At 40.4% G+C, this 57,671-nt stretch carries 57 protein-coding genes (1 of these 57 running past the window's edge); 9 read left to right on the top strand and 48 right to left on the bottom strand.

Going from position 1 to position 57,671, the window contains the following annotated elements; translation table 11 throughout:
• The 5 genes from AC6CHV_RS21570 to AC6CHV_RS21550 all read right to left on the bottom strand — a co-directional run.
• A protein-coding gene (locus tag AC6CHV_RS21570) for a chromate transporter (RefSeq protein ID WP_341333215.1) crosses the window boundary here: on the bottom strand, positions 1 to 575 show its 5' portion. 7 nt of this gene lie to the left of the window's left edge; the window shows 575 of its 582 coding nt (coding positions 1–575); it begins with the start codon at positions 573 to 575; its stop codon lies beyond the left edge, outside the window.
• A 48-nt stretch (positions 576 to 623) separates the two neighbouring features.
• Positions 624 to 2,234 carry a gamma-glutamyltransferase gene (ggt, locus tag AC6CHV_RS21565; RefSeq protein ID WP_498079643.1) on the bottom strand — a complete coding sequence of 537 codons (1,611 nt, stop codon included), beginning with the start codon at positions 2,232 to 2,234 and terminating at the stop codon, positions 624 to 626.
• A gap of 117 nt (positions 2,235 to 2,351) precedes the next feature.
• Positions 2,352 to 3,869 (bottom strand): tripartite tricarboxylate transporter permease, encoded by a 1,518-nt coding sequence (locus AC6CHV_RS21560; protein WP_498079642.1) that lies wholly within the window; start codon positions 3,867 to 3,869, stop codon positions 2,352 to 2,354.
• A gap of 20 nt (positions 3,870 to 3,889) precedes the next feature.
• Positions 3,890 to 4,363 (bottom strand): tripartite tricarboxylate transporter TctB family protein, encoded by a 474-nt coding sequence (locus tag AC6CHV_RS21555; protein ID WP_498079641.1) that lies wholly within the window; start codon positions 4,361 to 4,363, stop codon positions 3,890 to 3,892.
• A gap of 20 nt (positions 4,364 to 4,383) precedes the next feature.
• A complete protein-coding gene (locus tag AC6CHV_RS21550) occupies positions 4,384 to 5,391 on the bottom strand; it encodes a tripartite tricarboxylate transporter substrate-binding protein (protein ID WP_498079640.1) in 1,008 nt (335 codons plus the stop codon).
• 289 nt (positions 5,392 to 5,680) lie between these two features.
• On the opposite strand from AC6CHV_RS21550, the gene AC6CHV_RS21545 reads away from it, so the two are divergent.
• The 3 genes from AC6CHV_RS21545 (at position 5,681) to AC6CHV_RS21535 (ending at position 8,002) form a co-directional block, all read left to right on the top strand.
• A complete protein-coding gene (locus AC6CHV_RS21545) occupies positions 5,681 to 6,130 on the top strand; it encodes an Lrp/AsnC ligand binding domain-containing protein (RefSeq protein WP_121449226.1) in 450 nt (149 codons plus the stop codon).
• 179 nt (positions 6,131 to 6,309) lie between these two features.
• Positions 6,310 to 7,410: a BMP family lipoprotein gene (locus AC6CHV_RS21540; protein ID WP_341333220.1), complete on the top strand. Its 1,101-nt coding sequence runs from the start codon at positions 6,310 to 6,312 to the stop codon at positions 7,408 to 7,410.
• Between the two features lie 226 nt (positions 7,411 to 7,636).
• Complete coding sequence (locus tag AC6CHV_RS21535; RefSeq protein WP_498079639.1) at positions 7,637 to 8,002, top strand: cupredoxin domain-containing protein; 366 nt, start codon at positions 7,637 to 7,639, stop codon at positions 8,000 to 8,002.
• A 33-nt stretch (positions 8,003 to 8,035) separates the two neighbouring features.
• Here AC6CHV_RS21535 and AC6CHV_RS21530 read toward each other — a convergent pair whose 3' ends face one another.
• The 5 genes from AC6CHV_RS21530 to spoIIQ form a co-directional block, all read right to left on the bottom strand.
• Positions 8,036 to 8,815 (bottom strand): DUF2705 family protein, encoded by a 780-nt coding sequence (locus tag AC6CHV_RS21530; RefSeq protein ID WP_498079638.1) that lies wholly within the window; start codon positions 8,813 to 8,815, stop codon positions 8,036 to 8,038.
• Positions 8,812 to 9,723, bottom strand: a complete 912-nt coding sequence (locus tag AC6CHV_RS21525; RefSeq protein WP_498079637.1) for an ATP-binding cassette domain-containing protein — start codon at positions 9,721 to 9,723, stop codon at positions 8,812 to 8,814. The genes AC6CHV_RS21530 and AC6CHV_RS21525 overlap by 4 nt, the downstream gene beginning before the upstream one ends.
• 1 nt (position 9,724) lies before the next feature.
• Positions 9,725 to 9,913: a PLDc N-terminal domain-containing protein gene (locus AC6CHV_RS21520; protein WP_498079636.1), complete on the bottom strand. Its 189-nt coding sequence runs from the start codon at positions 9,911 to 9,913 to the stop codon at positions 9,725 to 9,727.
• Between the two features lie 194 nt (positions 9,914 to 10,107).
• A complete protein-coding gene (locus AC6CHV_RS21515; RefSeq protein ID WP_498079635.1) occupies positions 10,108 to 10,539 on the bottom strand; it encodes a DMP19 family protein in 432 nt (143 codons plus the stop codon).
• A 187-nt stretch (positions 10,540 to 10,726) separates the two neighbouring features.
• Positions 10,727 to 11,644, bottom strand: a complete 918-nt coding sequence (gene spoIIQ, locus AC6CHV_RS21510; protein WP_165918245.1) for a stage II sporulation protein SpoIIQ — start codon at positions 11,642 to 11,644, stop codon at positions 10,727 to 10,729.
• A 1,616-nt stretch (positions 11,645 to 13,260) separates the two neighbouring features.
• On the opposite strand from spoIIQ, the gene AC6CHV_RS21505 reads away from it, so the two are divergent.
• Positions 13,261 to 13,707, top strand: a complete 447-nt coding sequence (locus tag AC6CHV_RS21505) for a VanZ family protein (RefSeq protein WP_341333227.1) — start codon at positions 13,261 to 13,263, stop codon at positions 13,705 to 13,707.
• 11 nt (positions 13,708 to 13,718) lie between these two features.
• On the opposite strand, the gene spoIID is transcribed toward AC6CHV_RS21505, so the two are convergent.
• The 14 genes from spoIID to AC6CHV_RS21435 form a co-directional block, all read right to left on the bottom strand.
• Positions 13,719 to 14,738 carry a stage II sporulation protein D gene (gene spoIID / locus AC6CHV_RS21500; protein WP_121448481.1) on the bottom strand — a complete coding sequence of 340 codons (1,020 nt, stop codon included), beginning with the start codon at positions 14,736 to 14,738 and terminating at the stop codon, positions 13,719 to 13,721.
• A 398-nt stretch (positions 14,739 to 15,136) separates the two neighbouring features.
• Positions 15,137 to 16,435, bottom strand: coding sequence for a UDP-N-acetylglucosamine 1-carboxyvinyltransferase (murA, locus tag AC6CHV_RS21495; RefSeq protein ID WP_121448482.1), 1,299 nt, complete (start codon positions 16,433 to 16,435; stop codon positions 15,137 to 15,139).
• A gap of 840 nt (positions 16,436 to 17,275) precedes the next feature.
• Complete coding sequence (locus AC6CHV_RS21490) at positions 17,276 to 17,512, bottom strand: DUF1146 family protein (protein WP_099354564.1); 237 nt, start codon at positions 17,510 to 17,512, stop codon at positions 17,276 to 17,278.
• A gap of 404 nt (positions 17,513 to 17,916) precedes the next feature.
• On the bottom strand, positions 17,917 to 19,428 hold the full coding sequence (gene nuoN, locus AC6CHV_RS21485) for an NADH-quinone oxidoreductase subunit NuoN (protein WP_341333229.1): 1,512 nt from the start codon (positions 19,426 to 19,428) through the stop codon (positions 17,917 to 17,919).
• Between the two features lie 4 nt (positions 19,429 to 19,432).
• Entirely contained in the window at positions 19,433 to 20,944 is a 1,512-nt protein-coding gene (locus AC6CHV_RS21480; protein WP_341333230.1) for an NADH-quinone oxidoreductase subunit M, read from the bottom strand.
• On the bottom strand, positions 20,941 to 22,809 hold the full coding sequence (nuoL, locus tag AC6CHV_RS21475) for an NADH-quinone oxidoreductase subunit L (RefSeq protein WP_341333231.1): 1,869 nt from the start codon (positions 22,807 to 22,809) through the stop codon (positions 20,941 to 20,943). The genes AC6CHV_RS21480 and nuoL overlap by 4 nt, the downstream gene beginning before the upstream one ends.
• 127 nt (positions 22,810 to 22,936) lie before the next feature.
• Positions 22,937 to 23,251: an NADH-quinone oxidoreductase subunit NuoK gene (nuoK, locus tag AC6CHV_RS21470; protein ID WP_099354568.1), complete on the bottom strand. Its 315-nt coding sequence runs from the start codon at positions 23,249 to 23,251 to the stop codon at positions 22,937 to 22,939.
• A complete protein-coding gene (locus AC6CHV_RS21465) occupies positions 23,248 to 23,763 on the bottom strand; it encodes an NADH-quinone oxidoreductase subunit J (RefSeq protein WP_341333233.1) in 516 nt (171 codons plus the stop codon). Before AC6CHV_RS21465 ends, nuoK begins: the two co-directional genes overlap by 4 nt.
• On the bottom strand, positions 23,760 to 24,179 hold the full coding sequence (nuoI, locus tag AC6CHV_RS21460; protein WP_010677182.1) for an NADH-quinone oxidoreductase subunit NuoI: 420 nt from the start codon (positions 24,177 to 24,179) through the stop codon (positions 23,760 to 23,762). Before nuoI ends, AC6CHV_RS21465 begins: the two co-directional genes overlap by 4 nt.
• Positions 24,180 to 24,681: 502 nt before the next feature.
• Entirely contained in the window at positions 24,682 to 25,683 is a 1,002-nt protein-coding gene (gene nuoH / locus AC6CHV_RS21455; protein WP_121448488.1) for an NADH-quinone oxidoreductase subunit NuoH, read from the bottom strand.
• Positions 25,683 to 26,783 (bottom strand): NADH-quinone oxidoreductase subunit D, encoded by a 1,101-nt coding sequence (locus AC6CHV_RS21450; protein WP_341333234.1) that lies wholly within the window; start codon positions 26,781 to 26,783, stop codon positions 25,683 to 25,685. The genes nuoH and AC6CHV_RS21450 overlap by 1 nt, the downstream gene beginning before the upstream one ends.
• 3 nt (positions 26,784 to 26,786) lie before the next feature.
• Positions 26,787 to 28,178, bottom strand: a complete 1,392-nt coding sequence (locus AC6CHV_RS21445) for an NADH-quinone oxidoreductase subunit C (RefSeq protein WP_341333235.1) — start codon at positions 28,176 to 28,178, stop codon at positions 26,787 to 26,789.
• Between the two features lies 1 nt (position 28,179).
• Positions 28,180 to 28,692 carry an NADH-quinone oxidoreductase subunit NuoB gene (locus AC6CHV_RS21440; protein WP_121448491.1) on the bottom strand — a complete coding sequence of 171 codons (513 nt, stop codon included), beginning with the start codon at positions 28,690 to 28,692 and terminating at the stop codon, positions 28,180 to 28,182.
• Positions 28,683 to 29,060: an NADH-quinone oxidoreductase subunit A gene (locus AC6CHV_RS21435; RefSeq protein WP_099360914.1), complete on the bottom strand. Its 378-nt coding sequence runs from the start codon at positions 29,058 to 29,060 to the stop codon at positions 28,683 to 28,685. Before AC6CHV_RS21435 ends, AC6CHV_RS21440 begins: the two co-directional genes overlap by 10 nt.
• 975 nt (positions 29,061 to 30,035) lie before the next feature.
• Between AC6CHV_RS21435 and AC6CHV_RS21430 the strand changes: the two genes are divergently transcribed.
• The 3 genes from AC6CHV_RS21430 to AC6CHV_RS21420 are packed head-to-tail and all read left to right on the top strand — an operon-like array spanning position 30,036 to position 33,690.
• On the top strand, positions 30,036 to 31,136 hold the full coding sequence (locus AC6CHV_RS21430; protein WP_341333236.1) for a GerAB/ArcD/ProY family transporter: 1,101 nt from the start codon (positions 30,036 to 30,038) through the stop codon (positions 31,134 to 31,136).
• The gene (locus AC6CHV_RS21425; RefSeq protein ID WP_341333237.1) at positions 31,123 to 32,571 is read left to right on the top strand and encodes a spore germination protein; all 1,449 of its coding nucleotides are present in this window, start codon (positions 31,123 to 31,125) and stop codon (positions 32,569 to 32,571) included. The genes AC6CHV_RS21430 and AC6CHV_RS21425 overlap by 14 nt, the downstream gene beginning before the upstream one ends.
• A gap of 3 nt (positions 32,572 to 32,574) precedes the next feature.
• Positions 32,575 to 33,690: a Ger(x)C family spore germination protein gene (locus tag AC6CHV_RS21420; RefSeq protein WP_341333238.1), complete on the top strand. Its 1,116-nt coding sequence runs from the start codon at positions 32,575 to 32,577 to the stop codon at positions 33,688 to 33,690.
• Between the two features lie 73 nt (positions 33,691 to 33,763).
• Here AC6CHV_RS21420 and AC6CHV_RS21415 read toward each other — a convergent pair whose 3' ends face one another.
• The 15 genes from AC6CHV_RS21415 to upp all read right to left on the bottom strand — a co-directional run bounded on the left by AC6CHV_RS21415 (position 33,764) and on the right by upp (position 47,492).
• The gene (locus AC6CHV_RS21415) at positions 33,764 to 33,871 is read right to left on the bottom strand and encodes an ATP synthase delta/epsilon chain alpha-helix domain-containing protein (protein ID WP_440274061.1); all 108 of its coding nucleotides are present in this window, start codon (positions 33,869 to 33,871) and stop codon (positions 33,764 to 33,766) included.
• Between the two features lie 97 nt (positions 33,872 to 33,968).
• Complete coding sequence (locus AC6CHV_RS21410) at positions 33,969 to 35,273, bottom strand: DUF4179 domain-containing protein (RefSeq protein WP_440274060.1); 1,305 nt, start codon at positions 35,271 to 35,273, stop codon at positions 33,969 to 33,971.
• Positions 35,249 to 35,788 (bottom strand): RNA polymerase sigma factor, encoded by a 540-nt coding sequence (locus AC6CHV_RS21405; protein ID WP_440274059.1) that lies wholly within the window; start codon positions 35,786 to 35,788, stop codon positions 35,249 to 35,251. Before AC6CHV_RS21405 ends, AC6CHV_RS21410 begins: the two co-directional genes overlap by 25 nt.
• Before the next feature lie 332 nt (positions 35,789 to 36,120).
• Positions 36,121 to 36,525 (bottom strand): F0F1 ATP synthase subunit epsilon, encoded by a 405-nt coding sequence (locus tag AC6CHV_RS21400; RefSeq protein WP_121448499.1) that lies wholly within the window; start codon positions 36,523 to 36,525, stop codon positions 36,121 to 36,123.
• 25 nt (positions 36,526 to 36,550) lie between these two features.
• Positions 36,551 to 37,972: a F0F1 ATP synthase subunit beta gene (gene atpD, locus AC6CHV_RS21395; RefSeq protein WP_121448500.1), complete on the bottom strand. Its 1,422-nt coding sequence runs from the start codon at positions 37,970 to 37,972 to the stop codon at positions 36,551 to 36,553.
• Positions 37,973 to 38,064: 92 nt separating this feature from the next.
• Positions 38,065 to 38,922: a F0F1 ATP synthase subunit gamma gene (locus AC6CHV_RS21390; protein ID WP_440274058.1), complete on the bottom strand. Its 858-nt coding sequence runs from the start codon at positions 38,920 to 38,922 to the stop codon at positions 38,065 to 38,067.
• A 324-nt stretch (positions 38,923 to 39,246) separates the two neighbouring features.
• Entirely contained in the window at positions 39,247 to 40,758 is a 1,512-nt protein-coding gene (gene atpA / locus AC6CHV_RS21385) for a F0F1 ATP synthase subunit alpha (RefSeq protein ID WP_099354578.1), read from the bottom strand.
• A gap of 18 nt (positions 40,759 to 40,776) precedes the next feature.
• Positions 40,777 to 41,313 (bottom strand): F0F1 ATP synthase subunit delta, encoded by a 537-nt coding sequence (locus tag AC6CHV_RS21380; RefSeq protein ID WP_341333243.1) that lies wholly within the window; start codon positions 41,311 to 41,313, stop codon positions 40,777 to 40,779.
• A complete protein-coding gene (gene atpF / locus AC6CHV_RS21375; RefSeq protein WP_341333244.1) occupies positions 41,310 to 41,834 on the bottom strand; it encodes a F0F1 ATP synthase subunit B in 525 nt (174 codons plus the stop codon). Before atpF ends, AC6CHV_RS21380 begins: the two co-directional genes overlap by 4 nt.
• A 227-nt stretch (positions 41,835 to 42,061) precedes the next feature.
• Positions 42,062 to 42,280 carry a F0F1 ATP synthase subunit C gene (gene atpE / locus AC6CHV_RS21370; protein ID WP_116352009.1) on the bottom strand — a complete coding sequence of 73 codons (219 nt, stop codon included), beginning with the start codon at positions 42,278 to 42,280 and terminating at the stop codon, positions 42,062 to 42,064.
• An 85-nt stretch (positions 42,281 to 42,365) separates the two neighbouring features.
• Positions 42,366 to 43,100 carry a F0F1 ATP synthase subunit A gene (atpB, locus tag AC6CHV_RS21365; protein WP_440274056.1) on the bottom strand — a complete coding sequence of 245 codons (735 nt, stop codon included), beginning with the start codon at positions 43,098 to 43,100 and terminating at the stop codon, positions 42,366 to 42,368.
• Between the two features lie 57 nt (positions 43,101 to 43,157).
• Positions 43,158 to 43,526 (bottom strand): ATP synthase subunit I, encoded by a 369-nt coding sequence (locus AC6CHV_RS21360; protein WP_440274055.1) that lies wholly within the window; start codon positions 43,524 to 43,526, stop codon positions 43,158 to 43,160.
• A gap of 6 nt (positions 43,527 to 43,532) precedes the next feature.
• Positions 43,533 to 43,754 carry an AtpZ/AtpI family protein gene (locus tag AC6CHV_RS21355; protein WP_121448507.1) on the bottom strand — a complete coding sequence of 74 codons (222 nt, stop codon included), beginning with the start codon at positions 43,752 to 43,754 and terminating at the stop codon, positions 43,533 to 43,535.
• A 389-nt stretch (positions 43,755 to 44,143) separates the two neighbouring features.
• Positions 44,144 to 46,381, bottom strand: coding sequence for a S8 family serine peptidase (locus tag AC6CHV_RS21350; protein WP_440274054.1), 2,238 nt, complete (start codon positions 46,379 to 46,381; stop codon positions 44,144 to 44,146).
• A gap of 481 nt (positions 46,382 to 46,862) precedes the next feature.
• Positions 46,863 to 47,492 (bottom strand): uracil phosphoribosyltransferase, encoded by a 630-nt coding sequence (upp, locus tag AC6CHV_RS21345; RefSeq protein WP_121448508.1) that lies wholly within the window; start codon positions 47,490 to 47,492, stop codon positions 46,863 to 46,865.
• A 239-nt stretch (positions 47,493 to 47,731) separates the two neighbouring features.
• On the opposite strand from upp, the gene AC6CHV_RS21340 reads away from it, so the two are divergent.
• On the top strand, positions 47,732 to 48,574 hold the full coding sequence (locus AC6CHV_RS21340; RefSeq protein WP_440274910.1) for an SPFH domain-containing protein: 843 nt from the start codon (positions 47,732 to 47,734) through the stop codon (positions 48,572 to 48,574).
• Positions 48,575 to 48,586: 12 nt separating this feature from the next.
• Positions 48,587 to 48,748 carry a type II toxin-antitoxin system antitoxin gene (locus AC6CHV_RS21335; protein ID WP_440274909.1) on the top strand — a complete coding sequence of 54 codons (162 nt, stop codon included), beginning with the start codon at positions 48,587 to 48,589 and terminating at the stop codon, positions 48,746 to 48,748.
• 404 nt (positions 48,749 to 49,152) lie between these two features.
• Here the strand turns inward: AC6CHV_RS21335 and glyA are convergent, their stop codons facing one another.
• From glyA to spoIIR, 9 genes are all read right to left on the bottom strand, one after another.
• Positions 49,153 to 50,394 carry a serine hydroxymethyltransferase gene (gene glyA, locus AC6CHV_RS21330; protein ID WP_341333248.1) on the bottom strand — a complete coding sequence of 414 codons (1,242 nt, stop codon included), beginning with the start codon at positions 50,392 to 50,394 and terminating at the stop codon, positions 49,153 to 49,155.
• Between the two features lie 291 nt (positions 50,395 to 50,685).
• Positions 50,686 to 51,258: a TIGR01440 family protein gene (locus AC6CHV_RS21325; RefSeq protein WP_440274356.1), complete on the bottom strand. Its 573-nt coding sequence runs from the start codon at positions 51,256 to 51,258 to the stop codon at positions 50,686 to 50,688.
• A gap of 102 nt (positions 51,259 to 51,360) precedes the next feature.
• The gene (rpiB, locus tag AC6CHV_RS21320) at positions 51,361 to 51,813 is read right to left on the bottom strand and encodes a ribose 5-phosphate isomerase B (protein WP_341333252.1); all 453 of its coding nucleotides are present in this window, start codon (positions 51,811 to 51,813) and stop codon (positions 51,361 to 51,363) included.
• A gap of 122 nt (positions 51,814 to 51,935) precedes the next feature.
• Positions 51,936 to 53,222, bottom strand: a complete 1,287-nt coding sequence (locus AC6CHV_RS21315) for a methyl-accepting chemotaxis protein (protein WP_440274355.1) — start codon at positions 53,220 to 53,222, stop codon at positions 51,936 to 51,938.
• Between the two features lie 26 nt (positions 53,223 to 53,248).
• A complete protein-coding gene (locus AC6CHV_RS21310; protein ID WP_341333254.1) occupies positions 53,249 to 53,680 on the bottom strand; it encodes a low molecular weight protein arginine phosphatase in 432 nt (143 codons plus the stop codon).
• Positions 53,681 to 53,890: 210 nt separating this feature from the next.
• The gene (locus AC6CHV_RS21305) at positions 53,891 to 54,457 is read right to left on the bottom strand and encodes a manganese efflux pump (protein WP_121448518.1); all 567 of its coding nucleotides are present in this window, start codon (positions 54,455 to 54,457) and stop codon (positions 53,891 to 53,893) included.
• 206 nt (positions 54,458 to 54,663) lie between these two features.
• Positions 54,664 to 55,707, bottom strand: a complete 1,044-nt coding sequence (locus AC6CHV_RS21300) for an L-threonylcarbamoyladenylate synthase (RefSeq protein WP_440274354.1) — start codon at positions 55,705 to 55,707, stop codon at positions 54,664 to 54,666.
• 351 nt (positions 55,708 to 56,058) lie between these two features.
• Positions 56,059 to 56,505, bottom strand: coding sequence for a GNAT family N-acetyltransferase (locus AC6CHV_RS21295; RefSeq protein WP_440274353.1), 447 nt, complete (start codon positions 56,503 to 56,505; stop codon positions 56,059 to 56,061).
• Positions 56,506 to 56,583: 78 nt separating this feature from the next.
• The gene (gene spoIIR / locus AC6CHV_RS21290; RefSeq protein WP_440274352.1) at positions 56,584 to 57,267 is read right to left on the bottom strand and encodes a stage II sporulation protein R; all 684 of its coding nucleotides are present in this window, start codon (positions 57,265 to 57,267) and stop codon (positions 56,584 to 56,586) included.
• Between the last annotated feature and the right edge of the window lie 404 nt (positions 57,268 to 57,671).

Raw genomic sequence — 57,671 nt, 5'->3', positions numbered from 1 at the left:
CCTACCCCTCTTTCAACATTTTGAGGTGTTTCCACATCTTTACTCTTGTCTTTCTTAAGGAGTGCAAAGAGTAAAATTCCTCCTATTAATATACCTGGATGAACACCTAAAATAGAAAGAAGGATAAAGCTTCCAACGACAACAGCGCTTGCCGGTAGCCACCCTAAGGAATCCTTCGATTTCTTAAAAAAGTCCCAAGTTAAGGTAGCCAGCATAACTCCAACGACTGGTACTACAGCCTTAGTCATGCCACTAACCCATGGTTGGTCTTTAAAAGAAGCTAAAGATGTTAATAGTACAACCATTAAAATTATCGTCGGTACAATAGTTGCTAACACTCCGATAATCATGCCAATTACACCTGATACACGATAGCCAATATAGCCAGCCATCTTAGTAGCGATCGGCCCAGGAAGCGTATTTCCTAGGGCTAACACGTCTGCAAATTCATCATCATTCATCCATTTGTACTTATCGACTACCTCTTTATGAACAAGGGGGATAGAGGATGGTCCCCCTCCGTAACCCAACATGCCCACTCGAAAAAATGCCAAAAATAACTGAAAATGTTTCAAACCGATCAATCCTTTTTTTAATGGTGTATAAACTTTGAAGCAAATACATTACCAAGCTGCTATTGCACCATCTGTTCTTGATTCAGTACCTCCATATAAAACACCTGATACAGAATCTCTCCAAATAATTTGACCACGACCAAAGCTTCCACCGTCAAGCGCAATCTGAATCTGATGACCTTTTCGTGCAAGTGCCTGTGCAATATGCGGTGAGAAACCAGGCTCCACTGAAACCTTCTTACCTTCGGACCACTGCCATCTTGGTGAATCTAGTGCCGCTTGAGGGTTTAAATGGAAATCAATTGTATTCATAATGACTTGGGCATGACCCTGCGGTTGCATGTAACCCCCCATTACTCCGAATGGTCCTACAGCTTCATTATCCTTAGTTAAAAATCCTGGGATAATAGTATGATAAGTCTTTTTACCAGGTTCAAGTGCATTCTCATGAGCTGAATCAAGTGAGAAGTCATGACCACGGTTTTGTAAAGCAATACCAGTTCCAGGAATTACAATCCCTGACCCAAAGCCCATATAGTTACTTTGAATAAAGGAAACCATATTCCCTTCTCCGTCAGCTGTTGCAAGGTACACTGTACCTCCACTTGGTGGTGTTCCTGGTTCAGGAGTTAAAGCCTCATCCCCGATTAAACTTCTACGATCATCTGCAAACTGATCTGATAATAACTGTTCCACACTTACAGACATCTTTTTTGGATCTGTTACATATTTCTTAGCATCTACAAATGCTAGTTTCATAGCTTCGATTTGCTTATGATACGTTTCAACAGACTCCTTCTCTTTTAGCTCAAAGCCTTTTAGGATATTAAGAGCCATTAACGCGACAATCCCCTGGCCATTTGGTGGGATTTCCCACACATCATAGCCACGATAATTCACTTTAATTGGGTCTACCCATTCAGGTTGATAATCAGCTAAATCTTCTTTTCTTAGGAATCCGCCATACGCTTTTGAAAACTGGTCAATTTTATCCGCCAACTCACCACGATAAAAACTTTCAGCATTTGTCTCTGCGATGGATCGTAATGTGCTTGCATGATCTGGTGACCTCCATACTTCCCCAATTTCAGGAGCTCGACCATTTGGGGCAAATGTGTCGAACCAGTTCTTATATTCGTCACCCTGAAAGATTTCTTTAAATCTATTAAATGACACTTTCCAATTTTTGCCCAATATAGGTGATATCGGATAACCATTTTCTGCGTAATCAATTGCTGGCTTTAGCACTTCTGACAGTGGTAATTTTCCAAATCTTTTTGAAAGCTCAGCCCATGCTGCCGGTACACCTGGAACCGTAACAGGGAGTAATCCATGAGTTGGCATAGAGGTATGTCCCTGCTCTTTCACCTTATCAATTGATATACTTTTTGGTGCCGGTCCACTTGAATTTAATCCATGTAGTTCACCTTTTACCCAAACTAATGCAAAGGCATCCCCGCCAATTCCATTTGAAGTTGGCTCCACTACTGTTAAACATGCAGCAGTTGCAATTGCTGCATCGATTGCATTACCACCCTTTTTTAGAATATCTAAACCCGCTTGGGCGGCCAGTGGTTGTGATGTAGCAACCATTCCATTTTTGGCAATCGTTGTTACCTTTTGTGAGGCGTATGGATGATTCAAATAATCAAAGCTCATCTTTTTGTACCCCTTTCATCTTAATTAATACCGTATTTCTTCATAGATTTTGTTTTACATTGTTAACTATTTTAACACATTTACTTAACAAACGGATGAAGGACTTCCACTTACCGATTAGCCTTTTATACTATTAGACGATTCTGATTGAAGTTTTCTTTCATTCCTAATCTCAGAAACAACTGCATATATAAGAGAAGCAATTGTCAGTCCCAAAAGCACACCAGAAATCGGTCGAGTAAAAAATAATGTTAAATCTGCATCAGTAGAAATTGCCCTACGAAGGTTTACCTCTGTCATCGGACCTAAAATAACGCCAAGTACAAAGGCAGCTAAGGTAAAATTGAACTTTTTCAAGAAATAACCAACTACTCCAAAGATCAATAAGACCCAAATATCAAAAACTCGGTTGTTTACTGCAAAACTACCTAAAGCACATAAAATAAGAACAACCGGCAGTAAGTAATGCATTGGAATGTCTGTAATTCTCAAAAACAATCGAATTCCAAATGCTTGAATGAGTAACATAAAAATAGCAGAAATAAAGAATGCAAGAAAAATACCATATGCTAACACCGGCTCAGAAACTAGAAAGTATGGGCCCGGTTGGATACCGTGGACTAAAAGCGCCCCCATCATCATCACTGTAACTGCACTTCCCGGGATTCCTAATGCCAATGTTGGAATTAACGCCCCACCCTCAGAAGAGTTATTCGCCGCTTCTGCTGCAATGATTCCTTCCTTTCTACCCGTTCCGAATAGCTTTGAATGTTTAGACATCTTTTTTTCGATATCATAGCTAAGGATATTGGCAATACTTGAACCCGCACCCGGTAATGCCCCTACAAATGTGCCTACAAGTGAGGAACGGATTACACTCACCCATGAAGTTGCTAAGTCTTTAATAACTTTACTTATTGGGTAATGAAGATTAATATTTTTATCCAACTTAAATTTATCAGCCGAACTCTTCGTAACCTCTGATAAAAGCTGAGAAAATGCAAAGATTCCAATTAAAATAGGTAAATAATTGAACCCAGAAAGCAGGTCAGTCAAACCAAATGTAAAACGTTGTGCTCCCCCAACTGGGTCCAATCCAAAGGTACCAATAAACACTCCTAGTAATCCCGCAATTAAGCCTTTGATTAGATTCCCATTACCAAGTGTTGCAATTGCACTTAATCCAAATACCATTAGACTAAAAAATTCCCATGGCCCAAATTTGATGGCCCATGAAGATAATAAAGGAGCTGCCAATACTAGAATAATTCCCCCAATTAATGAACCGGCAAAGGATGCCCATAGTCCAAGTGACAAGGCACGGCCAGGTTCCCCGTTCTTTACCATTGGATACCCATCAAAAGTGGTTGCCATAGCAGATGGTGTACCCGGTATCCCTAATAAACAAGCTGAAATTAATCCTCCAGAGGCACCTCCTAACCAAACTCCCATCATAAGGGAAATTCCCTGTAAAGGTTCGAGTGAAAAACTAAATGGGAGTGTTAAGGCAACCGCCATTGTTATCGTAAATCCAGGAATACATCCGAAGACGATTCCTGCAATTACCCCAACAACCATTAACAACAATGTATCCCATTGTAAGATAGCTTCAATACTTAATAATAAATTCTCCATGATGATTCCCCTCCTTCACTTTAGAAAAACAGCCCTTTTGGTAAGTAGACATGTAGTACACCTTGGAAAAACAATGTAATTCCTAAAGCAATAGCTAGTAGCCCACCTATAGCAACAAGGTGTTTTTTCCATGACTTTTTCTGTTGCACAATTAGTAGATAAACAGTCGCCATATACAAAAAGGAAGAAGTAATAAAACCAACAACGTCAATTAAAACTAAATAAATAGCAAAAAGGCCAAAAAGTACCCAAACAATCCACTCTTTCTTGCTCTTACCTTCTGTACTATCACTTTTTGGGTTCACTTTAGTAGGGACAAAAAATGATTTTATCAGCATGATCACAGAGAGGAAGGCAATAATCCCTAGAATGAGCCTTGGAAAGAACGTAGCTGGTAATCCTGATAGCTCTTTTGATTCAATTAAGGTTGATTGATAGTAGAAAAATCCACAAAATAGTAGTAATCCAATGCTTACTAGCCGATTGTTTGCCATGTTTGACACCCCTTAAGTCCTTAATCGATTATCCCTTGTCGCCTCAACATTTCTTCCATGAACGCAACATCATCCTGTAAGTACTTTGTATATTCCTCTGTATCCTTAAAGTTCACATCTATGCCCATATCTTCCATTTCTTTTATGTAGTCGGGATTCTCTGAAACTTTCTTTAGAGCACCGTTCATGATCTTCACAATTTCTTTCGGAGTACCTTTCGGAAAGAAATAACCACGATTAGTAGCATTCACGAAGTCAATTCCCTGTTCCTTTAATGTTGGAACATCTGGTAATGCAGGGTTTCTTTCCTCGGATGCAATTGCAAGCATTTTTAACTGATTTGCTTTTATGTACTCTTTTGCAGCAGGAATCGTTGTTGATCCTAAATGTAAATGATTACCTAAAAGGGCTTGAGTACGTTCAGCTGTACCTTCATAGCTAACGATGTTAAACTTCACATCTGCCCGATCCTGAATTCCTAACGGAACGATATGTGTAGTTGATCCAACTGTTGCACCAAAGCTAATTGATTCTGGATCTTCTTTTAGAGCGTTTATTACGTCTTCCATGCTGTTCCACTCATTGTCAATATGAGTTGCAATTAACTGATTTGCTGTTGTAATTAATGAAACTGGTTCAAATTCAAAGTATGAAAAATCAGATTTTCCCATTAGGTGAGAAACGGCTATTGAATCATGACCTGCTATTAATGTGTATCCATCAGGATCAGCTTGCATCCCTTCTTGTGCACCAATGGTACCACCAGCTCCACCAATATTTGTAACGATGAACTTTTGCCCTAATTCCTTTTCTAAATACTTGTGTGTAATACGGGCTATTACATCCGAATCGCCACCTGCAGCCCAAGGAACGATTACATTAATCGGTTTTGTTGGATAATCAATTGCAGTGTCCCCCGATCCCTCAGAACCTCCCGAACTTGACGAGCCACAACCTGCAAGTAATAGAGCAACAATCGACATAAATACAATAATTGCAAAAGCTTTACTTCTAAACATGTTTTTCATTTCTATTCCCCCTTTTGAAATAAAAACATACAAACGTAACCTTTATACACGCTATGGTTTCGTTTGTATATTAAATTATTATATATTCTTACCTTTTGTATGTCTAGGAATATTCCGAATAATTTTTATATACTGTTTCTTTAAACGCAGGAATTTCGATTAATCTTTGTAATTCCTGAAAATACGTCAATATTTTTATTCAGGCAATATTACTTAATTTAATTGATTCTCGTATTACTTCTAAGGTAAGATTGTTTTACTACAAATTTCGGTAAAAGTGGTGACCAAAATGAAACTCGATGAAACGGATAAAAGGATTCTCGAGCTTTTGACGATAAATGGAAGAATGTCCTATGTGGATATTGGAAAAGAACTTGGGCTATCAAGGGTATCGATTCGCGAGCGCGTGAATCAACTGATTGAAAAAGGCATAATTGAGAAGTTCTCTGTTGTGATTAATTCTGAAAAAGTCGGAAAAGGGGTGTCAGCCTTTTTCGAGGTCGATTGTGAGCCAGCCTCACTTGTGAGGGTTGCAGAAACTCTTGTTAACAATCCTAGTGTTGCGAGTTGCTACCAAATGACAGGGCCTAGTACCCTGCATATGCACGTTCTTGTGGAGGATTTTGCGAAGCTTGAAAAATTTATTAACGAAGAACTCTATAGTTTGGATGGGATTACAAGGGTGGAAAGTCATATCTTATTGAGACGATTTAAGAGTCGGACAGGTCTAAAATTATAATGGTTCCCGGGTTCTTTTCAGAACATCTACAGCTGCTAACATTTGAACGATGAAAAATTTCCCCATTTATAGAAATATAGAATAGCCCTTTGGGTCATTGGTGCTATATAATTAGGAGGGGTTTGCAAACGTTTAATTCAAAGTATGCAAACTAAAAATATAAATTAGGGGGGCTTTACATGTTTAAAAAGAAGTTTGCTCTGGGACTTGTGTCTCTATTAACTGCAAGTACTTTACTTGCTGCATGTGGTACGGATACGAAAGAAACGAGCGGAGAAAAAGTTGAAAAGTCTGATTTGAAGGTTGGTATGGTTACTGACGCAGGTACTATTGATGATAAATCATTCAATCAAGGTACTTGGGAAGGAATTCTAGCAGCGAAAGAAGAGCTTGGTATTCAAGAAAAATATCTAAAGCCAGCTGGAGAAATTGAGGCTGAGTATTTAAAAGAGATTGGAAATCTTTATGATGCCGATTTCAAGTTCATAGTTACACCTGGCTTTAAATTCGAAACGGCAATCTATCAAGCGCAATCAAAATATGAAGATGCAAAATTTGTGATTCTAGATGGTAATCCACATAACGGTGACTTTGTTCCAGATGTAGCGGATAACACTGTTTCTATTTTCTTTGCTGAACATGAATCCGGTTTCTTGGCTGGTGTTGCTACAGCATTAGAATTAAAAGAAGGTGAAGCTGGTTTTATTGGCGGTATGGAAATTCCAGCTGTTCAAAAGTTTAACTGGGGATTCCAACAAGGTCTTAAGTATGCGAATGAAAATTTAGACACTAACCTTGTTATTAATAAAGAAAATGTTCTCTATCAAGGTTCATTTAATGATGTTGCTGCAGGCGGACAAATTGCTGCTCAAATGTATGATAAAGGCGTTAATGTAATCTTTGCTGCCGCTGGTGGTGTTGGTGTTGGAGCAATCAACGAAGCAAAGACACGAGCTTCAAATGGTGATGATGTTTGGGTCGTTGGTGTTGATGTTGATCAATATGCCGATGGTGAATATGCGGATGGTAAGTCTGTCGTTCTAACATCTGCTATAAAGAAATTAGCCCATGCTACACAAGAGCTTATTAAACAAGAGTTAGATGGAAAATTCCCAGGCGGAGAAACACTTACGTATAGTGTTGAAAATGATGGTGTTGGTATTCCTGAAGAAAACCCTAACTTAAGTGAGGACACAATTACTAAGGTTAAAGAGGTTTATGAGAAAATTAAATCAGGCGATATCGTCGTTTCTTCTGAACAAGGTGATCTAATTAAGTAAGTAGTTTCATAGAGGAAAAGAAAAGATTTCATGGGGATGCGAGTTTTTATTCGCATCTCTTTTTCATTTTTTCAATAAATAGAAGTTTGCGTCCTTCATAACATACCTCCTCTTATTTGTACCTCTCCTACATTCACCAAAATCTATACGTTTCCCGACTCTTTTTTATTTCTGATAATATTTTATGAATTAGAAAAAGATATTATCAAGAAAGGAGGGATAGCAAATGTCTGTAATTAAATGGTTAGTAGGATTGTGTGTGGCGATGTCGCTTCTTGTGGTTGGTTCACTTGGTGTATTTGCCGAAACACAGCCTTTGGAGCCAATTCAAAAAATTGAGGTCGGGTTGAACGATGATTACTTTAACCCGAAAGCCATCACGATTCCTAAAGAAAAACCAATTGTGTTGGTTTTAAAAAATAACGGCGTTAAAGAACACACCTTCACAGTAGAAAGGCTTGGAATTGACTATGAACTCAAACCAAAACAAATCAAAATTGTAACTGTGGAACCAAAAAAGCCTGGTACATATGAACTGATATGTCGATACCATGCCAAAGAAGGAATGGTCGGACAGGTAATCGTAAAATAATAGGCACGGCCAATTTGGCCATGCCTGTTTTTATTACGCTGCTCTTTCTTTTTTTGCAAATAGGTAAATAGAACTCACAAGTAGGAGAAGAATCAAAAGTAGGGAAACAGTCAAAGATAAAGCGAATTGTTTGTCTGGACTTCCTGTTAAAAGCAGTGAACTTGCGTGTGTTGAGAGCCTTGCTGGACTCCAGGTCATCCATTTAGATAATAATGAAGTGAGTGCTGACAACCCAATCGCAACCAGCAATGACATACCTGCTACAAAGATATTACTTTTAAATAATGAGCTTAATAGAAGGGTAACGGTCACGAGAAACACAAGCCACGTCCCATACACGAGTGAACCTTTCAGTAGTTCGCCAAATTCTACGTCACCGATTAATACTCCAGTGTAATACCAAGACGCTAAGATACCTAGTAAAAATGAACCCAATGTCATGATTGTGACGCTTACCCATTTTGCTGTGATGTAATTAGCGAACGAAACAGGTTTTACAAGAATGATATCCGAAACGCCACTGTTTTTTTCCGCTGCAACAATCCCCATAAACGCTAATACCAACACCAAAATCCCGATTTGGCTGTACTGTCCGAAGGTTTGCACGAGCACCTCCTGTGGGGTTGGCACCGGGATATCAAAGACCGCTCCCTCTGGCAACTCACCCGCTGCTTTGATAATCTCGGGCAAATAATAAGAGGTTACAGGCTGCATGATCCCAAGTAAAATGAAGACAAGTGGAATCCACAGGATTTTAAAATTCCGCGTCATCTCAATCCATTCTTTTTTAAATAATACTGTCCACTGTCTCATGCCTTCACCACCTTCATGAATACATCCTCTAGGGACGATTGCCCGATTTTAAATGTTGATACCGGTATATTTTTTGTCAATATATCTTGTAAAATAGCATTTCTTGCAGGTTCAAGTTGAGAAACAACAATTGTTGCATTCATGCGTTCAACCGACACTTCATGAACCGAGTCAATTGCGGTTAAACCTTTTGCCCAAGTGGTGATATCCGTTTCTGCTTCAATAATGATTACATCATGCTGGTGCTTTTTTCGTAGACCCGAGAGCGTGTCACTTAATGCCAATTCTCCCTTTCGGATAATGACAATATCATCACAAACTTCTTCAGCGTCATGCAGCACATGTGTTGAGAACAGAATCGTGGTTTTCTTTTTCAATTCACGCATCATTTCAATGACTTCGCGGCGACCGACAGGGTCTAATGCGGAGACTGGTTCATCAAGCATAACCAGCTTAGGTTCATGAATCATCGCCTGTGCAATCCCAAGGCGCTGCTTCATTCCTCCCGAAAAACCGCCAATTCTCTTTTTCCTTGCATCAATAAGTCCTACCAACTCTAGTAATTCATCCGCTTTTTGCTGTGATTCCTTTTTCGATAAATGTGCAAGTTGCCCAACGTAGACCAAAAATTCATTTGCCGACATCCAGTTGTAAAAAACAGGGTGCTGCGGCAGGTACCCGATGTATTTCCGATGGTCGCCATTTTCCATGCCATCAAAGGAAATTTTACCTGAGGTAGGATGAAGCAGGCCCGCCAACATCCGTAAAGTCGTTGTTTTCCCCGCTCCATTCGGACCTAGTAAAGCTGTACAGCTTCCTTTTTTTATATCAAAGGAAAGATCATTAACCGCCGTTTCCTTTCCAAACCGTTTCACCAAATTTTCAATAGAGACCAATGATTCCGTCATCCTATCTCTTCCTTCCAATTACAAAATAGAGAATCGGGCCAAGTATACTGACCAAAAGGATGACAAACACCCATAAAATCTTTGGTCCATTCGTTTCTTCACTTCTTGCAAGATCAACTATGGCCGTTACCAATAAAATGAATTGAATCACAATGATCGGAGCAATAAGCGCCCAGTTAATACCCGTCATACCCGAATCACATCCCCTCCAAATGTTTTTCCAAAGATAATACGACCGACAACAGGAAAAAGTTCAGTACAAATAAAAGTTTTTTTGGAACACGGGGACAGGTCCCTCGTCCCACCATTTATTTACAGGGACACAGCACCTCTGTCCAGACATAAAAACAGCAACCATTTCTATCATGGTCGCTGTTTAGTTATTTATTCTATTATGTCTGTATGGATGCTAACAAAATAAGATTCTAGTAGGTGTTGGAGCTTGTCCTCCAACTTATAATATTCCCTGTCGGCTTTTTCAATTACCTGATAAAATGAGTACTCGTCGATTTCTCCGTTTTCCAAAACGACAAAATTTTTCCATATTTCTTCGCCGTATTTTTGTAAAATCACAGCATATTCTTGTGCAGCAATTTTTTCGAGTACTTTGGTGAGCTCTTTTATGTAAGTCGTAATGCCCACTTCTGAAATATACTCACTCCACCAATTAAGCAAAGCCTCATGCCCACCACTTTCAAGTTCTGAGTAGTATTGAAAAACAAGAAACGCCTCGTTTAGCACTTGATTTTCTGTTGGAAAATCGATACTGCAAACCTTGTGGATGACTTCATTCCAGATATCGTCTGAACTTTTCATGTTCACTGCCCTCTTCTATTTTTACCTGATTATACCATGAGAACACTGGGACAGTTCTCTCGTCCCACCATTTATTTACAGGGACATGGAACCTCTGTCCCATAAAAAAACCGACTACCCTATTGGGTAGTCGGTTGGATTATTAGCTAAAGTTGCCACCACAGGCTAGACTACTATTTCTCCTAGCTTACGCTTTTGCCATTCCGATTGAAGCATCAGTTGAGTGGGCATTTTCCTCTTCATTTGAGTTTGCATCTTCCTCATCTTTTGATCCTTCATCGTCAGCAGGAGTGCCTTCATCTGCAGGCTTTTTACTATCTTCTGGTTTCTCTTCTTCATTTGGTTGCTTATCTTCTGCAGGCTGCTTGTCTTCTTCCTTCGTTGCAGCTTCTTTGTCTTCTGTCCCTTGCTCACTTTCTTCAAGTGCAGTTAGGGATTGTCCAAAGTACTCAATTGGATTAACAGCAACACCGTTGTTACGGATTTCAAAGTGAACGTGAATAGCTGCTTCTTCATCATATTGATTTTCGCCAGCCATTCCAAGGACTTCACCTTGTTCAACTACATCACCTTTTGCAACTTTTAGGTCTGCAAGAGATTGATACATTGTTACAACACCGTCAGAGTGCTCAATTTCCACAACATTTCCGTGTAGTGGATCTTTTTCAGCACGTGTTACAGTTCCAGCTAATGATGCAACAACTTCAAATGTCTCACCATTTTTAGCAACGATATCAATTCCTTTGTTAGGCGAATAAATATTGTTATAGACTACAAGAGCTGCTTCTTGCTTTTCTGCTGAAGCTTCTGCATCGTAGAATTCCCTAAAGACTTGGATTGCATCTTCGTCAATGACAGGCATCTTAAAGTTTTCTGACGCTTGGTTTACCGGTACACTTGGCTCTTCACCTGTAGCAGTTCCTGGTTGATTCTCACCATATTTCAAATCATCCTTCGCTACATCGTTCTTGCCTTGGAACCATAAAACCGCGGTTAGAATGAGTGCTGCACTTACCAAATAGATTGCTGGGAATACCCAACGCTTTCTAAAAAAACTTTGTAAACTTGATTTTTGAGAAGTACGTTTCTTTTCTTCCTCTCTCATGTTTATCACCTCAGCAACCATTCTGAACACATTCGCGGAATTATATACATTTTCAAAAAATTTTTTTCGATTATTTTTCGACAAAGCCTAAAATATTATTCATAGAATCGAAAATTTTTTTCGAAAAGGGGTCCAGTTGGACGTTGCTTTTTTGGGTTTCGTATGATTTATCAGGTTTTGGAGTTGGTGATGATCTTTTGATTGGAGGCGGTTTGGGGACGGGACTGAAGGTTGACTTGTTAACTTTTGATGATGGACTTTACTTGCGGCCTGGGCGTTCGTTCGGGACTTCATAACCTCGATGAAGAACTTTACCCGCTGCTTGGGCGTTCGTTCGGGACTTCATTACGCCGATGAAGGACTTTGCTTGCGGCTTCGGCGTTCGGGCGGGACTTCATTACGCTGATGAAGGACTTTGCTTGCGGCTTCGGCGTTCGGGCGGGACTTCATTACCTCGATGAAGGACTTTACTTGCGGCTTCGGCGTTCGGGCGGGACTTCATTACGCTGATGAAGGACTTTGCTTGCGGCTTCGGCGTTCGGGCGGGACTTCATTACGCTGATGAAGAGGATTCGTACGACAACTTCCTTCTGATTTCCTCTTCATAACTCCAATGAAGTGGATTCGACCCCAAACTTCCTTCTGATTTCCCCTTCACAAATCCGATGAAGAGGATTCGTACGCTAACTCCCTTCCATTTTCCTCTTCATAACTCCGATAAAGAGGACTCGTACGCTAACTCCCTTCCATTTTCCTCTTCATAACTCCGATGAAGAGCATTCGTGCGACAACTTCCTGCCGCTTTCCCCTTCATAAACTCTATGAAGAGGATTCGACCCCAAACTTCCTTCTGATTTCCTCTTCATAACCTCGATGATGAGGATTCGACACCAAACTTCCTGCCGCTTTCCCCTTCATAAACTCTATGAAGAGGATTCGACCCCAAACTTCCTTCCGCTTTCCCCTTCATAACTCCGATGAAGAGGATTCGTACGACAACTTCCTTCTGATTTCCTCTTCATAACTCCGATGAAGAGGATTCGATCCCAAACTTCCTGCCGCTTTCCCCTTCATAAACTCTATGAAGAGGATTCGACCCCAAACTTCCTGACGCTTTCCTCTTCATAACTCCAATGATGAGGATTCGACACCAAACTTCCTGCCGCTTTCCCCTTCATAACTCCGATGAAGAGGATTCGACCCCAAACTTCCTTCCGCTTTCCCCTTCATAACCTCGATGAAGAGGATTCGACCCCAAACTTCCTTCCGCTTTCCCCTTCATAACTCCGATGAAGAGGATTCGACACCAAACTTCCTGCCGCTTTCCCCTTCATAACTCCGATGAAGAGGATTCGTACGCAAACTCCCCCACGTTTTCCCCTTCAAACTCTGATGAAGAGGATCGCACGACAACTTCCTTTCGCGTGCCACATTACAAGCGTTACACAGCGGCCTTCTCTAGCTTTCCCCTTCATAACTAAATCTGATATACCAACTTTTCAGACGACGTACCACGCTTCGGTACCGGTAAACCCGAGTAAGTACGCAAAAACTCCTCCCTCACACCTTCAATGAATGCTATACTATGTAGGTACATTTTTTAAAGGAGAATTTTCATGAGAGCATTATTACGACTTCTACTATTAATTGCACCATTTTTATATATGATTTTGATTTTTATATTGTCGAGTCTTCCGTCGGATGCGATTGTGAACACTCCGTTTTCCTGGGACCGGGCTTTTAAAGAATCGCTGCACCTCATCGAATTTGGTATTCTTTACGGGCTTTGGGTATTGTTTTTCCTTGTGCAAGGAAAGTTCAGCCCTAAAGCGAGTCTCGTTTCCGCTGTGATTGCCATTGCCTACGGCTTCTCAGATGAGTTGCACCAGTATTTCGTCCCTTACCGATCTGCGACTGTAATTGATCTTGTTAAGGACACAATTGGCGTGCTTGTGCTTTATATGATTGTAAAAGTTAGTTATTTTGGAGAAAAACTGCCGAGGATAAGAAAGCTCCTCTACTGGGTGGAGAGCTTAAACAGCAAAAATGCAGAGGGGAAGTAACCCCTCTGCCTTTATTTTTTCACGGTTAATTTATTTAAAAAGTTCTCTGTGGATGAAATTTCAACGCCTTGGTAGTAATGTGTCACAATGTCCTTGTAACTCTTACCTTCCTTCGCCATTCCATCGGCACCATATTGACTCATGCCAACACCGTGGCCGTAGCCCTTCGTTTGAATGACGATATGGCTGCCTTTACGCTCCCATGAAAAATCACTAGAACGAAGGCCTAATGCATCACGCACTTGCACCCCTGTGAATGTCTTGCCCCCGACTTCAACAGATGCTACACGATTTGATTTCGTTCTTGAAGTAATCTTGCCAATATCGTTACCATTGCCAAGCTTAATCCCTAATTTAGATTCAAATTCGGATACTGGCATATTGACTTGAGAATGAAACTTTTCTGTATTGACATCCCACGGGCTCTCCACACTTTTTAAGTATGGTACTGCATTTTTCCAAACGTTCTCCGAGTCTTCAGTATATCCATTACTTGTTGAGTAAAATACGGCATCAATTGGTTCACCATTAAAGGTTATAATTTGTCCTTGTGTTTCGTTAACGGCTTGCCTAATTTTTTCGATTTTCCAATCATAGTCGCCTTTCCATTGGACCTTTAGTTCCTCATTGTTTTTATAAACCTGATGACTGACCGTATCTGAAACATCTGCACCATTTGGCACCTTTAACTTTTGATCACTCAACATTTGTCTAACCACGTATGTTCTTGCTGCCAGCGCTTGTGCCTTTAATGCTTCTAACTCAAATTCTGCAGGCATTTCCATCGCGAGCACGCCTACTACATATTCTTCTAGTGGCACATTTTCAATTTTCTGAGCACTGACACGGTGAACGGCAACCTCCACAGTTGGCCCTGAGGCGATTTGAGGCGGTTCCGGATTTGATTGTCGCTCTTCAGCTAGCTTTCCCGCACCTTTATCAGAGAACGGAATGACAAGCATTGATGGAATCAATAAAATTAAGACGAAAAGGACAGAAACTAGTACAATGATTGGTTTAATCTGTTTCATGAATGCAAGCCTCCACTTTGAAATTAATGCACGAACGTAAACATGCACCTATATATCAATATCTATGGTAGTGGACAAGCTTTTATGACATTTAATAGCAGAAAAATATTTGTGTTCTATTATCTACCACTCATAGTGTAATTTTCCTATTACTACCATTATCAAATAAAAGGGGAAACGTGTAAGATGATTAAAAACTGGATTAGTAGACTATGTCTTGGCACTTTCTTTTCATCATTGAGAATCCAGACTCTCACGCGACTGGCGTTATTATTACTACTTCTTATCATTGCAAATATCATTCCTGCTATAAAAAATTATAAATAATAGGAATAAAAATAAAAAAGCTAGAGATATTACCATGTATGGGTAATGTCCCTAGCTTTTTACGTGGTTAGTTAGAAGTTTACCTTTGCTTCTTCCACTAGGCTATCTGTTGCTTCATTTATACGTTCAATGTCAGCACCCAATGCCGCAAGCTTTTGGTGGAAGTCCACATAACCACGGTCTAAGTGCTTAAGTTCTGTAACACGTGTGTATCCATCTGCAACCAATCCGGAAAGAATAAGGGCAGCAGCAGCACGTAAATCAGTTGCGGCTACTTCAGCTCCTTGAAGCTGGGATTCTCCGTTGATGATAACAGAACGACCTTCAATTTTGATGTCACCGTTCATGCGTCGGAATTCCTCGACGTGCATGAAGCGATTTTCAAATACAGTTTCCGTAATCATACTTGTGCCTTTTGCACGAAGTAATAATGCCATCATTTGTGATTGCATATCAGTTGGGAAACCAGGATGTGGCATTGTTTTGATATCCACAGCATGTAATTGATCTGGACCAATGACACGTAAACCATCTTGTTCTTCAATGATGGTAACGCCCATTTCTTCCATTTTTGCAACTAATGAGCTGAGGTGTTCTGGTACTGCGCCTTGAACAAGAACATTACCGCCTGTAATTGCAGCTGCCACCATGAATGTGCCTGCTTCAATGCGATCAGGGATAATACTGTGAGTTGCTCCATGCAATTCTTTTACACCTTCGATGCGAATTGTACCAGTACCTGCGCCTCTAACGTTAGCTCCCATTGCATTAAGGAAGTTGGCTAGATCAACGATTTCCGGTTCTTTCGCACAGTTTTCAATAGTCGTCATTCCGTCTGCTAATGTAGCAGCCATCATGATGTTTTCAGTAGCTCCCACACTTGGGAAATCCATATATACTTTTGCACCACGAAGTCTACCATTGACCTCGGCATCGATATATCCATTTCCAACTTTCACAATTGCACCCATTGCTTCGAATCCTTTTAAATGCTGGTCAATCGGTCTTGAGCCAATTGCACAGCCGCCAGGAAGAGCAACTCTCGCATGGCCATTGCGTGCAAGCAATGATCCCATGACTAGTACAGATGCGCGCATTTTTCGAACATATTCAAAAGGTGCTTCCGTTTTTAGCTCTCTTGATGCATCAACAACGATTTGATTGTTTGCAAACGTAACGTCTGCATTTAAATAACGCAATACCTCATTAATCGTATACACATCTGAGAGCGTGGGTACTTCATTTATTACACTTTTTCCATTACTTGCTAATAAGGATGCAGCGATTACTGGCAAAACGGCGTTCTTTGCGCCTTCTACTTTGACTGTGCCGTTTAGCTTACGACCGCCGCGGACGATGATTTTTTCCAAGGTATTCCCCTCCGCGTCCCATTTTCTATATATTCATATTCATTCATTACAATTGGTGTTCCATCTCGAATGTGTTAAAAGAACCCAATCTTATTACATTCATACCTTTTTTGTGAGAAAGTACATTCACACTGCTGTAGTATATGCAAACCACCGGGCAAGTGTCTCTATTCTGATGTGATGAACCCAATTAGGTCGATCAAACTTTGTTTTTTAAATAATAGGCTAGCTCGTTGCTAAACGGGCATATCCTCATTTTTTTAAGGCTTCATTTTTTTTACAAAACCAATTTACATCATATCACTTAAGCATTCGCTGGCACAAGTGAAAAATGTGGGATTTTCGCACAAATTGTCGAAAAAGTTTAGGTCGTTTGTAGCAATGTTTTCACACGAAAATTTTACATAACTCACATAGTACATGTTATACGTAAGGAACTTTGTTTTTTTGAGGGTTTGTCTTCTTTTTTAGACAGTTTACATATGTGGATAACTATCTTGAAAAAGTAAGTACTTTTGATGACATTTCTAGAAGGGACTAACTTGCGGGCCACCGCTTGGGGTGATTCTTCCGTGAAAATCATCAACTTGGGTTCCTTCGTATTCTACTTCCAGCAAAAACCAATGTATTTTTCTATACCATTGGTATACTAAGGAATGTTTTAAAAAAAGCATCATGACTCGTACTCTTATTTGATTTCCTCTCCTTACTTACATTTTTTCCAGATGTATCACGCAGGATACGTGGAAAGTAGTGGAGAGAACAGATGAAAACTACTTCGAATACTTTTACCTTAAACTTCTTGCATATATTATTCATTCATAAAGGACAAAGTAACAGTTAATTTAAGATAGTAGGTAATTGTTGTGACCAAAGAAGATAATCTAAGAAAAAATTGCTGACGGTCGATCCAATTGCAATCGTCACAAGAACGAGAAGAACGCGCACCTGAAAAATATGATTTGGCTTTACCAAATGCTCATATCGAATACTTTGCAGCGCCCACCATGTAACTGCAATAAAAATTAAATGTGAAATAATACTTATAAGTGCTTGATACCCAAAACCTGCTAACATAAACCCACTCCTTGAACTTTATTCAGCAGCAATTCCCCTTCAACAAGTGGGAAATGATGCAAAAAAGCATTCAAAATCCAGCCAGGGTTTAAACCCTCACTGAATAAAGATAAGCCTCCGGCGGATGCCACAGATTTATAAAGGAAGTATTTCGAGAAGCTCGAAAAAATCTGGGCGAAAATACGCCAAGGCGCATTTGATTATAAAAAAAGGAAATATGTATGAAACACACACCTATACATTTTAGCATTTTCTGTGACAGAAGTCCTCAAATACAAGCCTACAAAAAGCTACAATAATAAACACCAAAACAAAAGAAGAGGCATCCCCATACCTCTTCTTCTCATACACCCCTATTTGTTTGAAATGGAATGGCAACATTTCATGGTGCTGCCACCCAACTTTTATCCTATAAAATCTGCGAAGCTTTCGAATTGCTGGATGAATTCAAAGGCGACACCTGGGAAAATTCCAAAGCCAATGGTCCCAACCACTGCAACAATTAAAACAATCAACACACCTGCAGGTAATTTAATTTTTTCATCGTTTGCAGCAGGTCTAAAGAACATCTGTGTTAAAATTCCGAAGTAATAGAAATAGGATACAACGGTTGTTGCAATCATAATCGACGCCAGCACATAATGTGGTGGGCTCGTTACAAAAGCTCCAATGAAAATCTCTAGTTTTCCAATGAATCCTGCCGTTCCAGGGATACCTGCTAAAGAAAGGATAAACACTCCAAGTGCAACGGCTAACACGGGTGAGCGCTTATATAAACCTGCAAATTGACTAATATCCTCGGAGTCAGATTTCTGCGTGATCACCTGAAGAACCGCGAAGAATCCAAGGCTCATGAAGAGATAAGCAACTAAATAGAACCAAATCGCATCCATCATAAAATATGAGAAAGCTACAAATGCTACTAACAGGTATCCTGCGTGGGCAATACTTGAGTATGCCATCATCCGCTTTATATTTCGTTGTCTAAGCGCAATGGTATTCCCGATAATCATGGTTGCACCCGCTATGATTGCTAACAGGTCTTGCAGGTGGAACAATAAAAATTCTGCTTCACCATTTCCTGAGGGCGCTTGGATGAACCCTGTTACTATAATTCTTAAGATAATAACAAAGCCCGCTGTCTTTGAAACAACACTTAAAAACGCCGTAACAGGTGTTGGTGCTCCTTGATACACATCAGGTGCCCACATATGGAATGGAGCAGCCGCGATCTTAAAGGATAGTCCAACTACGATCATAAACAAAGCAAGTGCAACAAGATAGATATGTTGTGGATCCTGAAGGTTACCGAATGCTCCGAAAATCTCCCTTAAATTCGAGGTTCCAGTGAGTCCATAGACATAGCTGACACCGAATAAAAAGATGGCTGTGGAGACCGTTCCGTTAATGACATACTTCATCGCGGATTCATTTGATAACCTATTGCGTTTCCGAAGCCCAGCTAATATATAGGAAGAAATCGAGAGCAATTCTAATCCGACAAATAATGTAATCAAGTCACCACTTGATGTCATAATCATCGTACCTAAGAGTGCTGCTAGAAGTAAGTAGTAAAACTCACCACGATACTCAACAAGCCCCTCTTCGGGTTCATAGCTCATTGCTAGCAAGAGTACAAGTCCTGTCCCCACTAGTAAAATTAATTTAAAAGCAATCGCAAAGGAATCAAGTCTAAATGTATCGTACAAAATCGATGTGACATCATTCCCGATTAACGAAACCGTAAACCCGATTGCAACAAGGATTCCCACGACTCCAATCCAACCGAGTGGCCGTCGGTCCTTGTCTTTTCCCATAAATAAATCCAGTAACGATAGAAGGGTTGCAACACCGAGGATGATAAATTCAGGTGCCATAACTCCCCAATCAAAGCTTAGTAAAGTTTCTGTATCCATCGGCTCACCCTCCTAACCCTAGCATGATAGTTTCAAGTGCAACCTGAAGTGGCTGTGTAAGCACGTTAGGATAAACACCAATCAATACGATAAACGCAAGTAACACCAATACCGGTACCATTTCAATTGGACGTAAATCAACTGCTCCCTCATAGGAATGAATCGTCTTACCATATGTCACATGTAGTACTGCACGAAGCAAATACACAGCTGTCATAATAATGCCGATTGCCCCAACCGCAGCGAGAACTGGCATTTCCTTAAACAGCCCAAGGAATGCCATGAATTCACTAACGAATCCGGACATCCCAGGTAAACCAAGTGAAGCCATCGCAGCTGCTAATAAGAATCCAGCCGTTAGTGGCATCACCTTTGCAAGCCCACCAAGCTTATCAATATACGATGTGCCTGCTCTCTCGTACATGACCCCAATTAAGAAGAACAATAATGCTGAAATCAAGCCATGTGACACAACTTGGAATACGGCGCCTTGCACTCCCGCTTCATTCATCGCACCAAGTCCTATCAACACAATTCCCATATGCGAAATACTCGAGTACGCCAGAACCATTTTGAAGTCTTTTTGGACGAATGCTAAAAATGCCCCATACAAAAGATTGATTACTCCCAGCACCGCAACAATTGGAGCAAGTGTGCTGAATTCATCTGGGAAGAATCCCATTCCGAAGCGGATGATCCCGTAAGCTCCAATCTTTAAAAGGATTCCTGAGTGTATCATGACAATGGATGGCGGTGCTTGTACGTGAACACGAAGCATCCATGTATGAAGTGGAAAAATCGGCAATTTAATTCCAAATCCAATGATGATCGCAATCAATAATCCAAGTTTTAGGTCCTCAGAAAATGTACCTGGAATTGGCAAGCTATCTGCCGGGCTGGCAAAAATCGCCGTTAGTGCCGAAATATTCGTTGTTCCAGCCTTTGCAAAAATGATCATGATCACGATCAGCAAGATCGCGGAACCTAATCCGTTATAGATTAAAAAACTAAATGCTGCTTTTTCTTTTTCAAAATATCCCCACTTCCCAATGAGAAAAAACGTAGAGATTAAGGTCATTTCAAAGAACACGAAGAACAATAGTAAGTTCCCGGCTGTGAATACGCCAAGCATTCCTAGTTCAAGTAAAAGGAAGAGCATGAAGTAGCCTTTCCATTCCTTCTTGATATGAACGGATGCAATAGCAGCAAGTGTGGAAATCACAGTTGTTAAAAGAACGAGTACTAGGGTGAATCCGTTTAGACTCATCTCATAATTGACTTCCCACGGATTGCCTTTTGGCAGAAAGCCAAACCAATAGACTGATTCCTTTAGCTTTTCAAGGTCTCCGCCACCTGTATAAAACCCGTACACATAAAGAGCCAATACCAATGAAGGAATAGTAGCTAATACGCCAACTAATTTAATCGTTTTTTCCTCAGTTTTTGGTACAAAAGCAAGTAGTGCAATACCTAAAATCGGGAAGAATACTAAAAGTGAAAGAATAAATGAGCTCATCTTAAGTACCCCCCTGTCAGTGCCACAACAAGTAGTAAAATCGCTAATCCAACAAAGGCAACGGAAGTGTACATTTGAACTTGCCCGTTTTGAAGCTTAGCTCCAAGCTTTCCGATTCCTTGGGTTGCCATTGCCACGCCTTTTACAATTCCCCCTACTAAAAATTCATCTATATAGCGAAGGAATAAACTAAATACCTTTGTCGCGTAGACAACGGTCATGTTATAAAATTCATCAATAAAATATTTGTTATAGACGACACTATACATAATTGGTGCGCGAGAGCTGAAAAAGTCTCTTGAAATAGACTTCCGTTGATACATCCCATAGGCAAGCAGCAGACCAAATAGGGACGCAAATGTTGCAACAGCCATAATCCAACCTGGCCCTTCGTGATGACTTGGTCCATATAGGTTCGTACCTTCTGTTAACCAATCCCCTAAAAAGGTGCCAAACCAAGGTGTGTTCACATATCCTGCTACAACCGCTAGAACTCCAAGAACAATCATCGGTATTGTCATCACACTCGGTGATTCTTTGACATTTGTTTGTTTTCCTCTTGCCTCACCAGTGAACACCATGAAGAACAAGCGGAACATATAAAATGCAGTAAAGAAAGCCGCAATCACCGCTAACCAGAACAGCACGTAATTCCCTTGTGCCCAGGTCGCAATTAAGATTTCATCCTTACTGAAAAAACCTGAGAAAAATGGAACACCACTGATAGCTAAGGTCCCAATTAAGAATAGAGGACCTGTAATGCGAAGTTTTTTCCACAATCCACCCATTTCCTCAATGTTCTGTGTGTGAACAGCATGGATGACGCTACCCGCTGCCAAGAACAACAATGCTTTAAAGAAAGCATGTGTCATTAAGTGGAATACTCCTGCAACATACCCGGCAGATCCTAATGCAAGCATCATATAGCCAAGCTGACTCACAGTAGAGTAGGCCAGAACACGTTTAATATCCTTTTGTGCTAAACCTATTGATGCTGCAAAAATCGCGGTAATTCCTCCGATAATCGCAACTGTCATCAACGCGGCATGACTTGCAGCAAATAAAGGATAAGTCGTAGCCACTAAATAAACCCCCGCCGCAACCATTGTAGCTGCGTGGATTAAAGCTGAAACAGGTGTCGGACCTTCCATCGCATCCGGCAACCAGGTGTGAAGTGGGAATTGACCAGATTTACCAACAGCTCCCACAAAAATTAAAATCGCAGTTAATGTGATCATGGTTGGTGAAATATCTCCAGCACCAACGGCGCTAAAAATTTCATCATATTCAAAGCTGTTAACTTGCCAGAATAATAGAATCATCCCAATTAATAAGCCTACATCTCCGATACGCGTCATAATAAACGCTTTTTTCGCTGCAGCTTTTGCTTCTTCCTTATAGAAATAGAAACCAATTAATAGGAATGAACCAAGTCCTACAAGCTCCCAGAAAATATACGTTTGGAGAAGGTTTGGAGAAATGACCAATCCTAACATCGCAAAAGTAAATAACCCAAGGTACGCATAGAAAACAGGAAAGCGCTCATCACCATGCATATACCCTTTTGAATACATATGTACTAAAAAACTGACAAGCGATACTACCACTAACATAAGTGCATTTAATTGATTGACTTCAAACCCCGCTGTTAAGTGAACATCCCCAATTGATAACCACGTGCTCTCATATTTGTATGTTGAGTTCCCAAGTCTCGAAATGAGAACCAACACCGAGTAGACGAATGAAATAAATGTTAGCAGAATGCCAAGATACGCACTCGACTCCTTCAATCGTTTACCGAATATAAGAAGGAACAAAAAAGAGATAAGCGGGAAAAGCGGTATGATCCATGCATTTTCCATCATCGTATCACAATCCCCTTCTTTGGCTTGCGGCTAAGGCTGAGTAGACCATTTGGTTCACAGCCTTTACCGGTACTTCATCAAATACGACTTAGCGTATTGTCGTTTTATTCTCCCAACAAAAGCTAAGTTAATGTTTCATCGTATTCATTTCATCAATATTAACTGTGCGTTTATTTCGGTACAACGCCATCAAAATAGCTAGACCAACAGCAAATTCAGCTGCAGCAATGGCGATTGTAAACAGTGAGAAAATTTGACCCGTAATTCCAGGGACCATTCCGTATTTACTAAAAGCCACAAAATTAATATTTACCGCATTTAGCATCAATTCAACAGAAATTAACACAATAACTGTATTTCTTTTTGTGAATGCCCCGTAAAGACCAATACAAAATAAAATTAACGCTAGGATGAGGTAGGCTGCTAATGGAACAGAACTCATTCCTCGTTCGCCTCCTCTACATTGTCTTTTTTCGCTAAGATGATTGCCCCTACTAACGCCACAAGTAAGACAACAGATGTTAATTCAAATGGAATCACGTATTTTGCATAAAGCTCCATTCCAATCTTCTCCGTATTGTTCACGTGCAGGTCTGTCGCTTGCCCTCCAAAATCCAAATCGTAAATGCCAAGGTAAACAGCAACACCAAATGCAAGGATTCCAAAAAGAACAAGGAAGGTTCGACCACGACTTACTTTTGGTTCGTTTGTGTCATTGTGTTTCGTCAGCATAATACCAAAGAGCATTAAAATGGTGATGGCCCCTGAGTAAATTAAGACTTGCACAGCTGCAACGAATTCTGCATGAAGCATCACATACAAACCTGCGATACTAATGAAGGTGAATACAAGTGCGATTACCATGTGGATGACCTTTTGGAGGTTCAGCATTAATATACCGCCGCCAATCGCACTAATTGCTAGGACTATGAATGCTAAAAATTCTCCAGTCACGCTTTATTCTCCTTCCTTACATTCGTATCATTTTCATCTAACCACTCAAGGTTTTTAAATAAGTCATCACGACTGTATTCCGCAAGTTCAAAGTTGTTTGTCATGACAATTGCTTCTGTCGGACAAACCTCAGTACATAGGTCACATAGAATACAAATTTCAAAGTTAATATCATAGGTATCAATTATTTTCCCTTTTTTGGTCGGGTCAGGGTGTTTTTTCCCGGTTAGCTGGATACAATCGGTTGGACAAATGTTGGCACATTGATTACATACGATACATTTTTCCGGATAAAATTTTTGAATACCACGAAAGCGATCTGGTAGTGGTAATGGTTCATTCGGATAATCATATGTGACTTTTTTATAGGTTAATTGATTAAGGGTATATTTCATCCCTTTCAGCAAGCCAAACATAGTTTGTCACCCCTTTATAAGGTAGTTTCGGTACACGAATCCTTTTTAGAAAAACGTTGTTTTCGCAAACATTGTTGTTTACTATATCGTTGACCTCCGCTTCAGGTGGACGCTTTCCGCGGGCGTGGCTTGAGCCTCCTCAACGAAATGTGGAGGCGGCTTGCACAGAAACGAGAAAATTGGCCGACTAAAGCGCCACTTCCTGTGGCGAAGTCGGCACTAGCACGTCGTGTGCGTCGGAGACTCCGACAAAGAGGCGTATTTTGCCTCTGAAGGAGGAGTTGAAATTTCCCGAGTTTCTAGCCGCTGCAACTGGACAGGTCGCTACTGCTCCTACGGGGTCTCAAGTCTCACGCTTTTCCCGCTGGACTCTGAATTTGCTTCTTTGAAATAACCCACGCACGAAGAAAATGTGAATACATTTTCGAGGAGTCGCCACCTTACGCTCCAATCAACTAGGTTTGCACACTTATCAAAAAGCAACAAGTTTTTAGAAAAGAACCTAGAAAAATAATTCCTTAATTAAAGCCGATAAGAAGATGTTAGCTAATGCAATTGGAAGGAGTACTTTCCAACCGAATTCCATCAGTCTGTCAGCACGTAAACGTGGGAAGGTGGAACGGAACCAGATTAAAACAAAGATTACCAAGCTAAACTTTAATGAGAACCAAACGGCACCAGGTATAAAGTCTAGGAATAAAACTGGTTTCCAGCCTCCTAAGAAAAGAACGGTCGTTAAGGCTGCCATCGCAAACATATACACATATTCGGCAAGCATAAAGAAAGCCCATCTAAATCCTGAATACTCAATATGGAAACCAGCGACAATCTCTGATTCTGCTTCAGGTAAGTCAAATGGCACACGGTTTAATTCGGCAACAGACGCGATAAAAAATACAATAAAGGCAATCGGCTGTGCAAAAATAAACCAAACCTTATCCTGAGCTTCAACAATATCAGAAAGATTCAAGCTTCCAGATAATAAAATAACCCCAATCACTGACATCACCAGCGGAATTTCATAGGAAATCATCTGTGCAGCTGCACGCATTCCTCCCATGAGGGCATATTTATTATTCGATGCCCAACCACCTGCGACAATTCCAATCGTAGTGAGTCCAGATACGGCGATGTAATAGAGCAACCCCACCCCAATATCTGCAAATTTATAGCTTTCCGTAAACGGAAGTGCTGCCACAACCATGAAGGCTGGAGCAAACGCAAGCACAGGTGCAAGTATAAACAGGGGACGGTCCGCCACTTTCGGGATTACATCTTCTTTAATAAGAAGCTTTAATACGTCAGCCACTGTTTGTAAAAGCCCCCAGCGTCCCCCTACTTGGTTCGGACCCTGACGTGCTTGCATGAAGCCCATCACCTTACGTTCTGCAAGGATTCCATACGTAACGAATCCTAGGATGACTAATAGTAAGACGGTTGCAAGTAAAAAGAAAATACCAAAATTCAGCCAACTCGGAGGTGAATTCAGTAGGTTTTCTATCATTAGCCGTCAACCTCCCCGAGGACAATGTCGATTGCACCTAAAATGGTGATCAGGTTTGCCATATTCTCACCCTTTAAAAGCTTCGGGAGGATTTGGAGATTGTAGAATGACGGACGTCTGAATTTCAAACGATACGGTTCTTTTTTACCATCACTCGAAATATAGCAGCCAATTTCTCCACGTGGTGATTCAATTCGTACATATGCTTCACCCTTTGGTGCTTTAATTATTTTCGGAACCTTGGCCATAATCGGACCTTCTTCAGGGAATTGTTCCACAGCCTGTTCTACTATTTTAAGAGATTCCTCAATCTCTTCCATACGGCAGTGATAACGTGCCCATGCATCTCCACCGTCTCTCGTTGGTACGTCAAAATCAAAGCGGTCATAGATTGAATATGGCTCATCTTTTCTAAGATCCCATTTAACACCTGTACAACGAAGATTCGTACCACTTAGGGAGTAATTTAATGCATCTTCCTTCGTGTACTTTCCAACTCCAATGACACGGTCCCTGAAAATTTCATTTCCTGTTACTAGCTGGTGGTACCCTGGAAGCTGTGACCTCATATATGGAACAAATTCCTTTACCTTTTCAATCCAACCTTCAGGCGCATCCCATTTAACCCCACCTACACGCATGTAGTTAAAGGTCAGCCTTGCCCCGGAAAGCTCATTTAGTAAATTAATAATCATTTCTCTCTCTCTAAATGCATAAAGAAACGGTGTTGTTGCTCCGATATCAAGTAAATACGTGCCCCACCATACAAGGTGACTCGCAATTCGCCCCAATTCCATAGCGAGGATCCGTAAGTATTCAGCCCGCTCAGGAACCTCAATGTCCATCATTGTTTCAACCGCATGACAAAGTACATAGTTATTCGTCATCGCTGACAAATAGTCCATTCTGTCTGTGTACGGAATGATTTGTGTGTATTGCAAGTCCTCTGCAAGTTTTTCTGTTCCACGGTGTAGGTATCCAATTACGGGTGTAGCTTCTGTGATGATTTCTCCGTCAATTTTAACAACAAGACGGAATACTCCGTGCGTACTTGGATGCTGTGGCCCTACATTTAGGAGCATTTCTTCTGTACGAATCATATGCTACACCTCCACGTCAAACGGTTCATAGTCTTTTCTAAGTGGATGTCCCACCCAGTCGTCCGGCAATAGGATTCGTGTTAAATTTGGATGTCCTTCAAATTTAATCCCGAGCAAATCAAATGCTTCACGCTCTGGCCAATTTGCGCCTTCCCATAAAGGCTGTAAGGATGCAGTCGTTGGCTCATCACGGTCAAGCTTCACTTTTAATGCAACAGATTGACGGTTTTTATAAGAGTATAAGTGAACATACATTTCCATATGCGATTGGAAGTCTGTACCATGGAGTTCCGATAGATAATCAAATCCAAGCTGTTCATTAAACTTTAAAAACTGTGCAATCCTATAATATGTATCCGGCTTTGCAACAAGTGTTGGCACATCTTTTGATAATGTATTAATATATGAATCTTCTAAAACGTCACCACCTAGGTGCTCCGTGATTACTTTCACGTACTTATCCAAATATTTTTGGTTAGGTGACGGCGTTGCCTCTTCTTCTACTACTTCCCCAGGTGCTCCACCTGCAGCGGCTTTTGCTTTTGCTGCTGCCGCGGCCTTTGCCTTGGCTGCTGCAATTGCTTTCGCTTTTTCCTTCGCAAGATCGTCGCCACCACCGCCAGCTGCCGCTTTGGCTTTCGCTGCTGCCGCCGCTTTTGCCTTGGCTGCTGCTACAGCTTTCGCTTTCGCTTTTGCTAGTTCATCATCTGTTGATCCTTCGCCCGCTTTTTCAGCCGCCTTCTGCTTCGCCAGTGCTGCAGCCTTTGCTTTCGCTGCCGCAACCGCCTTTGCCTTCGCCTTCGCTAAGTCGTCATCACTTGATGCTCCACCAGCCGCTTTTTGCTTCGCTAATGCCGCGGCCTTCGCCTTTGCCGCCGCTGCTGCTTTCGCTTTCGCAGTTGCTTTGTCGTCTCCTTCTGACGTGTCCGCTGATGCGGCCTCTGCCGCCTTTTGCTTTGCTAGTGCCGCGGCCTTCGCCTTTGCTGCCGCTGCTGCTTTCGCTTTCGCAGTTGCTTTATCGTCTCCCTCTGACGTGTCCGCTGATGCAGCCTCTGCCGCCTTTTGCTTTGCTAGTGCCGCGGCTTTTGCCTTCGCTGCCGCTGCTGCCTTTTGTTTTGCAATGTCAATATTTACTTCTTCTGATGATTCTGAATCTTCATTAGACGCTGTCGCCTCTTCAGCTTGTAGTTTGGCCTTTTGCTTAGCTAGCGCCGCGGCCTTCGCCTTTGCTGCCGCAGCAGCTTTTGCCTTCGCAATATCTATATTTTCTTCCTTGGATTCCTCTTTATTTTTCGCTTCAGCTGCCTGTTTTTCGGCTAGTCGCTTTTTTGCAGCTTCCTTCGCCTTCTCTGCAGCCTCTCGCTTAAGTTGTTCCAGGTCTTTTTCTTCGCTCACGCTAAATCACCTTCTTCCCCGTTTTAGCCTCATAGCGAATCTTTTCTTTTAATTTATTAATCCCGTAAATAAGTGCAGCTGGGTTTGGTGGACAGCCTGGGATGTATACATCAACAGGTACAATCTGGTCGACCCCTTTCACAACCGCATATGATTTCACATAAGGACCCCCTGCTGTTGCACATGAACCCATCGCAATGACCCATTTTGGTTCTGGCATTTGATCATACAATCTCTTTAAAACCGGTGCCATCTTCTTGGTCACTGTACCTGATACAATCATGCAATCGGACTGACGTGGAGATGTTCGGAAAAAGGAACCAAATCGATCCAAATCATAGTGGGAAGAACCTGTCCCCATCATTTCAATTGCACAACAAGCTAGACCAAATGTAAGTGGCCACAACGAATTACTTCGCGCCCAACCTTTCACCTGCTCTAGCGTCGTCATAAATACACTTCTCTTTAACTCTTCCATCTCTAAATCTGAAATTCCATCAATTTTTAAATCCATTTTAACACGCCCTTCTTCCAAGCATATACTAAGCCGATAACGAGCATAACAACGAAAATCAACATCTCAACTAATGCGAAAATCCCGAGTTTTTCGTAGGCAACTGCCCATGGATATAAAAATACAGTCTCAACATCAAAAATAACAAACAATAACGCAAAGATATAATAGCGTACATTAAACTGTACACGCGAATCATGGAATGGCTCAATCCCACTCTCATATGTAGTAGCCTTCTCCTCACTCGGTGCATGTGGCCGTAGCAACTTCCCCAAAAACAACGCCACAATCGGGAGTAGAATTCCCAACAACAAGAAGACAACCACAATCAAGTAATTATTCAAATACTGATTCAACAGATCCTCCATGTAGCCCCCTCCGATATCTAATATAATCAAATGCGCCATGGCGTATTTGCACCCGATTTATTTTCAAGCTTGCGAAAAGTTTCTTTTCAAAATCGAGGCATCCGCCGGAGGCAAACTTTATTCAGTCACGTTTGGAACACACCACAATTATGTATTCAAATTTCATCACCAACTCGAAAAAGTATGGAACAGCACTGAATAAAATTTTATTGCCAAAATATTATAAATGTAACCGAATACATTATAGCACTTTTCCCAGCCTAGTGTCGACCAAACCTGGCACATATTCTACGAAATTACCATTTAAGACAAATAAAGTAAAAATGGGCAGAAAAAGCTTGTAATTCTAGTCATTTTTTCTTTAATTTATTGTTTCAGCCGGGGCTGAAATGATGTGCTTTACGTTCATTAAAAATAACAATTTCTATTTTTATAGAACAATAGTAAGGATCTTCATTTTTTCAATCATGTGATTCATGCCTCGAACAAGCTTTTTCACCAACTGAGGGTACGAATACACTTTATTCGTATCAATGCAATATACATTTATTCCTTTGGCTGTTTTCGCAAACTTTGTTGTTTTTATATCGTTGACTTCCGCTTCAGGTGGACGCTTTCCGCGGGCGTGGCTTGAGCCTCCTCGTCGCCACCTTACGCTCCAATCAACTTGGTTTGCAATTTATTAACAAAAAGCAACAATCTTTTAGAAAAGAGCCATACCTTTTGACTGTAAAATTACCTCACCAAAACCTGCATCTCCAACTCCATTCAATCCCTCCAACCTCTATCGTCCATAAATTTTAAATATTGTCCTATACTAATAGACTATTGTCCATAAACGAAAAATATCAGCCATAAATCAAAATTATTGTCCAAAAAAGGAAAGAGCCATGAAAACAAGCGGTTCTTATGCATAAGCTTTACCTTCAACGCACAACCTATAATAGGAAATGATTGATATTAAGGTGGCTTTAAATGAAAGGAAAGCTTATAAGCGCAGTTCATATATATGTACTTTTGATAATGTCTACCGGTTTTATGGTACATGTCCAGATTCTCCCTGTACTCTTATCAACTTCGAACAGGGATTCATGGTTAAGTGTTATTTTTAGCACGATTCCATTCATTATCTGGATTCTACTTGTTTACTATCTCTATAAAAAAATAAATGGGCAAACTGACATATTTTCATTGCTTAGTAAAAAAGTTAAATATAAATGGATTTACACTTTGCTAAACGGAATACTTGGTTCTTATTTCTTACTTGTAGCCTTGGTTACGTTAAAGTTCACATTTATATGGGCAAAAGGGAACTATTCTCTTGATACCCCAGACTTTGTTATTATCATCATGTTTGCTGTTGTATGTTTTTATGCTTCATTAAAAGGATTACTGACGATAAGTACAATCGCTTTTATTTCTTTACCTGTTGTATCTATCTTTGGTTTCACAGTTGGAATTGGAAACACACCGAGGAAGGATTATGAATTACTTTTTCCGTTTTTTGAAAATGGGTACAGTGAATTTTTGCAAGGAATCCTTTATTCATGCTCAGGTTTATTTGATATCGTTTTTTTATTGTTTTTAACCCCTTTTATCCAAAACAAACTTAAAGCTAAGTGGTTAATTCTGACTGGATTCATGCTTGTATGCTTAATTTTAGGCCCCCTAACAGGAGCTCTATCTGAATTTGGACTACAAGAGGCTGTAAAGCTGAGAAATCCTGCCTATGAAGAATGGCGATTGTTAAAAATAGGTGAACATATTACCCGATTAGATTTCCTGTCCATGTTTCAGTGGCTTTCAGGGGCTTTCGTTCGAATAAGTTTATGTTTGTTTATTGTGGAAAAGCTCTTTACGTTTCGAAAAAGCGCAAAATGGGTGCTTCCTACCCTTTATTCAATTCTAATTTTAGGTGTTTATATTCCATGGGATGCGCATTCCTTTTTTTTATTTTTAAAAAATATTTATTTCCCGATCAGTCTTGGTGTTCAAATCTTCATTTTACTATTCTTTTTATTACTGATTCATTTGGCGGGTGAAAAACATGGAGAAAGTAAAAGTGAACAAAGTTGAAGTCCTCATAAGCAATCTGAAGAATTGGTTTGAAAGTTCTTCAGATATCGTAGTTAAAGAGAAGTCGTATGGAGAATTCACAATAACATTCATGTATTGCCCTCATTTAGTAGATATAAATAATATGAATCAAGTCATTTTTCCAACCATCTACGATGTGTGGGAATCAAATGGATTCTTAACCTATGATGTAATCAGCAATGTCCTCGATGTAAATAAGCCCAAAGATTTTAACCATGCAAAACAAGAAATCGAAGAAAAACTATACTCAGGAGAATTGCTTATTTTTAGTCATGACTTAAAAGATCTTTTTTTTATCCCTGTATCAAAGATTCCAAAGCGGAGTCCTGAAGAATCAAATTTAGAATCCTCTATTAGGGGGCCTCGAGATGGATTTGTAGAGAATATATCGGATAATATGGCGTTAATCCGTCAAAGGTTAAAAACCTCTTCTCTTAAAAGTGTTGAATTCTCCATTGGAGAACGAAGTCGTACAAAAGTAGTCCTGCACTATATAGACGATATTATTAATCCATCTGTATTGGAAGAGGTCAAAAAACGAATTGAATCCATTAAAGTGGATATTCTCGTTAGCAGCTATTCGCTCGAGGAACGCCTATTTGATAGTTCATTTTCTATCTTCCCCCTGATGGATCATTCAGGAAGACCGGATTTCGCTGTAAAATCATTGACCCAAGGGAGATTTGTCATTTTAGTAGACGGAAGTCCATCTTGTTTAATAGGTCCCACTAGTTTTAATCAAACCTTATTTTCACCTGAAGATATGCACGATAGTTTTTATTACATCAGTGTTGTTAGGATATTCAGGCTCTTTGCGCTCCTAATCACCATTTTTCTACCTGGATTTTATATTTCTTTAATCTCCTTTCAAATCGACCAACTACCATATCCACTCGTCGCAACGATATCGGCATCTCGATTAGGTCTCCCGTTATCCGCACCAATGGAGACATTTTTGATGCTCGCCTTATTTGAATTATTTAAAGAGGCAGGGGTTCGTCTTCCAAAACCCGTTGGACAGACTGTGGCTGTTCTAGGTGGATTATTTATCGGAGATGCAGCAATTCGCGCGGGCTTAACTTCGCCTTCCTGTCTAGTCGTGATTTCAATTACCGTCATTTCTGGTTACATACTGATAAATCAAACCATATCAAACAATATTGTGATCTTGCGATTTTCTGTCCTATTGATTTCTTCGTTCCTAGGATTATATGGTTTTTTCATTGCATTATTCATTATTATGACTATACTTGTTTCATCAGAAAGCTTTGGTTATCCTTATGTGACATCCTTATATCGACCTAAGCCTAGAGATCTGATCAATAGTTTGATTAGGCTCCCCTTTCCCTTTATGAAAAAACGAAACCAAGCATTTCAACCAGTAGATTCTGATCGTGAGGCACAAAAGGAGTAGGCTATGAAAAAAACTCTTCTTGTTATCATCATATGGATTATAGTTGTGACCCTTGTCGGTTGTGGAGCAAAAGAAATTCAAAGTCAAGCATATATTACAGGGATAGGGATTGATTACGCAGATGGTGAATTTATTGTCTATATCCAAGCTCAGAATTTTGCAAATATCGCAAAGCAGGAGGGTACGTCTTCACTCCAAGAATCCGTACCAAATTTGATTGGAGAAGCTAAAGCGAAAACTATATACGCTGCCTTAAATGAATTGGAGCAAAAATCACCACTGCCATTTTATTATGGACATGTGAATACCATCATTTTAAGTGAGAATGTGATAAAGGATCAAATGAAATCCGTAATAGAGTATATTGGGCAAAATCCATTATTGCGGTACAATCTCTGGTTTTTTGGGACTAAGGAGAATGTCAAAGATATCTTATTAGGAGATAGTTTCTTTAACTTTGCTTCCCTTTACACGATCATTCACAATCCAGACCTGCTTTTGATAAATAATTATATTATCCCAATCAAAGAATACAATCGTTTTATTTCCACCTATTATCAGCCTACAGGATCATTTATCATCCCTTCTCTCTCATTAAACGATGCGAGTTTCTCAGAGGAGGATAAAAAAAATAAAATCGCCATTGTATCAGGTGGGTTTGCGGTATCACAGCAACAATACAAAGGGTGGATAGCTAAAGAAGACTTAGTAGGATTAAAGTGGTTATCTAAGGATATAAACAACATTCCATATAATTTAATAGAAAATAAGATAAGTTTAATTATCCAAAAACCTAAAATGACAATAAAGGTCGACCGTGGCTCAACACCCACCTATCAATTGACTCTAAAAATGAATGTTCAAATTGCACAAAACCAGGAAAATCTTAGCTATACCGAGATAAAAAAGGAAGTCGAAAAACAAATTAAAAAAGAACTTGAAAAGACCATACAAAAAAGCGATGCTATACAAACAGATCTATTAAACATCAGCGAAAAGGCATATCGGTATCATTTAAAAGAATGGGATTTAGCTACGATTAATTCGGTTAGTAAGGATTCTATTAAAAAGATTGATGTTAAAGTGAATATTATTAAAACTGTGCATTACAAAAGATAGATAGTAATAAGGACGATTTCGCCTACAAAAACCCCCAGAATCTAAAGGACTCTGGGGGTTTTCAATACTAAAATTAGGATATGTTTTGGGTTACATTTAATCGATTGATAGCACGTTTTAAAGCGCGCTCTGCCTGTATAAAGTCTACATTATCTTGTTTAACCTGCAAGCGTTGCTCCACGCGCTTTTTTTGCTTCGCTAGTACGAACTACGTCAATCGCTTCGCTGTTTTTTGTAGCTTGAGCCAGGATTGTTACTTAGTAGCCCCGAAATGACATTTACTCCTCGAACTCAATCGTTACCTCTAGCTCCTCCAAATAATTAGGAGCTTTTTGTTTATAGGTGACCACCTTAATATCCTCCACTGCCAGATTAGCCTCACACTGTAGAAGATACTGATTGGTCGTGCCTTCTACTCTTTTTGGAGCATTCTCGGAATAATAGGCATTCCCATTGGTATCTTCAATCCAAATACTATTTGACTGATAGTACCCATTATCTCCAGTGGTCTCTACCGTAAGCGTCACGATCCCATCTTCACTCTTAACATCCAATACCGATGTTTCTCCGATTTCACCTTGTGGAAGTACCAGCTGTTTTCCTTCCCACTTGGCTCTAACTTCTTCTGCTTTCTCCTCAGTTACATCCCACAAATATGGTTTAATGGTCAGTGACTTTGGAATATTTTCCAGAGGCTCAAAGTATTGTTTCAAAGTCTGCACAATTTTCCCCTTAGACAAACCACCACTTCCACCTCCACTCAATGGTTGTAGCACACGTCCTTGGTCGTCAACAACCTGATAATCCATCCATTCATATTTATTATTATTGTAAGTTTTTTCATCCATAATTTGACGCATTGCAATTTCAGTACTCGTCGGGAAAAATGTAACCTTATCGACTTGAATCGTTAAATCTTGCGTTTCCAACAATTCATTCACTAAAAATGCTTGATTAGTTCCTTGTTTCTTAATTGGTATTTCCACATCCAATGATTTTTCTTTTTTCGACTTGATTCCTAGCGTAAAATTCTCAGGAAGTTCCTCACGAATTTTAATGCTTATGACTCCAGCATAATCTCCATTTTTTAACTCCTCACCACGTCCTCCCATCCCATAGCTGACTCCTTTCCCATCAATAGTCAACCATAAGTCGGATAGAAAATCAGTAGACTGTTTGTGATCCACTTGTGTATACGATTCAATCAGGTACCCAATATGGATCTGTGACCCATCATAAAGGCTTTCTGTGAAAGTAATCACTTGCCCATTTACTTCTACTTGTTGCCCAAGTAATGTCGTCAGCCCTTCTTCTTCACCCTTTTCAGTTCCAATATCCCCTACCATTTTAAAGATTGAACCGATTACAGGAACAGACCTCATTGTTTCGGCTAATGTCGGTGACATAAACGATATCCCAAAGAGAAGGAACCCTACAATAAAAATGGCAGCAGCTGAATAATAGAAACGTGGATATGTTTTCTTCTTCGGAAGGGATCGGAGTGTTTCATTCATGCGGTGCTCCACATTTACTGGAAGCTGTGGATTTGCCTTTAGCCTTATTTGCTCTTCCCATTTGTCCATATGGATCCCTCCTCCATTTCATTCCATAGATCACGCATTTTTTCACGGGAACGACGTAATCTCGTTTTAATTGTATTTTCAGGAACCTCATAAATATGAGCTAACTCCAAAATCGATATTCCCTCAATATGAAAAAGTTTCAACAACCGAGATTGCTCATCCGGTAATTTTTCCAGCATTTGCTCAACCTCAACTTTTTCATAACCAGTTTCCTTTATTGGAGTTTCTAGCCATTCCTCCATATGAACCACATTCTTTTTCTGTCTTAGCAGCTGGTAACATTCATTTATGACAATTTTGCACAACCAGCTTTTAAAATACTTAGGCTCTCTCAACGTATCAATCTTTTCGTATGCTTTGATGATGGCCTCCTGTATCACATCCGCACAGTCCTCATCGTTCGATAAAATTGTCTTTGCCACGCGATACATCAAAAGCTTATACTCGATCATCAGTTTTTCAAAGGAAGACTTGCTCCCACGCTTAGCCTTTTTCACCTCTTTTGCGATATCCAAAGTATGCTCTCCTTTCCGAGTCAACCTACTTCTTAGATACAAGAAAAAGACCTAAGGTTTCATCAAAAATAAAAATTTCCAATATTCTTTTTAGACTGTATGTAAAATCAAGATTTTTTTACAGCCACATAAAACCCTGTATGCACCGTAAAAGGGGAATGTTACATTTTCATACTATCAACGTTATATTGATTCTATTGGTAATTTACAGTTCTATCCATATTATTCCGGTTCGATCGATTTTAGCAACATCCTCTTGCCTGTCAATGTAAATGTCTCCTTTTATGCGAAAAACCCCCGGGCCATAGGCCACAGGGGTTCCAAATACTAATTTAGTATTTATTTTGTGTTACGTTTAATCGATTGATGGCACGTTTTAAAGCGAGCTCTGCCCGTTTAAAATCTACATTATCTTGTTTCGCCTGCAAGCGTTGTTCTGCGCGCTTTTTCGCTTCGCTAGCACGTTCAACGTCAATCTTTTCAGCTGTTTCAGCAGCTTGAGCAAGAATTGTTACTTGGTCAGGACGAACCTCGAGAAAGCCTCCACTTACAGCCACAAGTTCAGTGTTGCCTTCCTTCTTAAGTCTAACTGCCCCTACTTGAAGAGGAGCAACCATAGGAATATGTCCTGGTAGGATACCAAGCTCACCGCTCTGAGCTTTGGCACTTACCATTTCCACATCAGCTTCATAAACTGGGCCATCAGGAGTCACGACATTGACTTTTACTGTCTTCATTTTATACCCTCCTAAGTCCCGTTAATTATGCTTCAACACCCATGCGCTTTCCAGCTTCAACTGCTTCTTCAATTCGACCAACTAGACGGAACGCATCTTCAGGAAGATAATCGTATTTTCCTTCTAGGATTTCCTTGAATCCACGAACAGTTTCTTTAACTGGTACGTATGAACCTGGTTGTCCAGTGAACTGCTCCGCAACGTGGAAGTTTTGAGATAAGAAGAATTGGACACGACGTGCACGGTGCACGATTAACTTATCCTCATCACCTAACTCATCCATACCTAGGATTGCGATGATATCTTGTAGTTCACGGTAACGTTGTAATGTTTGTTGTACTTGACGTGCAACATTGTAGTGCTCTTCGCCAACAACTTCAGGAGATAAAGCACGAGAAGTAGATGCTAATGGATCCACCGCTGGGTAGATACCCATCTCAGAAAGCTTACGCTCAAGGTTTGTTGTTGCATCTAAGTGAGCAAACGTTGTAGCTGGAGCCGGGTCAGTATAGTCATCGGCAGGAACATAAATCGCTTGGATTGATGTTACAGATCCAACGTTTGTTGATGTAATACGTTCTTGTAATTTACCCATCTCAGTTGCTAGAGTCGGTTGGTAACCAACGGCAGATGGCATACGGCCAAGTAGGGCTGATACTTCAGAACCTGCTTGAGTGAAACGGAAAATGTTATCAATAAAGAATAACACGTCTTGGCCTTGCTCATCACGGAAATATTCCGCCATTGTAAGACCAGTTAAAGCTACACGCATACGTGCACCTGGTGGTTCGTTCATTTGTCCGAATACCATCGCTGTTTTTGAAATAACTCCAGAGTCTTTCATTTCGTAGTATAAGTCGTTTCCTTCACGAGTACGCTCACCTACACCAGCGAATACGGAAATACCACCGTGTTCTTGTGCGATGTTGTTGATAAGCTCTTGGATAAGAACCGTTTTACCAACTCCGGCACCGCCGAATAGACCGATTTTTCCACCTTTAATATATGGAGCAAGAAGGTCTACTACCTTAATACCAGTTTCAAGAATCTCAACCTCAGTTGAAAGTTGTTCGAATGTTGGTGCTTCTCTATGAATTGCATCACGACGTGCATCAGCAGGTACTGGTGCATCAAGGTCAATGCTTTCACCTAGAACGTTAAATACACGTCCAAGTGTTACATCACCAACTGGTACCGAAATCGGCTTCCCAGTATCAGTAACCTCTAATCCACGAACTACACCGTCAGTAGATGACATCGCAACTGTACGTACAGTGTCATCACCTAGGTGAAGCGCAACTTCTAATGTTAAATCGATGTTAACTTCGTTTGCATCACGCGCACTATGTTTAATAGTAAGGGCGTTATAAATCTCAGGAAGATGGCCGCTGTCAAACTGTACGTCTACAACAGGACCCATAACTTGGGTAACGCGTCCTTTTGTCATCGTTTTCCCTCCTAACTTACTTTTCGAGGTCATTCAAATTTTTTTCGCTCATTTTGAATGCCATGATAAATCTATCTTATGTTGTAAATGTTCTATTCGAGTGCTGCTGCTCCACCGACAATTTCCGTAATTTCTTGCGTAATTGCCGCTTGACGTGCACGGTTGTATGAAAGAGTAAGTGAGTCGATAAGCTCTTTTGCATTGTCTGTCGCATTTTTCATCGCAGTCATACGAGCCGAGTGTTCACTTGCTTTTCCGTCTAAAAGTGCTCCGTAGATGAGACTTTCAGCATACTGAGGTAGCAATACCTCTAAGATATCTTCTTGTGAAGGTTCAAATTCATAAGAAGTTTGTTTTTTGTTTGCAGCTAAGTCCGTTAATGGAAGTAGCTTTTTCTCCGTTACATCGTGTTGAATCGCACTTACGAAGTGGTTATACCACATGTAAAGCTCATCATACGTACCATCCGCGAACATGTTCACAGTAGCATTGGCAATATCTTTAATTTCAGCAAAAGATGGCTGATCAGATAAACCAGCGATTTCTAAGCTAACCGAAATTCCTCTTTTTACAAAGAAGTCTCGGCCAACACGACCGATTGCGATTACTGTGAACTCGTCTGTGCTTTTATGACGTTTTTGCATCGCTTGGTATGCACCACGAATCACGTTACTGTTATATGCGCCAGCTAGTCCACGGTCAGAAGTAATGACGATATAAGCAGTCTTCTTAATTGGTCTAGAAGTTAGCATTGGATGACTTGCATCCGAGCTGCCTACTGCGATATTCGCAACGACCTCTTGAATTTTTTCCATATAAGGAACAAACGATTTTGCATTTGCTTCAGCACGGCTAAACTTAGATGCTGAAACCATCTGCATCGCTTTAGTAATTTGACTTGTTTTCTTCGTTGAAGTGATTCTTGTTTTTATATCACGTAAGGATGCCAAAGGTTCTCACCACCTTTTCCTCGATTATTCGTAAACGCTTTGGAACCGAGTCTTCCTAGCTTTATTCAGATAAGCGACGCACGCATTGCGCGTCGCTTACGCATTTCGTTTTATGTCCAGCTTCAGCTCCCAGCGACTAGCGAGACTTCCCTCACCCTCCGTACGATAAGCTCAACATCGAATCGCTTTGCTCTTCGTGTTTCCTTTATCTCCAGTAGTAGGAACACAGACTAAGTTCGCCACGTCCTGTGGCAACGTCTGTGTGACCCACATCGTGTGGGCCTCAGTCCATACGTCGCTATACGGTCGCTTACGCATTTCGTTTTATTCAGAAACAGCGAATGTCTTTTTGAAATCATTGATTGCAGAAGTAAATACTTCATCATCTGGAAGTTTTCCAGTTGACTTAATGTGATCAAAGATTTCAGCTTTACGGTTATGCTCTAACCATACGAAGTATTCTGCTTCGAAACGAGAAATATCTTCTACTGGAATATCATCTAAGAATCCACGAGTTAATGCATATAGAATCGCAACTTGCTTTTCTACTGCTTGTGGTTTATTTAGACCTTGTTTTAATACTTCTACTGTACGAGCACCACGGTTAAGTTTCGCTTGAGTTGCTTTATCAAGATCAGAACCGAACTGAGCGAATGCTTCAAGTTCACGGTAAGAAGCAAGGTCAAGACGTAATGTACCTGATACCTTCTTCATCGCATTAATTTGCGCAGATCCACCAACACGTGATACGGATAAACCTGCGTTAACGGCAGGACGTACACCTGAGAAGAATAAGTCAGATTGTAAGAAGATTTGTCCGTCAGTAATCGAGATAACGTTTGTTGGAATGTACGCAGATACGTCACCAGCTTGTGTTTCAATAAACGGTAAAGCTGTGATAGATCCGCCACCTTTTTCGTCAGAAAGCTTTGCAGCACGTTCTAATAGACGAGAGTGTAGGTAGAAAACATCCCCTGGATATGCTTCACGACCTGGAGGACGACGTAGTAATAATGAAAGTTCACGGTATGCAGAAGCCTGTTTTGTTAAGTCATCATAAATAACTAAAACGTGCTTACCATTGTACATGAACTCTTCGCCCATTGTTACACCCGCATAAGGAGCTAAGAATAACATTGGAGCTGGTTGAGATGCAGAAGCAGTTACAACGATTGTGTAATCTAATGCACCGTTTTTACGTAAAGTTTCAACAACACCACGTACTGTTGATTCTTTTTGACCAATTGCAACGTAAATACAGATCATATTTTCGTTCTTTTGGTTAAGGATTGTGTCGATTGCAACAGATGTTTTACCTGTTTGACGGTCACCGATGATCAACTCACGCTGACCACGACCGATTGGAATTAATGCGTCAATCGCTTTAATACCAGTTTGTAATGGTTCATGAACAGATTTACGGTCCATGATTCCAGGAGCTGGACTTTCGATTGGACGAGTTTTAGTAGTTTCGATTGGACCAAGACCATCAACTGGTTGTCCTAGAGAGTTTACAACACGGCCGATCAATGCTTCACCAACTGGAACCTCCATGATACGTCCAGTACGACGTACTTCGTCACCTTCACGAATGTCTGTGAAAGGACCGAGGATGATAATACCAACGTTGTTTTCTTCAAGGTTTTGTGCCATACCCATGACACCGTTTGAAAATTCAACGAGTTCTCCAGCCATGACATTGTCGAGGCCATGAGCACGTGCGATACCGTCACCGACACTGATAACTGTACCAACTTCGCTCACTTGTATTTCAGACTGATAGTTTTCAATTTGCTTTTTTATCAGCGCACTAATTTCTTCAGCTTTGATGCTCATGAATTTCACCCCTATCTTTTAGCGGATAAGTTCACGCTCTAAGCGTTCTAACTTACCTTTTACACTTCCATCAAATATACGATTTCCGATTCGAAGCTTAACGCCACCAATCAGACTAGGATCTACAATATTTTGAATACGTAATGATGTCTTTCCAACTTTACTAGCAAATACGCTTGAAATTCCTGATTCCTCTGAGTCTGTTAAAGGACGTACAGAGTATACTGTTGCATCAGCAATCCCGCGTTTGTCATTCGCTAATGTGATAAATTCATCCGCAACGTCTGCGATGATATCCTCACGATGACGGTCAATCAGTAAATGTAGCGTGTTTAATGTCATCTGAGAAAATCCTTGAAAGGATTGCGTTACAATCGCTTTTTTCTTATCGACTGAAAGCTTTGGATTTCTTAACACAGTTTGGAATTCATCGCTATTTGAAAACACTTGTTTAACCGTACGAATTTCTTCTTCGTACTGGTCAAGTGCATTTTGTTCACTTGCTAATTGAAAAAGAGCTACTGCATATCGCTTTGCTACGATTCCTTTGCTCATCGCCCTTCTCCTACCTCTTGAATATATTCGTTAATTAACTTCTCTTGATCTTCAAGGCTAAGTTCCTTTTCGATAACCTTAGAAGCAACTAACACAGATAGTGATGCAACTTGTTCGCGTAAAGCTGTAACAGCTTGTTCTTTTTCTTGAACGATTTCCTGTTTTGCAGCTTCCTTTAAACGGTTTGCTTCCTCACGAGCAGCTTGGATAATTCCATCTTTCTGCTCTTCACCTAATTTACGTGCATTTTCGATTAACTCAGCAGCCTCAGTACGTGACTTTTTAAGTAATTCACGTTGTTCTTCTGCTAATTTTTTCGCTTCTTGGTGATTTTGTTCTGCAGAATCAATTTCATTCGCGATATGTTCTTCACGTTGTTTCATGATGTTCATGATTGGACCGAACGCATACTTACGAAGTAACGCTAATAAAATGATGAATACAACCAATTGGAAGATGATGTCACCAAGGTTGACTGGTAATCCACCAGCGGCAGCGCCTAAGACAAAAAGATCTAACACCTATATTCCCTCCTTTTGCGAGTTCCAGGTCGAATGGAAGTCCTTATTTTCATCAAACATGCGCAAATACGCACAATTATTTTTAAAAAAATTTGGTTTATACAAAGGAATGGCGAAGGTTCTCTTGGAATGATCTTCGCCATTTTGTTCATGTTGCCTTCACTTTTATATGGTTACAAAATAAGAGAATCCTTACATGCAACCAAGGAAAGCTTCGAGAAATCTTCTTACGCGTTAGCACCAAATACCATGAACGCGATAACAACCGCGATGATAGGAATCGCCTCAACTAACGCAACCCCGATGAACATAGTAGTTTGAAGTTTACCTTGTGCTTCTGGTTGACGAGCAATCCCCTCAACTGTACGAGATACGATAAGACCGTTACCGATACCAGCACCTAGTGCCGCTAAACCAATTGCAATTGCTGCTGCTAATAAACCCATTGAAATAGTCCTCCTTTAATTGTATAAAAAAATAGTAGTAGTTTATTTTTGTTGTCCAAAAAGTCTCATTTTGGACAAGTTTTTATTAGTGGTCTGTACTCACTTTGTGAGAAATATAAACCATTGTTAACATTGTGAAGATGTATGCCTGAATGGCACCAACAAAGATACTGAATCCTTGCCATGCAATCATCGGAATAAAGGCTCCGATTGTACCTAAAATTCCACCAAAGAAACTTTCGCCATAACCACTTACTGCCATCCCTGCGATTAATCCAAGCAGGATTTCACCGGCATAGATGTTACCAAATAGACGCAGTCCGAGAGTTAAAGTGTTTGCGAATTCTTCGATAATTTTCAACGGGAACATAAATGACATAGGTTTAAAGAAATCCTTACCGTATTCTCTAGCACCTTTCATCTTTATTCCATAGTAATGCGATAGACCAACAACCATAACAGCTAATGTTAATGTAATCGTTGGATCTGCAGTTGGAGACTTCCACCATAACTCATGGCCAAAAATGACCGCAAATGGTAACCCTAAAAAGTTAGATACAAGGATATACATAAGTAAAGTAATCCCTAATATTTGGAAGCGTCCGCCAGTTTGCCAGTCCATCGAACTTTTAATAATTCCTCGAACAAAGTCCATGACCCATTCCATAAAGTTCTGAGCACCGGTTGGCTTCATTGCAAGGGTACGAGTTCCAAGAACCGCAATAATGAATACAATCACGCTTGCGATTGTGATCATTAACATGTTAGATTTACTAAACCAAAGTCCAAACAATTCAAACGTAGGAGCTTCGTGACCCAACAGTATTCACCTCTCTTCCCATATTGTCTAGCACAAAGCTTTGCCTCGCGCTTTAGTCTATTTATGAAGTTTTTGAAAAAAGAAATCTATCATAATGACAAAATAAGCTGTCATTAATCCAATAATCATACTACCTAAATTAAACTCTTGTGGATACTCCATTACGACTAATACTGCCAAACCAGCAATCGCCATACGAGACATCGTCCCAAGTGAGCGTACCGTTCGTCCCTCTTCATAAGCTTTTGTAAATTGCTTATTTTTCCGAGCCAACGAAAAGAGGAAATACAAACTTCCTACTGTCCCTAGTATTAATCCTAAGAAGACAGCTTTGTATGCAGTAAATCCCCAGCCTAGTACATAGATTGCAAGTAAGTAGAATATGTATTTACGATACCTCGTAAATGCTGTGGTTAAATCCTGCATATCAAGTTAATCTCCTGAGAAAAAATGATTGACTAGTCGAAGTGTTGCATATACTCCAGTTGCTAGTCCTAATAGAAGGCCGATAATTAAAAAAAGTGGTTCTGTGTCAAGCATTCGATCAACCCATCTACCGAGGAAAATACCTACTAGAATTGATCCCACTAATTGAGATAGAATACCAGACATGAGCGCATAGGCTCGTAAAGGGTGCTTGTCATTTTTACGCATCCGCATACCTCACTTCAGCGTCCGAGGCAGGTTTTTTTACATGTCTGAAAATACTTAATTTTTCAAGAGTTTATACGATGTAAACCTTCTCATCGATACCCTTTGTAAGCATACAATAGGCACCCTTTAATGTCAATTGTTTGCAGGGAAAAAGTTCAGTTTCTCACAAGCATTTTTGGGGGTTCCATTTTTGCTTACAAAAAGCGATTTAACAGTGATTTTTATTAGTCCTATTATGGTAGTGCAAATCCAAAAATTCAAACATCGTTCACAAAATGTTCATAAATGACCAGCCACTATCAAATACGCCTTGGCTTATTTGCGTCTGATTTTTTGCGGCTTCCGCTGGCGGTTTAAAAATAGATTCAGCAGAAATTGCTGAATCTATTTTAATGGCTGCCTACCATAGTATCTTCAAACGAAATCTCTGTTTCAAGTATATCCTCTTTGCCTGCTTTTTTTACATAGATGACAGCCTTAAATACCCCTCTTAATTTTCGTTCTTTTCGATTCACCTTTCTCTCTACTAATCCTCTCGCAACATTTCGGTCCCAGTCTAAAAATGTGACGAACCTCAACGTGTCTGGGTCATAGAGAACAATTCCATACTCTTCCGCTCCACCAGGTAAGTATAATTCATACCGGAATATATCCTCCTTGTCGTCTTTTCCAAATTGAAAGCCCATGATTCGAGGATAATCAGGTTCTTCGATCACGTACATATATGGGATATGGTAACGATTCTTCCCTTCTTTTAAAAATAAATTCCCGTGATGTAGGCCCGAACCAATGATATTAGGTGTAATATCTAATCCGATTGTGATTATCTTTTTCTGTTTTGGTTTTATCGAAAAAGGGATGGGCAAGTCCCACTGGACACCTTTCATATTATCCGGAACTTCAAATGAGTATCTTTTTTCTTCATCGGATTGGTTATCTACCGTTACTCTTATTCTTTTTTTCGTCCGCCTATCCTGGTGATGAAGCAATCCAGCGGAAAATGATCCTGGATAGATTAAGGTTTCTGAGTGAATCGCTTCATGGAGTTGAATCCTTCCTGCCCCTTGTTCATATGGCTTGTACAAGTTCCCCTCCTCATTATTTAAGAGGCGCGCCGTATTCATCAGGGCTGCTTTTATTTGTTCTGGTGTCCAATCAGGGTGTGCCTGTTTTAATATGGCACTAGCCCCCGCTACATGTGGGGCAGCCATACTTGTACCTTGCATTTCCTGATAGCCATTTGGAATGGTACTATCTATCGCAACCCCTGGAGCAACCACATCAGGCTTAATTGCCCACGTATGTGTAACCGGTCCACGTGAACTAAATTCAGCAATTGTATCCTTAATACGTTGATAGGAGGTACTTACTACATTGTTTTTCGTTTTAATTTGTTTTTTAAGCCATTCTCCGTCTGCTTTTGAGAGGGAAGCAACTGGTATCGGAAGTTCCTTCTCAAGGGATCCTGAGAAATTCCCATCTGTATTATTGTAGATGAGTACAGCAATCGCGCCGGATTCATACGCTCGAACCGCTTTTTGGGTAAAAGTAATTTCTCCTCGCTCCATTAGAACAATTTTATTTTTTATTTTTGGAAATTCAGTTTCTGTACCGATTCCAGCTTTTGCGATTTCATATTTCTTTTGCAGTTTCCAAGGAATTGACCCTTGGAGTGGCTGAAGTTGAATTTTTCGATCAGCAAATCCAACGGTTAGATATGGCAAAGTCATGGGTGGTGTGGATGCACCTACAGAAATGGCTTTTGAAGAAGTTCCCGGAGACCCAACCGTCCAGACCATCGGCCCCGAGTTCCCGCTGGAAGTGACAGCAACAATCCCTTCTTCCGTTGCTTTATCTAAAGCGAGACTAGTCGGCCAGTCAGGCCCATTGATGGTGTTGCCGAGAGAGAGGTTGATGACGTCCACTTTATCTTCAATTGCTTTGTCAATGGCCGCAATAACCTGTTCAGATGTCCCCATTCCACCAGGACCAAGAGCACGGTAGCCAATTATATCAGCCTCGGGTGCGACCCCTTTAATTTTGCCATTTGCCGCAATTATTCCCGCAACATGAGTTCCATGTGAGGTATTTCGACCTGCAATCCCTTTCGTTTCCATCGGGTCATCATCCCCGTCAACAAGGTCATAGCCACCCTTGTAATTCATTCTTAGGTCCGGGTGTGTGTAATCAACACCTGTATCAATCACCCCAACTTTTACTCCCTTACCCGTTAAGCGGTGATCTCTTTTATCAAAATGACTGCGAATTTCGTTACCGCCAATAAAAGGGACACTTTCCTCAACAGACACTTGGTATGTAGCAACAGGGGAACTGTGTTGAATACCTGCTTCGGCTTTTAATTTCTGTATATCCTTTCTCTTTCCCGTCACAGAAAAGCCTGGAAATACACGTTTGTAAATGTGGTTAATTTTAATGGAGGAATAGTTTCTTTTTATTTTTTCTACTATTAAATCAAATTGATTATCTTCCGTGATGATAATTTCATGCGCCATTTCATCCAAATCCAACTCAGGCAATGGAGGCCTATCAGGAAAACGGTGGGCATGGGCTGGTATTGATGAAAATAGGAGGATCGAACACATGCAGATTGCCGGTAAAATTCTCACAAAAAAACCACCTCTTTGAGATAGTTTTTCTCAAAAGGTGGTCAAATATGTGGATGTTGATTTGTTGTAGCGCTTAGAAACTCTTTTCGTTTCTGGGCAAGGCGCTTCCACTTTTCTTGATTGTCTAGTTATAGCTCGCAGCGACTAGCTGACTTCCCTCACCCTTCGTACGATAAGGTCAACATCGAATCGCTTTGCTCTTCGTGTTTCCTTTATCTCTGGAGGAACACAGACTAAATTCGCCACGTCGTGTGGCAACGTCTGTGTGACCCACGTCGTGTGGGCCTCAGTCCGTACGTCGCTAATCGCTCGCTTCCACTTTTCTTTATTGTCTAGTTGCAGCTCGCAGCGACTAGCTGACTTCCCTCACCCTTCGTACGATAAGGTCAACATCGAATCGCTTTGCTCTTCGTGTTTCCTTTATCTCCTACGGGCTCAGTCCAGTCCGTACGTCGCTAATCGCTCGCCTCCACTTTTCTAATTATTTCGTACCGAATAAACGGTCTCCAGCATCTCCAAGGCCTGGAACAATGTAGCCATGGTCATTTAGTTGCTCATCGAGTGCCGCGATGAAGATATCGATATCAGGATGAGCTTCTTTAATTGCTTCTACACCCTCAGGCGCTGCGATTAAGCACATGAATTTAATATTTGTAGCACCACGCTTCTTTAATGCGTTGATTGCTTCTACTGCTGATCCACCGGTTGCAAGCATTGGGTCAACCACGATGAATTCACGCTCTTCAATGTCAGAAGGCATTTTAAAATAATACTCAACTGGTTGCAATGTTTCAGGGTCACGATAAAGTCCGATATGCCCTACTTTTGCAGCTGGGATTAAGCGTAGAATTCCGTCCACCATGCCTAAACCAGCACGAAGAATTGGCACAATCCCAATCTTTTTCCCAGATAAAACCTTTGATTTTGCTTTGCGTACAGGAGTTTCAACTTCAACTTCCTCAAGCGGCATATCGCGGGTAATTTCAAATGCCATTAAGCTTGCAACTTCGTCTACCAATTCACGAAATTCCTTTGTACCTGTGTTCTTATCACGTATGTATGTAAGCTTATGTTGAATTAGTGGGTGATCAAAAACGTACACTTTCCCCATCGTTCATCTCTCCTTTTTTGAGTATCGCTGTTCTTAGAATGACCATCAGCAGAAAAATTAACACCACGAACTTTATTTTTCACACTTCAATAAATTTTACAGAAAAAATAAAACATGTTCAAGGCGAAATTTAAAAATACACAGATTGAATAATTCTCAAGGAATTAATTTACAGTATTATACAAAAGTGATATCATAAAGATATAAAACATATATCTAAGTGAAATGGGGTTGATTTCATGAAAGAATCACAAGTATGGAAGCTTAATGGGTTTTTAGGCATTCTAATCATTGCCGTTTTCATTGCATTAGGTGCCGTGATGCTAATCAACACAAAAATTGTTCTAGGGATATTCTTTGTTGCCGCGGCTTTCATTCTGGCTTCTGGAATTACAATTGTCCAGCCAAATAAGGCTGGAGTTGTCATCTTTTTCGGAAAATATTTAGGGACAATTCGCGATAGTGGGATGTTTTTAACTGTTCCATTTTCACTTCGTAGAACAGTGTCTTTACGTGTAAATAACTTTAACAGTAAAAAACTTAAGGTAAACGACGTCGAAGGTAATCCAATTGAAATTGCAGCCGTTGTCGTGTACAAAGTAATTGATTCGGCAAAAGCAGTATTTGATGTTGATCACTATGAAGAGTTTGTTGAAATTCAAAGTGAAACAGCCATTCGCCATGTTGCAACTCGATATCCATATGACACTTTTGAAAATGTAGAGCTTACATTGCGCGGAAACTCTGAAGAAATTTCGAATGAATTAGCAGCAGAACTTCAAGAACGCTTAAAAGTTGCAGGCGTTCAAGTACTTGAGGCTCGCCTTACTCATCTTGCCTACTCTACTGAAATTGCCCAAGCGATGCTTCAACGTCAGCAAGCTACTGCGATTATTGCTGCTCGCCAAAAAATCGTTGAAGGAGCTGTCGGAATGGCCCAGATGGCAATCCAACAGCTTGAGCAAGACAAAACGGTTGACCTTGATGATGAGCGTAAGGTTCAAATGGTAAATAACCTACTCGTCGCCATCGTTTCCGAAAAATCCACTCAACCTGTTATCAACGCAGGTACGCTGTATTAATGAGTGACAAATATGTCTAAAAAAAAGAGTTTTCCATTACGGATGGATCCTGACCTCTATGAAATTTTGCAAAAATGGGCTGCTGATGATTTCCGCAGTGTCAACAGCCATATCGAGTTCTTGTTAAGAGAAGCAGCCAAAAAGGCAGGTCGGTTACCGAAAAGTAAACAGTAAATTGAGGTTGCGCTTGGATTTTGGTCCAAGCGCTTTTGTTTTGTGGTGATTTGTGTGGGATTTGGGGAAATGTACGGATGAATTTTTTGCTATATCGGACACAACTTCCTATATATCGGACAAACTTTTAAATATATCGGACATTCATTTGATTTTATCGGACATATTTGCTATTATTTCGGACATTCAGCTAAATATATCGGACATAAGCGGTTGAGTGGGAAAATGCAGAATAGGATTGTGCCCTAATTCGATTTAATTGCTCCCTAACTCTGAAGAATTTTCCCTATCATCGATTAATTGTGCCTCAACCCCCGAGAATTGTGACCTATCCCCAAATAATTATGACCCAAGCAAAAAAAGGCAGGACGCCCAAACAAACGGGAGTCCTGCCTTCAACTATTTTAATACTCTTTATAAAGGACAAACTTGCTAGTTAATGCTTCTACACGCGCGCTTGCTTCAGCTAACTTCGCTTCGTCTTCTGAATTTTTTAATGCAAATGCGATGATAGATGCAATTTCATCCATATCCTCTAAACCAAAACCTCTGCTTGTAACAGCAGCTGTTCCGATACGGATACCACTTGTTACAAATGGGCTTTCTGGGTCAAATGGAATCGTATTTTTATTAACTGTAATGCCGATATCATCAAGAACTTTTTCAGCTACTTTACCAGTTAAACCTAATGAACGAACATCAAGTAGTAGTAGGTGATTGTCAGTTCCACCAGATACAAGGTCTAAGCCTTCTTTTTGTAAAGAATCTGCTAGTCTTGCCGCATTGTCAACGATGTTTTTTGCATATTGTTTGAATTCATCTGTTAACGCTTCTCCGAATGCAACTGCTTTAGCAGCAATAACGTGCATTAATGGACCACCTTGGATACCAGGGAAGATGGACTTATCGATTTTCTTCGCGAATTCTTCTTTACAAAGAATCATACCACCACGTGGACCACGTAATGTCTTGTGAGTAGTAGTTGTTACGAAATCAGCATATGGAACAGGGTTCTCGTGAAGACCTGTTGCTACAAGACCTGCGATGTGAGCCATGTCTACCATTAAGTACGCGCCCACTTCGTCCGCGATTTCTCTAAACTTTTTAAAGTCAATTGCACGTGGATACGCACTCGCTCCTGCAACGATAAGCTTTGGCTTATGTTCGACAGCTTTAGCACGTACATCATCGTAATTGATTTGATGTGTTTCAGGATCTACTCCGTACTCCACGAAATTGTATTGAATTCCACTGAAGTTTACCGGACTACCATGTGTTAAATGTCCACCATGGGAAAGATTCATCCCAAGTACAGTGTCACCCTGCTCTAGGATTGTAAAGTATACAGCCATATTTGCTTGAGCCCCAGAGTGAGGCTGCACATTTACATGCTCTGCGCCAAAGATTTCCTTTGCACGGTCTCTAGCAATGTTCTCTGCTACATCCACATGCTCACAGCCACCATAGTAGCGACGGCCAGGATATCCTTCTGCATATTTGTTTGTTAAGACGGAACCTTGAGCCTCCATGACTGCTTCACTTACAAAGTTTTCAGATGCAATCAGCTCAATTTTAGTACGTTGTCGTTTTAATTCATCTTGTATTGCCTGAAATACTTGTTGATCTTGCTCCGATAAATGTTTCATTTGGAATCCTCCTTTTAATCTATTATGAATTATTCCTTTAATTTGAAAAATACTTTTCCATTGTAACACTTTTATTCGGTAGTAGGAAGATTAACTTTTAGATTCATTTTTCGTTGAAATCGCTTTAAAATAGGGTTGAACGCTGCTAACATGCGATTACTGTTGTCTTTTCTGGTTATTAAAAAAATTTAATGTTTTTTCTAAAACACGAACATTTTCCTATTTTTTGTAAAGAATCGTTCACCTATTCTTAGTCAATATAAAAAAGAGACAAGGCTCCCCCTGGCTCTATTAACATTTCTTATTTTCCTTTTTATTCGGATAGACTGCTCTTTCGCCACCAATGAGTTTTGGTCTTGCTTTGGCCATTGTAACATGTGCACCACCTAGTTCTTTAACTGAACTTCGAATCGGAACTGCAACATGTTTTAGATGCATGCCAATGAAGGTATCACCAATATCAATTCCCGCTTCGGCTTTAATAAACTCAACAACAACAGGATCATTAAAATGCCCAAAAGCATATGTGGCCATCGCACCACCTGCGGTTCGAACCGGAACAACTGTTACTTGCTCGAAATTTTTATGTATCGCTGTTTCCCGCTCTACCACTAATGCACGATTTAAATGCTCACAACACTGAAACGCGAGCTCCACGCCTATATTTTCACGAAGCTTAGCCAATTCTCTAAAAATCATTTCCGCCACTTCTTCTGATCCGGCCGTACCAATTCGTTCACCAATGACTTCACTTGTACTACACCCGACAACAAGAAGCTCTCCTTTTTTCAGCGAAGCACGTTCCGCAAACTCCGAAAGAATCGTCTGAAGCTGCCTTTTCCACACCTCAAGATCTGCAACCATCCTCGTTCCCTCCTTCGGGACAGGCCCTTGTCCCACAAAAGTATTGAAGTAATTAAATATACGCCTGATGCATCATGTCCTCAGGCGCTGTAATCTCGTATGTTATTCCCCAGAGGGGTTGTTTTCATAAGCGGTGATTTTGTTGATTCTGTTTTCATGACGTCCACCTGAGAATTCTGTAGTAAGCCATGTTTTTGCAACTTCAACTGCTAGCCCCGGGCCAATCACACGTTCACCCATTGCTAAAATATTGCTGTTGTTATGCTCACGTGTAGCCTTTGCACTAAATACATCATGACAAAGTGCACAACGGATCCCTTGTACCTTGTTCGCAGCAATACTCATCCCAATCCCCGTTCCACAAATTAAAATACCACGGTCATATTCCCCGTTCGCTACTTTTTTCGCTACAGGTAGTGCATAATCGGGATAATCAACAGATGTAGAGCATTCACATCCGAAATCATCATACTCAATTTCAAGTTCGTCCAATACCTTTTTAATTTCCTCACGTAATACTAAACCGCCATGGTCTGAAGCTATTGCAACTTTCATTGTAAATCCCCCTATTATGAATTGAGACTTGGCTCGATATTTCTCCAAAAAACATTCCATTAATTTTTATTATACCTAAAAAAGAACTCCCGAACCAAAATAGGAGTTCTATCTTTTTAAAATTACATTGTAAACCGTTGAATCGTCTGCTTTAACTGTCCTGCTTGTGTAGCAAGTTCCTGTGCCAATGCATCCACTTCACAAATTACACTTGTCTGATGTTGCGTTGCCGCACTTACTTCTTGAGCACCAGCTGAAGTCTGTTCCGCAATCGCCGCAACCTCTTGAGACTGCAGGGATGTTTCTTGAATGCGTTCCATTTGTTTTTCAACCAAGGTAACAATTTGTTTTACTGCATCTGCCACTTCATGAACGGACGTTGTCATCTCAGCAAGCGCCTCATTTGTGATGGTTCCCTTTTTCGCTTCCTCATTTGCAACAGCGACTTGTTCTGAAATTTGAACGACTACATTTCGAACCTCTTGCTGAATACTTTGGATAAGCTCCGTAATCCCTTGAACAGCCTTTGAGCTTTCGTCCGCAAGCTTCCTTACTTCTTCAGCAACAACCGCAAAGCCTTTACCATGTTCACCAGCACGAGCCGCTTCGATTGACGCATTCAATGCAAGTAAATTTGTTTGGCGTGCAATATCGCCAACTAGAGAAATAATATGCTCTACTTCCTTCGCATTCGTCTCAAGACGATTGACGGCTTGAAGTGAAATTTGATTGTTATCAACAAGCTTATTAATGCCCGAAATTAACGAATGAACAACCTCTTTGCTATCATGTAATGTATCGACCATTTCAACAGACAAGTTTTGTGAGGTTTTCGCAATTTCTTGAACCTCTCCAGCAATTTGAATCACATCCTCGACAGATTCAGCTGTTTCTTGAATCGATACGGCCGAGCTATCCGCCCCTTTGGAAATCTCAGAAATTGTTCGGTTAATATTTTCCGCCTGTTCGGAGGCAAGACTGGATGCTTTTGTAATTTCAATAACCTTTTCATTTGTATTTTCAAAATTGCCTTCAATGTTTTGAACCATTTCGCGGAGATTGTGTAGCATTTTATTAAAAGCAAGACTCAAGCTACGAATCTCGTCATCTGATTTCGAAACAGGAACATCCTCACGAATATCACCATTCGCCGCATGAATCGCTACCTGCTCAAGCTTTTGGAGTGGTTTCGTAATAAAGGAAGCTGCAAAATACGCAAGAATCCCAGACCAAACAATCCCTAAAACCAGCGTGCCAATGATAAAGATTTGTTGATTGATCAACTCATTTACGAACGGATACACAAAATAAATGAATAACGCAGATGTTGAGTAAGTCACAATCGCTAAAATAGTCGTAAGTAAGACTAATTTTAGCTTAATACCAAATTTATAGCGCCTTTTTTTCAACCGATTCTCCCCCTGAATCTATCTCTCTATTTAAGTTTTGAAAGTACCTCGTCAATTAATGGTTCGAGCTCTGCATAGGTTTCTCTATAAATCTCTACTGGCCCTCCAAATGGATCAGAAACATCCCCACTACCATTTGTAAATTCCTTTAAGGTATGTACTTTGTCCTGGGCTTCTGGAAAACGTTGAAGTATTGCTTGCTTATGGTGGTTAGTCATCGTTAACACATAAGTGGCCCAATCAATATGCTCTTGTATTAAAAAGGAAGAAGAGTGCTGACACTCAATTCCATTTTCCTTCAAGACTTGTGCCGTATTAGCCGAAGCAGGACTACCATCCCCAGCAAATATCCCCGCTGATTTTACTTCGATATCTTCACCGCACTTTTTTCGTAAAATCGCCTCAGCCATTGGACTTCGACATGTATTTCCTGTACAAACAAATAAAACGCGAATCATTTTATCACCCTTTTCTACCTGCCTTTATGCTGCGAACGACCTGCACAAATAGACAAAATTCGATATAGTACTATTATAAATGAGATCAACCCAAAACACATAGTCAATAAATGAAAAAAAGAGCACGAGTTTTTCACTCATACTCTTCCATGGGTCACAGCTTCCTCATAACCACTTCAGATTCCCTGGGTCACAGGTCCCTTGTCCCACTTATAAAGGAAATAGCAATTTCACTCCGAAGACCAGGAGAATACAACCACCTAGCACCTCACTATATGTACCGAGCCAATGTTGGACCTTTCTGCCTAGCAGTAGACCGACCCACGACAGGATCATGCTAACTACACCGAACATCAGAATAACCATAATCGTTTTCGCACCATAAATCCCTAATGAAAGCCCAACAGAAAAACTATCAAGACTCACACTTAAGGCAAAAATAAACAAACCAAATCCAACAGGTGTAATCATGCGTTTGTCACCGTCATCGTCCTTGAAGGAGGAAATGATCATCTGCAATCCTAAAAATAAGAGCAATCCCGCACCAACATAGGTTGCAATTGCTCCAAATGTATCTGATAAAAAATGGCCGATCATCATTCCAGCCAAAGGCATCCACATATGAAACACACCGATGGTTATCCCGATTGTTAAAATCTGCTTAAGCCTTAACCGGATTAATCCCATTCCAAGTCCTACGGAAAATGCGTCCATTCCTAAAGCAAATGCCATTATAAATAAGGTTATAAGTTCCCCGAGAAATGCTGTAATATCCATCTTCTACCTCCTTGGACGTGCCTATTTCAACATATGCATGTACAAAACGAAATAGAAGAAGGTTGTTCAAAAAGTTGCCAAATGATAGACTGCGAATCTCTGCATCACTCGGCCTCGCCGTTCCTCAAGTCTCACGTTTCTTGACCTTATAGCAATAAGATTCGTCACCTTTTTGAACCATATATCTCAGCTAAGAATTTCCCAATTTATTCAGTTATCAATTTATGTCCCGCAGCTTTGATTAACCGATTCATAATAGCTTGCCCAATGCCCTCACTTGGAAAACTCTCACTAAAAATAACATCGACGTTACTTTCATCAAAGAGGCGGAGGACATCATAAAGTCTGTTTGCCACCGATTCTAAATCTTCACGCGAACCACAAGCAATAATGTTATCTGCACTGTATTTCTTTTCACGTTCCGTTGTTGTCAAAACGCCAACTTTCAACCCCTCAGCTTGCTTTTCTTTTACAAGAGATTGAATAAATTCCATTGAACCATTTACGATTGTAAGTGGCGCCGTCGGTGCATAATGTTTATATTTCATTCCTGGCGATTTTGGCGCTTCATCTTCTTTTAATATCGCCTTGTCAACCTTGACTACACCACACACTTCCTCAAGCTGCTCTTTCGTCACACCGCCTGGACGTAGAATGATAGGTACCTCACCTGAACAATCCAGAACTGTGGACTCAAGTCCAACACCTGTTGCTCCACCGTCAAGGACGCCAGCGATTTTTCCAGTCAAATCATCGGCTACATGCTTGGCTAGTGTCGGGCTTGGTTTTCCCGAAAGATTCGCACTTGGCGCAGCAAGCGGAAGCCCTGTTGCCGATATTAATGCCAAAGCAACTGGATGACTTGGCATCCGTACTGCCACCGTTTCTAGACCTGCTGTTACTTTACTTGCAACAGCATTTTCCTTCTTTTTTAAAACAAGTGTTAACGGACCTGGCCAGAATTTCTCAATCAAACGCTCAGCTTGCTCCGAAATATCCTGTACGATATTATAAAGCTGCCCAATTGTGGAGATGTGGACAATCAGTGGATTATCGCTCGGGCGCCCCTTTGCTGCATAGATCTTTGCAACCGCCTCGTCAGATAAAGCATTTGCTCCAAGGCCATAGACCGTTTCAGTAGGGAATGCAACCACTTCATTTGCCCGTAGAAGCGTTGCAGCCTCTTTTATTTGTGGATAAGATTCTAAATTATGTTCATCTTTATCCACAACCCATTGTTTTGTTTCCATGTAACGCAACTCCTATAATGAATTCCTTTAGTTATGTAGTTTATTTATTATTACAATATAAAAAAGTATAGGTATATAATGGGTAGAAAACAAGTGTTATCCACATTTTGTGGATAATTTAACCGGAAATGTGGATAATTTTGTGGGTATAACCAACTTTTCCATAAATCACATCTATAGGGAAAAATGTATCCACAGCCCATATTTTTCATCACGTTCCATAGACTATCATATTTTATACCTTTTTAACAACAAAACTTATCCACATTATCCACAATTTAGTTGTGTAAATACAAATAAAACCCCCGCCTGCAAACATTCCGTCCACAAACAAGGGTTTGAAAACTAATTTTATTTTTCAATTTGCGAAACCATGAACATCGGATCCGCTTTTTCAAGCAGCTGTGAGATATGATTGGATCCTATTATATGTACTGGTAGCTCATTCGTTTCAACTTGTCCAAAACCAAGCATGGTGAAAAATTGAATCGACGCTTGCTTATTTGTCGCTAAATATAATCGGCTAATTTCCTTATGCTTCGCTAGTGAAATCGCACTTTTAAATAGCGTTAATAAATTCGTTTGGTCAACGCCCGGCGAGATCACGAGCGATCGAAGTAAACCATCCTTTTCAATCCTCTCAATCCCTAAGGTCGCGAGGATTTGTTGCTCAGCATCTTCCAGTAATATAAAATGGTCCATTATCGATTCAATACCTTCCGCACTTACTTCAGCTTGTACTAAAAATGCTCTTACTTTTTCAATATCCTGTTCTGTCGCCGTTCTAATTTGTTTCATAGTTCTCCACCCCATCTTTCATTATCTAGTAACTACTCTATGAGGGCTTCTAAACAAATAGAACCAAATGCTAGACTTTTAGCTAAAAAGTGACGTGAAAAATTCAACTAAGAAGAATTTTACCTCTACTTCTTCTCCTTCACTTTCCTTATTTTCCGCACTGTCTTTGTTGTCTTTCTTTTCTTGCTTTTCTTCCTTCTCCACTTCTTTTTCTTCTTGCTCCATGGCTACATCTTTTCCTTCTTCATCTGACGCTTCAATTGCATCACCTGTTGAAAAGTCTAAGAAACATAATGGAGGGAATAACACGCACCACCAGTTTGCTCCTTCAGCTTCACCTATCGAAATTAAAATGGCTTCATACTCACCTGCTGGGTATAGAAATTGACCGTAAAGCTTTGTTGGAAATTGAACATTGCGTCCATATTTGACTGAGTAATTTTGATTGCTCTTTTCTTCTTCTAAAACTCTAGCAACGATTTTCTCAATTTCTGGTAGTCTCTCTTGAATCAACTCTCTAGCTGCTTCAATTGAAGTTAACTCCGCAACCCATTCCGTAATTTCTGCGTTCACCGCATCACGCACCTTGCGCTTTAAAGCTTGATCTTCTTCTGAATCACTGTTTGCCAAGATGCGAAGTCGAATCGCTTCATCAGGAATTACCTGATACCCTTGCGCACTTGTTTCTTTTATCAATAAATGGCTATTCGCCCCAATTAACAGTAAAAATATAAATGATATAATTGCAATTTGTTTACTCACTCTCTAGCACCATCCCTTCACAAACCATTCTCGCCAAAAAAATAGAATCCTAAACTACCAAATTTGAAAAATCTATTAAACTATTTTTTAGTAGAATGATTCCGTCAAGCCGAGCTGTTAAAGCCTGCTGTGTGTCTGAATATAAAGCTCATTCGGACTAGTTGATCTGAAATAGCGAATCGGAGCGTAGCTGATTTAGACAGAGCAAGCATGATTTGCGAACAGTGAGTCCGAATAACACTCTGATTCCGAAAGTACAACCGCATTCCGCGAGCTGCGAGCCCGAATAACACACTGATTCTGACAGTAAAACCTAATTCACCGTGCTGCGGGTCCGAATAACACTCTGATTCCGACAGTACAACCAAATTCCACGAGCTGCGAGTCCGAATAACACACTGATT

The organism is Ferdinandcohnia sp. GQ5, from assembly GCF_059759275.1.
Note: the sequence above shows the minus strand (reverse complement) of the source record. Positions and strands in the feature narration are given on the sequence as shown.

Bases quoted from the DNA above. Each gene is read 5' to 3' on its own strand.
- AC6CHV_RS21310 (WP_341333254.1), bottom strand. From the start codon at position 53,680: ATGATTCGCGTTTTATTTGTTTGTACAGGAAATACATGTCGAAGTCCA.
- AC6CHV_RS21555 (WP_498079641.1), bottom strand. From the start codon at position 4,363: ATGGCAAACAATCGGCTAGTAAGCATTGGATTACTACTATTTTGTGGA.
- AC6CHV_RS21400 (WP_121448499.1), bottom strand. From the start codon at position 36,525: ATGAAGACAGTAAAAGTCAATGTCGTGACTCCTGATGGCCCAGTTTAT.
- nuoH (WP_121448488.1), bottom strand. From the start codon at position 25,683: ATGATAGAAAACCTACTGAATTCACCTCCGAGTTGGCTGAATTTTGGT.
- atpD (WP_121448500.1), bottom strand. From the start codon at position 37,972: ATGACAAAAGGACGCGTTACCCAAGTTATGGGTCCTGTTGTAGACGTA.
- AC6CHV_RS21490 (WP_099354564.1), bottom strand. From the start codon at position 17,512: ATGTTAGCAGGTTTTGGGTATCAAGCACTTATAAGTATTATTTCACAT.
- AC6CHV_RS21430 (WP_341333236.1), top strand. From the start codon at position 30,036: ATGAAAGGAAAGCTTATAAGCGCAGTTCATATATATGTACTTTTGATA.
- nuoL (WP_341333231.1), bottom strand. From the start codon at position 22,809: ATGATGGAAAATGCATGGATCATACCGCTTTTCCCGCTTATCTCTTTT.
- ggt (WP_498079643.1), bottom strand. From the start codon at position 2,234: ATGAGCTTTGATTATTTGAATCATCCATACGCCTCACAAAAGGTAACA.
- atpA (WP_099354578.1), bottom strand. From the start codon at position 40,758: ATGAGCATCAAAGCTGAAGAAATTAGTGCGCTGATAAAAAAGCAAATT.
- glyA (WP_341333248.1), bottom strand. From the start codon at position 50,394: ATGAAACATTTATCGGAGCAAGATCAACAAGTATTTCAGGCAATACAA.
- AC6CHV_RS21340 (WP_440274910.1), top strand. From the start codon at position 47,732: ATGAAAGAATCACAAGTATGGAAGCTTAATGGGTTTTTAGGCATTCTA.
- AC6CHV_RS21505 (WP_341333227.1), top strand. From the start codon at position 13,261: ATGAGAGCATTATTACGACTTCTACTATTAATTGCACCATTTTTATAT.
- AC6CHV_RS21435 (WP_099360914.1), bottom strand. From the start codon at position 29,060: ATGGAGGATCTGTTGAATCAGTATTTGAATAATTACTTGATTGTGGTT.
- AC6CHV_RS21535 (WP_498079639.1), top strand. From the start codon at position 7,637: ATGTCTGTAATTAAATGGTTAGTAGGATTGTGTGTGGCGATGTCGCTT.
- nuoN (WP_341333229.1), bottom strand. From the start codon at position 19,428: ATGGATACAGAAACTTTACTAAGCTTTGATTGGGGAGTTATGGCACCT.
- AC6CHV_RS21355 (WP_121448507.1), bottom strand. From the start codon at position 43,754: ATGCGTAAAAATGACAAGCACCCTTTACGAGCCTATGCGCTCATGTCT.
- AC6CHV_RS21410 (WP_440274060.1), bottom strand. From the start codon at position 35,273: ATGGACAAATGGGAAGAGCAAATAAGGCTAAAGGCAAATCCACAGCTT.
- spoIIQ (WP_165918245.1), bottom strand. From the start codon at position 11,644: ATGAGAGAGGAAGAAAAGAAACGTACTTCTCAAAAATCAAGTTTACAA.
- AC6CHV_RS21440 (WP_121448491.1), bottom strand. From the start codon at position 28,692: ATGGATTTAAAAATTGATGGAATTTCAGATTTAGAGATGGAAGAGTTA.
- AC6CHV_RS21545 (WP_121449226.1), top strand. From the start codon at position 5,681: ATGAAACTCGATGAAACGGATAAAAGGATTCTCGAGCTTTTGACGATA.
- AC6CHV_RS21305 (WP_121448518.1), bottom strand. From the start codon at position 54,457: ATGGATATTACAGCATTTCTCGGGGAACTTATAACCTTATTTATAATG.
- AC6CHV_RS21530 (WP_498079638.1), bottom strand. From the start codon at position 8,815: ATGAGACAGTGGACAGTATTATTTAAAAAAGAATGGATTGAGATGACG.
- AC6CHV_RS21540 (WP_341333220.1), top strand. From the start codon at position 6,310: ATGTTTAAAAAGAAGTTTGCTCTGGGACTTGTGTCTCTATTAACTGCA.
- upp (WP_121448508.1), bottom strand. From the start codon at position 47,492: ATGGGGAAAGTGTACGTTTTTGATCACCCACTAATTCAACATAAGCTT.
- AC6CHV_RS21480 (WP_341333230.1), bottom strand. From the start codon at position 20,944: ATGAGCTCATTTATTCTTTCACTTTTAGTATTCTTCCCGATTTTAGGT.
- AC6CHV_RS21335 (WP_440274909.1), top strand. From the start codon at position 48,587: ATGTCTAAAAAAAAGAGTTTTCCATTACGGATGGATCCTGACCTCTAT.
- rpiB (WP_341333252.1), bottom strand. From the start codon at position 51,813: ATGAAAGTTGCAATAGCTTCAGACCATGGCGGTTTAGTATTACGTGAG.
- spoIID (WP_121448481.1), bottom strand. From the start codon at position 14,738: ATGAAACAGATTAAACCAATCATTGTACTAGTTTCTGTCCTTTTCGTC.
- AC6CHV_RS21525 (WP_498079637.1), bottom strand. From the start codon at position 9,723: ATGACGGAATCATTGGTCTCTATTGAAAATTTGGTGAAACGGTTTGGA.
- AC6CHV_RS21450 (WP_341333234.1), bottom strand. From the start codon at position 26,783: ATGATTCGTACAGAAGAAATGCTCCTAAATGTAGGGCCACAGCATCCA.
- nuoI (WP_010677182.1), bottom strand. From the start codon at position 24,179: ATGTTTGGCTTGCTGAAAGGGATGAAATATACCCTTAATCAATTAACC.
- AC6CHV_RS21560 (WP_498079642.1), bottom strand. From the start codon at position 3,869: ATGGAGAATTTATTATTAAGTATTGAAGCTATCTTACAATGGGATACA.
- AC6CHV_RS21420 (WP_341333238.1), top strand. From the start codon at position 32,575: ATGAAAAAAACTCTTCTTGTTATCATCATATGGATTATAGTTGTGACC.
- AC6CHV_RS21360 (WP_440274055.1), bottom strand. From the start codon at position 43,526: ATGCAGGATTTAACCACAGCATTTACGAGGTATCGTAAATACATATTC.
- AC6CHV_RS21520 (WP_498079636.1), bottom strand. From the start codon at position 9,913: ATGACGGGTATTAACTGGGCGCTTATTGCTCCGATCATTGTGATTCAA.
- AC6CHV_RS21300 (WP_440274354.1), bottom strand. From the start codon at position 55,707: ATGGAAACAAAACAATGGGTTGTGGATAAAGATGAACATAATTTAGAA.
- AC6CHV_RS21550 (WP_498079640.1), bottom strand. From the start codon at position 5,391: ATGAAAAACATGTTTAGAAGTAAAGCTTTTGCAATTATTGTATTTATG.
- AC6CHV_RS21380 (WP_341333243.1), bottom strand. From the start codon at position 41,313: ATGAGCAAAGGAATCGTAGCAAAGCGATATGCAGTAGCTCTTTTTCAA.
- AC6CHV_RS21325 (WP_440274356.1), bottom strand. From the start codon at position 51,258: ATGGTTGCAGATCTTGAGGTGTGGAAAAGGCAGCTTCAGACGATTCTT.
- AC6CHV_RS21295 (WP_440274353.1), bottom strand. From the start codon at position 56,505: ATGAAACAAATTAGAACGGCGACAGAACAGGATATTGAAAAAGTAAGA.
- nuoK (WP_099354568.1), bottom strand. From the start codon at position 23,251: ATGAGTTCTGTTCCATTAGCAGCCTACCTCATCCTAGCGTTAATTTTA.
- AC6CHV_RS21515 (WP_498079635.1), bottom strand. From the start codon at position 10,539: ATGAAAAGTTCAGACGATATCTGGAATGAAGTCATCCACAAGGTTTGC.
- atpE (WP_116352009.1), bottom strand. From the start codon at position 42,280: ATGGGTTTATTAGCAGCAGCAATTGCAATTGGTTTAGCGGCACTAGGT.